The 57,671-nt window shown below is 50.9% G+C and carries 44 protein-coding genes and 1 pseudogene (1 of these 45 cut by a window edge); 26 read left to right on the forward strand and 19 right to left on the reverse strand.

Annotation, left to right across the window (positions count from 1 at the left end; translation table 11 throughout):
• Positions 1–170, forward strand: partial view of a transposase gene (locus JMJ16_RS14315; RefSeq protein WP_201382220.1) — the end only. The gene continues 811 nt to the left of window position 1, outside the view; the window shows 170 of its 981 coding nt (coding positions 812–981); the start codon falls outside the window, past its left edge; it ends in the stop codon at positions 168–170.
• A 353-nt stretch (positions 171–523) separates the two neighbouring features.
• Here the strand turns inward: JMJ16_RS14315 and JMJ16_RS57035 are convergent.
• A pseudogene (locus JMJ16_RS57035) lies at positions 524–817 on the reverse strand (DDE-type integrase/transposase/recombinase); the annotation flags it as partial.
• Positions 762–1,160, reverse strand: a complete 399-nt coding sequence (locus JMJ16_RS57040) for a hypothetical protein (protein ID WP_374228965.1) — start codon at positions 1,158–1,160, stop codon at positions 762–764. The pseudogene JMJ16_RS57035 and the gene JMJ16_RS57040, both read right to left, overlap by 56 nt.
• Before the next feature lie 432 nt (positions 1,161–1,592).
• Between JMJ16_RS57040 and JMJ16_RS14325 the strand changes: the two genes are divergently transcribed.
• Positions 1,593–2,624, forward strand: a complete 1,032-nt coding sequence (locus JMJ16_RS14325) for an NAD(P)-dependent alcohol dehydrogenase (protein ID WP_201382222.1) — start codon at positions 1,593–1,595, stop codon at positions 2,622–2,624.
• Positions 2,625–2,816: 192 nt separating this feature from the next.
• Positions 2,817–3,407, forward strand: coding sequence for a TetR/AcrR family transcriptional regulator (locus JMJ16_RS14330; RefSeq protein WP_201382224.1), 591 nt, complete (start codon positions 2,817–2,819; stop codon positions 3,405–3,407).
• Between the two features lie 9 nt (positions 3,408–3,416).
• Here the strand turns inward: JMJ16_RS14330 and JMJ16_RS54275 are convergent, their stop codons facing one another.
• Complete coding sequence (locus tag JMJ16_RS54275) at positions 3,417–4,079, reverse strand: IS630 family transposase (protein WP_236601487.1); 663 nt, start codon at positions 4,077–4,079, stop codon at positions 3,417–3,419.
• Entirely contained in the window at positions 4,066–4,428 is a 363-nt protein-coding gene (locus JMJ16_RS54280; protein ID WP_236601488.1) for an IS630 transposase-related protein, read from the reverse strand. Before JMJ16_RS54280 ends, JMJ16_RS54275 begins: the two co-directional genes overlap by 14 nt.
• A gap of 110 nt (positions 4,429–4,538) precedes the next feature.
• Here JMJ16_RS54280 and JMJ16_RS14340 point away from each other — a divergent pair, with 110 nt between their 5' ends.
• Positions 4,539–5,141 (forward strand): hypothetical protein, encoded by a 603-nt coding sequence (locus JMJ16_RS14340; RefSeq protein WP_201382226.1) that lies wholly within the window; start codon positions 4,539–4,541, stop codon positions 5,139–5,141.
• A gap of 64 nt (positions 5,142–5,205) precedes the next feature.
• Here the strand turns inward: JMJ16_RS14340 and JMJ16_RS14345 are convergent, their stop codons facing one another.
• Positions 5,206–5,460: a hypothetical protein gene (locus JMJ16_RS14345; RefSeq protein ID WP_201382228.1), complete on the reverse strand. Its 255-nt coding sequence runs from the start codon at positions 5,458–5,460 to the stop codon at positions 5,206–5,208.
• A 653-nt stretch (positions 5,461–6,113) separates the two neighbouring features.
• Here JMJ16_RS14345 and JMJ16_RS14350 point away from each other — a divergent pair.
• The gene (locus JMJ16_RS14350) at positions 6,114–7,151 is read left to right on the forward strand and encodes a hypothetical protein (protein ID WP_126601643.1); all 1,038 of its coding nucleotides are present in this window, start codon (positions 6,114–6,116) and stop codon (positions 7,149–7,151) included.
• A 286-nt stretch (positions 7,152–7,437) separates the two neighbouring features.
• On the opposite strand, the gene JMJ16_RS14355 is transcribed toward JMJ16_RS14350, so the two are convergent.
• Positions 7,438–7,902, reverse strand: coding sequence for a hypothetical protein (locus JMJ16_RS14355; RefSeq protein WP_201382230.1), 465 nt, complete (start codon positions 7,900–7,902; stop codon positions 7,438–7,440).
• A gap of 198 nt (positions 7,903–8,100) precedes the next feature.
• Between JMJ16_RS14355 and JMJ16_RS14360 the strand changes: the two genes are divergently transcribed.
• Positions 8,101–8,997, forward strand: a complete 897-nt coding sequence (locus tag JMJ16_RS14360) for a phosphotransferase enzyme family protein (RefSeq protein WP_201382237.1) — start codon at positions 8,101–8,103, stop codon at positions 8,995–8,997.
• 420 nt (positions 8,998–9,417) lie between these two features.
• On the opposite strand, the gene JMJ16_RS14365 is transcribed toward JMJ16_RS14360, so the two are convergent.
• Complete coding sequence (locus JMJ16_RS14365) at positions 9,418–9,780, reverse strand: hypothetical protein (protein WP_201382239.1); 363 nt, start codon at positions 9,778–9,780, stop codon at positions 9,418–9,420.
• Positions 9,781–9,805: 25 nt separating this feature from the next.
• On the opposite strand from JMJ16_RS14365, the gene JMJ16_RS14370 reads away from it, so the two are divergent.
• The 3 genes from JMJ16_RS14370 (at position 9,806) to JMJ16_RS14380 (ending at position 11,944) form a co-directional block, all read left to right on the forward strand.
• Positions 9,806–10,342, forward strand: a complete 537-nt coding sequence (locus JMJ16_RS14370; RefSeq protein ID WP_201382241.1) for a hypothetical protein — start codon at positions 9,806–9,808, stop codon at positions 10,340–10,342.
• Positions 10,335–10,781, forward strand: coding sequence for a hypothetical protein (locus JMJ16_RS14375; RefSeq protein ID WP_201382243.1), 447 nt, complete (start codon positions 10,335–10,337; stop codon positions 10,779–10,781). The genes JMJ16_RS14370 and JMJ16_RS14375 overlap by 8 nt, the downstream gene beginning before the upstream one ends.
• 644 nt (positions 10,782–11,425) lie before the next feature.
• The gene (locus JMJ16_RS14380) at positions 11,426–11,944 is read left to right on the forward strand and encodes a reverse transcriptase domain-containing protein (RefSeq protein ID WP_201382245.1); all 519 of its coding nucleotides are present in this window, start codon (positions 11,426–11,428) and stop codon (positions 11,942–11,944) included.
• An 8-nt stretch (positions 11,945–11,952) separates the two neighbouring features.
• Here JMJ16_RS14380 and JMJ16_RS14385 read toward each other — a convergent pair whose 3' ends face one another.
• Positions 11,953–14,004: a recombinase family protein gene (locus tag JMJ16_RS14385; RefSeq protein ID WP_201382247.1), complete on the reverse strand. Its 2,052-nt coding sequence runs from the start codon at positions 14,002–14,004 to the stop codon at positions 11,953–11,955.
• Positions 14,005–14,473: 469 nt separating this feature from the next.
• Here JMJ16_RS14385 and JMJ16_RS14390 point away from each other — a divergent pair, with 469 nt between their 5' ends.
• From JMJ16_RS14390 to cmdF, 13 genes are all read left to right on the forward strand, one after another.
• On the forward strand, positions 14,474–15,793 hold the full coding sequence (locus JMJ16_RS14390; protein WP_236601489.1) for a group II intron reverse transcriptase/maturase: 1,320 nt from the start codon (positions 14,474–14,476) through the stop codon (positions 15,791–15,793).
• Positions 15,794–15,980: 187 nt separating this feature from the next.
• Entirely contained in the window at positions 15,981–17,216 is a 1,236-nt protein-coding gene (locus JMJ16_RS14395; RefSeq protein ID WP_201382251.1) for an IS110 family transposase, read from the forward strand.
• Positions 17,217–17,905: 689 nt separating this feature from the next.
• Positions 17,906–18,439, forward strand: a complete 534-nt coding sequence (locus JMJ16_RS14400) for a GNAT family N-acetyltransferase (protein ID WP_201382253.1) — start codon at positions 17,906–17,908, stop codon at positions 18,437–18,439.
• A gap of 518 nt (positions 18,440–18,957) precedes the next feature.
• Complete coding sequence (locus JMJ16_RS14405) at positions 18,958–19,137, forward strand: hypothetical protein (RefSeq protein ID WP_201382255.1); 180 nt, start codon at positions 18,958–18,960, stop codon at positions 19,135–19,137.
• A gap of 17 nt (positions 19,138–19,154) precedes the next feature.
• Positions 19,155–20,660, forward strand: coding sequence for a M3 family oligoendopeptidase (locus tag JMJ16_RS14410; RefSeq protein ID WP_236601490.1), 1,506 nt, complete (start codon positions 19,155–19,157; stop codon positions 20,658–20,660).
• A gap of 5 nt (positions 20,661–20,665) precedes the next feature.
• Positions 20,666–20,866 (forward strand): hypothetical protein, encoded by a 201-nt coding sequence (locus JMJ16_RS54285; protein WP_236601491.1) that lies wholly within the window; start codon positions 20,666–20,668, stop codon positions 20,864–20,866.
• 722 nt (positions 20,867–21,588) lie between these two features.
• Complete coding sequence (locus tag JMJ16_RS14415) at positions 21,589–22,842, forward strand: MFS transporter (protein WP_201382257.1); 1,254 nt, start codon at positions 21,589–21,591, stop codon at positions 22,840–22,842.
• A 375-nt stretch (positions 22,843–23,217) separates the two neighbouring features.
• Entirely contained in the window at positions 23,218–27,999 is a 4,782-nt protein-coding gene (locus tag JMJ16_RS14420) for a non-ribosomal peptide synthetase (protein WP_201382259.1), read from the forward strand.
• Positions 27,975–39,104 carry a non-ribosomal peptide synthetase gene (locus JMJ16_RS14425; RefSeq protein ID WP_236601575.1) on the forward strand — a complete coding sequence of 3,710 codons (11,130 nt, stop codon included), beginning with the start codon at positions 27,975–27,977 and terminating at the stop codon, positions 39,102–39,104. The genes JMJ16_RS14420 and JMJ16_RS14425 overlap by 25 nt, the downstream gene beginning before the upstream one ends.
• A 15-nt stretch (positions 39,105–39,119) precedes the next feature.
• On the forward strand, positions 39,120–39,338 hold the full coding sequence (locus JMJ16_RS14430) for an MbtH family NRPS accessory protein (protein WP_201382268.1): 219 nt from the start codon (positions 39,120–39,122) through the stop codon (positions 39,336–39,338).
• A 79-nt stretch (positions 39,339–39,417) separates the two neighbouring features.
• A complete protein-coding gene (locus tag JMJ16_RS14435) occupies positions 39,418–39,726 on the forward strand; it encodes a hypothetical protein (RefSeq protein WP_201382270.1) in 309 nt (102 codons plus the stop codon).
• Positions 39,727–39,787: 61 nt separating this feature from the next.
• Positions 39,788–40,153, forward strand: coding sequence for a hypothetical protein (locus JMJ16_RS14440; RefSeq protein WP_201382272.1), 366 nt, complete (start codon positions 39,788–39,790; stop codon positions 40,151–40,153).
• A gap of 39 nt (positions 40,154–40,192) precedes the next feature.
• A complete protein-coding gene (gene cmdF / locus JMJ16_RS14445) occupies positions 40,193–41,779 on the forward strand; it encodes a tyrosine 2,3-aminomutase (protein ID WP_201382274.1) in 1,587 nt (528 codons plus the stop codon).
• Between the two features lie 91 nt (positions 41,780–41,870).
• On the opposite strand, the gene JMJ16_RS14450 is transcribed toward cmdF, so the two are convergent.
• From JMJ16_RS14450 to JMJ16_RS54295, 6 genes are all read right to left on the reverse strand, one after another.
• Positions 41,871–43,337, reverse strand: coding sequence for a glycosyltransferase family 4 protein (locus JMJ16_RS14450; protein ID WP_201382276.1), 1,467 nt, complete (start codon positions 43,335–43,337; stop codon positions 41,871–41,873).
• Between the two features lie 383 nt (positions 43,338–43,720).
• Positions 43,721–44,656, reverse strand: coding sequence for an ornithine carbamoyltransferase (locus JMJ16_RS14455; RefSeq protein WP_201382278.1), 936 nt, complete (start codon positions 44,654–44,656; stop codon positions 43,721–43,723).
• A gap of 55 nt (positions 44,657–44,711) precedes the next feature.
• Positions 44,712–45,752: an ornithine cyclodeaminase family protein gene (locus JMJ16_RS14460; protein ID WP_201382280.1), complete on the reverse strand. Its 1,041-nt coding sequence runs from the start codon at positions 45,750–45,752 to the stop codon at positions 44,712–44,714.
• Positions 45,753–45,779: 27 nt separating this feature from the next.
• Positions 45,780–46,835, reverse strand: coding sequence for a pyridoxal-phosphate dependent enzyme (locus tag JMJ16_RS14465; protein ID WP_201382282.1), 1,056 nt, complete (start codon positions 46,833–46,835; stop codon positions 45,780–45,782).
• Between the two features lie 152 nt (positions 46,836–46,987).
• Positions 46,988–47,467, reverse strand: coding sequence for a transposase (locus JMJ16_RS54290; RefSeq protein WP_236601122.1), 480 nt, complete (start codon positions 47,465–47,467; stop codon positions 46,988–46,990).
• 26 nt (positions 47,468–47,493) lie between these two features.
• Positions 47,494–47,994 (reverse strand): IS630 family transposase, encoded by a 501-nt coding sequence (locus JMJ16_RS54295; protein ID WP_236601123.1) that lies wholly within the window; start codon positions 47,992–47,994, stop codon positions 47,494–47,496.
• A 323-nt stretch (positions 47,995–48,317) separates the two neighbouring features.
• Between JMJ16_RS54295 and JMJ16_RS14475 the strand changes: the two genes are divergently transcribed.
• From JMJ16_RS14475 to JMJ16_RS14485, 3 genes are all read left to right on the forward strand, one after another.
• A complete protein-coding gene (locus JMJ16_RS14475) occupies positions 48,318–51,614 on the forward strand; it encodes a non-ribosomal peptide synthetase (protein ID WP_201382284.1) in 3,297 nt (1,098 codons plus the stop codon).
• 37 nt (positions 51,615–51,651) lie between these two features.
• On the forward strand, positions 51,652–52,788 hold the full coding sequence (locus JMJ16_RS14480) for an acyl-CoA dehydrogenase family protein (RefSeq protein ID WP_201382286.1): 1,137 nt from the start codon (positions 51,652–51,654) through the stop codon (positions 52,786–52,788).
• A gap of 181 nt (positions 52,789–52,969) precedes the next feature.
• Positions 52,970–53,746, forward strand: coding sequence for a thioesterase II family protein (locus JMJ16_RS14485; protein ID WP_201382288.1), 777 nt, complete (start codon positions 52,970–52,972; stop codon positions 53,744–53,746).
• 255 nt (positions 53,747–54,001) lie between these two features.
• Here JMJ16_RS14485 and JMJ16_RS14490 read toward each other — a convergent pair whose 3' ends face one another.
• Genes JMJ16_RS14490 through JMJ16_RS14500 form a run of 3 tightly spaced genes read right to left on the reverse strand, consistent with a single transcriptional unit; the run spans position 54,002 to position 55,681 of the window.
• Entirely contained in the window at positions 54,002–54,814 is an 813-nt protein-coding gene (locus JMJ16_RS14490; protein WP_201382290.1) for a DUF6596 domain-containing protein, read from the reverse strand.
• Positions 54,729–55,313, reverse strand: a complete 585-nt coding sequence (locus tag JMJ16_RS14495) for an RNA polymerase sigma factor (RefSeq protein ID WP_201382291.1) — start codon at positions 55,311–55,313, stop codon at positions 54,729–54,731. The genes JMJ16_RS14490 and JMJ16_RS14495 overlap by 86 nt, the downstream gene beginning before the upstream one ends.
• Before the next feature lie 17 nt (positions 55,314–55,330).
• Entirely contained in the window at positions 55,331–55,681 is a 351-nt protein-coding gene (locus JMJ16_RS14500) for a YciI family protein (protein WP_201382293.1), read from the reverse strand.
• A gap of 488 nt (positions 55,682–56,169) precedes the next feature.
• Here JMJ16_RS14500 and JMJ16_RS14505 point away from each other — a divergent pair, with 488 nt between their 5' ends.
• A complete protein-coding gene (locus tag JMJ16_RS14505; RefSeq protein ID WP_201382295.1) occupies positions 56,170–56,556 on the forward strand; it encodes a hypothetical protein in 387 nt (128 codons plus the stop codon).
• On the opposite strand, the gene JMJ16_RS14510 is transcribed toward JMJ16_RS14505, so the two are convergent.
• Both JMJ16_RS14510 and JMJ16_RS14515 read right to left on the reverse strand, forming a co-directional pair.
• Positions 56,553–57,047 (reverse strand): hypothetical protein, encoded by a 495-nt coding sequence (locus tag JMJ16_RS14510; RefSeq protein WP_201382297.1) that lies wholly within the window; start codon positions 57,045–57,047, stop codon positions 56,553–56,555. The genes JMJ16_RS14505 and JMJ16_RS14510 overlap by 4 nt on opposite strands.
• A gap of 87 nt (positions 57,048–57,134) precedes the next feature.
• Positions 57,135–57,602: a hypothetical protein gene (locus tag JMJ16_RS14515; protein ID WP_201382299.1), complete on the reverse strand. Its 468-nt coding sequence runs from the start codon at positions 57,600–57,602 to the stop codon at positions 57,135–57,137.
• Between the last annotated feature and the right edge of the window lie 69 nt (positions 57,603–57,671).

Genomic DNA, 57,671 nt, shown 5'->3' on the forward strand with positions numbered 1-57,671 from the left:
ATACCCAACTTTCCTGGCTATTGTTGATAAATGAAAAGGGGACCAAATGGCTCCGAATGATAAAAAAAGGGGGCCAAGAGGAGAGGGAGCCAAGGCGAGTGCTAAGGAAAGGAGCCACAGATACGCTCGTAAGGACATGCTGCTGTAGGTGGTGGAGGGAAGAAGAGTGAAGGAGGATCATGCAATGTGGGCGTCACACCTAGCCACTTGATGCTCTTCATATATGTGCAGTATCCATTGCAAAAAAACTTGCCCAGCGAGAACTGGGTTCTGTCAGAACTGAGAGTGCAGAATCTTGTCAAGGCAAGATTGAATGCTGAAATGTTGCGATCTCTCGCTAGGAGGCTGCTCGTATCAAAGCCTTTAAAGCCGCAAGCCGATCAAGGAGAATTCGTCGCTGTTCTGAGGGAGAAATGGGTTCTCCCATAGCGGAGCGAAGACGAAGATAGTTCCGTAATTTATCAAAGGCACGGCAGAAGCGAGCTGCTGTGTCAAAATCTCCGAAGCCATGCATGGGATACTAGCGCTGTTTGATGCCACGATGATCTTGCTCTAAGCGATTATTGAGGTATGTGTTGGTGCGATGCTGCACATGGTTCCCCAGCATTTCACGCACTGCTCGCGGGTAAGAAGCATGGCCGTCCGTCGTGACCCGTTCTGGGGTCTGGCCAACCACAGCGAGAGCTTGTTTGAAAAACTGTTGAGCTGCCTCCATATCCCGTTTCTCACTCAAGCGAGAATCAACCAGGTTGCCATCCGCATCAATGGCGCGATAGAGATACCACCATTTCCCCTTGACCCTCACGTAGGTGCGCATCCACGTACCACTCCTGCCCTGCTTGTCCACGTCGTTTTGTTCGCAATTGCTCGGTAATGAGGGGAGCAAACCGCTTTTCCCACTCGCGAACCGCCTCATACGTAAATTCCCAGCCACGCTCCAGAAACATTTCTGCGAGATCCCGCAGGCTCAACTTGTACCGGAGACGCCACAAAACCACCAGAAGGACCACATCGGTCGGATATTCCAAGAAGTTGAACGGTGTCCCTGTCCGTTCGTTGAAGCGGTGCTTGCATGTTGAGCAGCGGAACATGCGATAGCCGATCGCGGTCTTCCGGGTTTGTTCTTTGGTGGAAGTTGAGGCGCAATGTGGGCAGTTCATGAATACTCCGTATCAGATCAGTTCTTGTTTTCAACATACCTCATAAATGATCGTCAGGGCAAGCCTTTCTCTGGATTCTGACAGAACCCGGAATAGATACACACATTTAGGAGCGCTTTCCTGAATCAACAAAGTACCGCTACAGCGGCCTTCAGATAAATTGAGCCACTTTTATCCCTGTTCATTTGAGAAATCAGCGTCGTAGTTGGCCCTTCTCTTCTCTTTGCTGCTGGAGATAAAAGGTTCTCGCATCTTCTTTAGATGGCCGTTCTTGACATGAAACAGAACTGTATTGTAAAGTAATATTATGTTACAGAACAGTTCTGTAAACAAATCGAATACTCGTCAGGAGAGCAGCGATGAGAGGTGTCCTTGTTGAAAGAGGAATGAGCTTGTCACTGCTGTTCCTCTGCAATCAGAAAAGAGTGTTGTATGAAAAGTTATCATGTCAAGAATGGTGGGGGCTTAGCAAGCCTCATCATCAAAGAACACGACATCCCAGCTCCTGGTCCTCATGAAGTGCTTCTGCGGGTGCAGGCCGCCTCGTTCAATTACCGGGAAAGTCTGATCCTACGCGGCACCTATCCTTTACCAGTCAAGGAGCCAGATGTCATTCCGCTGGCCGATGGAGCGGGTGAGATCGTAGCCACAGGTCCAGGGGTTACTCGTGCCAAGCCTGGAGATCGTATCGTCGTGAATTCCCTCGTCAAGTGGCTTGATGGCCCTTTTGTCGGATGGGAGGAGTATGGCACGCAGCTCAGCGGCACGCTGGATGGCCTTCTGACAGAATATATCGTGTTGAGCGAGGAGACGGTCCTCCCCATTCCTGAGCATCTTTCCTATGAAGAGGCCGCAACGTTGCCAGTTGCGGCTGTCACTGCCTGGAATGCGCTCACCGGTATTCGCCCGCCCCAGCCTGGAGAAACGATTCTCACACTGGGATCAGGTGGAGTCTCCCTCTTCGCCCTTCAGTTCGCCAAGTCCTTTGGGACACACGTCATTGCAACTACCTCAAGCGCGGACAAGGTCGAGCGGCTCAAGAAGCTGGGGGCCGATGAAGTGATCAATACTCGAAGCATACCCAATTGGCATGAAGCGGTGCGTGAGCTGACAGGGGGACGCGGTGCTGATCTCGTTGTCGAGAATACCAATCCTGGCACGCTTGAGCAGTCGATCAAGGCGACCGCTATTTCGGGGCAGGTCAGTGTCGTTGGATGGATTCCCAGCAACGTCTCGACCATGGACATCAGTGCCTTCTACTTTAATCTAGTGACGCTCCGACCCCTGATGACTGGCAGTCGCGCTCAGTTTCTGGCGATGAACCACTTCATCGCTCACCATGGGCTCAGGCCCGTCATTGACAGTATCTTTCCTTTTGATGACGCAAGAGCCGCTTACCAGTACTACGAAGAGGCCCGGCCCTTTGGAAAGATCGTGATCAGTCAGCGTCCCATCCCAATGTGATCTCAGACTCGTCTCCCACGCAACTTTCCCAACAGGGAAGCCGCTTCTTGCACGAGCGGCTCCCCTGCTCTACGGATGAGAGCGCGAGGAGAAGGGCTAAACGTTCCTTCTCCTCGCGCTTGCTGAAAGAGAAGCACTCATGATACACTACAACACAGAACAGTTCTGTTTTGCAACATGGAAAGGGAAAACATGACCTCGTCACGTTCATCCGCACGTCAGCGTCTTCTGGAGACAGCTTCTGACTTGTTTTATCGGAAAGGTATTCGTTCCATTGGAGTTGACACGATTGCTGAGCAATCGGGAGTGGGAAAGCCAACGCTCTACCGACACTTTTCAACGAAAGACGAGTTAATTTCTGCCTATCTTGAAGAGGAGAATCGCCTTCATTGGCAATGGTTTGAGGAAGCGATCGCACCACACAAAGAATCAGCGAAAGCGCAGTTGTTGGCGGTGATCGATGCCACTGCCCAACTCCTGGCGAAACCAGGATATCGTGGCTGTGCTTTCTTGAATGCCCTGGCAGAGTTCTCTGAAGAAGATCATCCTGCTCACCGCCAAGCCATAGCATACAAACATGCTTTACGGTTACGCTTGTATCAACTCGGTCAACAGGCTGGTGCGCGCGATCCCGATGTATTGGCTGATCAACTCCTGCTAGTGATCAACGGGGCGCTGACTTCCGCTCCTCTCTTTGGTTCTTCCGGTCCAGCTGCTCAACTCACAACAATCGCAACCTATCTGGTTGATCTTCAATGTGAGGATACTCAAGAAAAACCTTGATGAGTCATATCAGGAAGCAAACGTTAGTACATACTTTGTTGTCATATGATGCGCCATATTGACACTCAGTCGCCTCACCAATCCGCACGCAACAGATTGGTAGCCACAGTGAGTAAACCACCCAAGGGCATCTTGAGCTGTAATGGTAAGAAGCGCTTGGCTGATCGCCTCTTGCAATGCTTCCGGAGTTCGAGCTCCGACGCGGCGTAAAAAGGCTTTCAGCTTCGAGAAGGCTTCTTCAATCGGTGACAAGTCGGGAGAGTAGGATGGGAGAAACAGGTGTTGGCATCCCCGTGCCTCGATGGCTTGTCGAACCTTTTCTCCTATATGCGTACTCAAATTGTCCAGGATGACAATTTGTCCGGCTTGTAAACTTGGGGCCAGAATCTGTTCAATGTAAAGTTCAAAAACGGGAGCATCAGCCGAGCCTTCCAGGATGAAGACTTCGCCCATTCCTTGAAGCGAGATCGAAGCCAGAAGCGTGATATTGGCTCGTCTATTGCGTGGAAGAGCGCCATATGTTCGTTTCCCTTTCGGAGATCGAGCATACAAGCGAGTTAAGGCAATGTTCGAGCCGCATTCATCAATGAAGACCAATTTCCCTGCATCAAGGGCTTGGGCTTGTTCTCGCCAAGCTGCGCGCTCCTCGTCCTTCTGTTCACTTGCTTGCAACGTCTTTTTTCTTGCGCGTCCAGTTCAGGCGTTGGATCGCACGACTCATCGTTGCAGAGCTGACCTGCCCCCCTTGAGTGGTTTCCCAAATTTGGCAATGTTCTGCAAGCGTCGCATCGGAGTAAGCATCGAGTTGAGATAAGAGCCCAGCTTGCAGAGCCGCACCTTTCCTCGCCGGGCGTCCTGGAATCGGCTTCGCTCGCACATCACCCGTTTCACGCTGGCGCTTGAGATATCGTTTGAGTGTCGCTAATGAGATCGCAAACATGGCCACGATTTCCGCTCGTGATCGTCCTTGATCCACTGCGCGAAGCACGCGCAATCTCAGATCGTATGAGTAAGCTTTCATGCTTTCATCATGTCATAAAAGCTCAATCTTTGTGAAGACCGCTGTAGAGAGTGACTGGAAGCTCCGCTGCGCGAGGTGGTGATCAGTTCGTGAAGGAGAGAAGAGGGCCTGTGGGGGTGATGCGAAAGCCGACGTATGAGCGGTTACAAGAGGGGATGGCGGCGCGCTTTTGGCGTTTTCTCGAGCGGGCGCGATCCCGGTGCGAAGATCCGCGGTGGAGGGCCTACCGAGAGACACTCTATTTGGAGACGATGGAAGCCTACCTTCGTTTGTGGGATGTTGAGGTGCAGGGGATGCGCTATTGGGCGACCACCATTGCGAGTGTCGCTGTCTACCCACGGTTTGAGGGGAAAGGGCACTTTTCGATGTTTGTGGATGTGGTGAGGACGCTCAATCCTGGGGAAGCACTGTGTCTGGAATGTGTCTTGAATCCGCAGCTTCGTGCCTGGTGTCGAGGGCATGGCTGGATTGAGGAGCCGAAAGAACACGCCCGCTCCTTTACCAATCCTTCGTTTTATTGGGTCAAGCCGGGGGCGCAGGGGATTGGGAGTGTCGAGGGGTGGCATGCGGGTCAGGAGGAGAACGGCAAGAGGGGATTGAACTGGGACACATGGACGTTGCGAGCATTGCGGCCCTATGAGGAGTGGAGAGCCAGGCGCCTTAATCCCCCAGTTCTCCAGGTGGAAGCAGGGCGAGTGCGTGGAGAGGGCTGAGTTGGCCGAGGAGGATGGATGTCGATCCGTTTCCTCCAGAGGGGACAAGGGGGGTGTGCTGGATTCACAAATCGGGGAGATCGAGGCCTGCATCGGCGATGTAATAACGGCCGTCGAGGGGTGAGCGTTCGACGACGCAGTAAGGTTCAAGTGGCGGCAGGTCGTGGGTGAGGGGAGGTTGTTGTGCGAGCCAGGTGGCCAGGGCCTCTGGGAGGTCAGACATGTGGGGAGCCAGCCAGGCAACAAATTCCAGGGCTTGCTCAGGCGTCAGACGGATGCGGCGACCATCGGGGAGCAGTATTTCGAAGGAAGTGTCCATAGGTATCTCCTGAGTAGGACAGCGTACGAGGGGCCACTGGTCTTTCTCTCTCTTAAGAGTATACAGCATTCCTCCTTAGAGGACGGCAGGAGGAGCGTGATAGGTCCTAGTGCATTCTCAGGGGACTTAATCGGGAATATATGTGAAGACCAACTTTCCACAGCACGGAGTTGGTCTTTGCACTGGTGAGGCTTTCCATTACACTGGCTCATACTGCACAGGTTGTCGAGCAGTGCAAAAAAGCGCCGCAAACTCTACTGTAAAAGGCGCCGAGAGGCATTCCCACAAACGCTGCTTTCCTGCATAAGGAGGGTGCTCCATCATGACTGATCCTCTTTTCCTGCTTTTCTCGCCATTCTGGCAGATCAGCTTTCTTTTGCAACAGAGCCAGAGAAGCCTCGTGCTTCCGACTCCGCTCTCCGCACAAGCAAAGAGAGGTCAGGCACAGGAACTCGCTTGCTCCTCCGCTAATATACAATGGAGAACATCAGATCTCTCCACGCTATTTATTTCCCCGTCGCATGCCCTGGTACAGTGGAAAGTTGGTCTTTACAAGGAATGTCTCTCTGTATATACTATTATTCCGCAGTATTACCGCAGCGGTTTTTTAGGATGAAAATTGGCAGCGTTTTTACGCGAGAAAGAACTCTCACATGCTAGAAACCCTCGATTCTATTCCCTGGAACAAACTGGAACACGCATATGGTGAAGCCAGTGAGGTGCCTGATTTGATTCGTGCTCTTGCCTCACCGAAGGAAGAGATCTACAAAGGTGCCATTCGTCGTCTCTGGCATGCAGTTGCCCACCAGGGCACGGTCTATAGCTCAACCGCCTATGTCGTTCCTTTCTTCTGCGAGTTGTTGGAAGCTTCTGAGGTACAAAATAAGACTGAATTACTTGCATTTCTAGAGGCGATCGCACATGGTGCTCCTTATTCTAATGTCCATATGCTCAATAAAGAACGCAGGGAAACTCCTGAGGCACAGTTGAAGATTACCGATGCATTCAGTTGGGTGCAGAACGCAAGCGATGCTGTAAGCGATGGCTATGCAACCTATCTGCGTTTATTGCAAGCACCAGACGAGAAGCTTCGCGCCTGGGCAGCTTATACTCTCAGCCGTTGTCAATCGCACAGAGCAAAAATAGCACCTGATATGCAGCAATCTCTTTCAACTGAGGTTGTCCCCTTTGTCCGTGCCAGTCTTCTCTTGAGCCTGGGGCAACTTCTCGAAAAGAGCGAAGAAACGGCTTTCTTTTTCACAGGCCTTTTACAAGAGGCAGAAAATCCTCTTGGCCAAATTGCCACAGCCATGGGTTGGGTCTTCGCTATGCGAGAGCAGACCAGCCAGGATGCCCTGAGGATACTTCTCCGGGGCTACGAACTGTCTTCAGATGTGAAAGAACGATTCAACGAACTTCCCTTTGCCGAGTCCGATCTCGATACTTCCATTAGCATTGCTCTGCTCAGCTTTGTTTTTGGAGACCTGGAAATCGCGCGCAATACAACCGTTTCCGACCTCTCGGATCTTCAACGGAATATACTCACGACCATCTATGAAAACGAGGATATCTGGGAGCCTGGCAAGATGGATTTCGCCATCGGAGCCTTCTTTGGATCTGAATTCGCCGAGATGAACTGGGAGAGTATGATCGAGGATTTTCTGGCTGGACAGCCTCTTTTCCAGGAGTAACTTCGGTGATCTGGATGTGCGAAACCTGCATCCCTTCCGGCAGGGAAAACTTCAGCATAATGCCGATGTCGCTTATAGCACTGTGAAACGGATGTTTCGAGACTCGTATTCCATTACCATGACCGAAACACATGCATGGCTTTCCTCGATGGTCGAAATACCTTATCCTCTTTTGTAAACTAGAGCATATTTGGGGCCGGCGCAGCGGACCGCCGCGAGTAGTGCAGTGGAAAGATGGTCTTCACAATATATGGGATGATAAGGTGCCATGAAGTTTTCATCTCCCTTATCGGGACACGAGTTGCTGGTTTTCAAAGTACCAAAGCGTGGGATGTTCAGAAAGACCATGACCTTGACGAATGGAGTATCCCACGAAGCCTTGGGAATCGCTGATGGGAGCTAACCACTGCAACAATCGCCAGACGCCCCCTTCTGCGTCATCGTGTATAGCAATCTGAAAGCTTAAGATGTAGGGAGGTCCAGATGGGGTGAACCACTGAGCGTTATCGCGCTGACGAAAAAAACGCGAGAAATAGCCGTAGCCCTGATCGGGATCGATCTGTAAGATGGTGCGCCATGCTTCGTATTGTTCTCCTTCAAATAATGCTTCTGCCTCAAAAAACGGATGGTCTGATGGAGCATCGAACGGATACTCGTGCGTTCGGACCAGATAGCGAAGGGTATCAAGGAACTGTGGATCAAGAGCAGAGGAAAACGTGCATTTGATGGTGTATTCATAGTGGTCACTCATTGGACTTTTCTCCTTGTAATGAGAAACAGATGGAGTTAGGCCGCAGGGAGCGACAAATGCGCCCATGAGCCAAGAAATGCGGCAAAAAACTCGCATATTCCCTCCGCTTGAGGTATATTTGCTTCAAAATGTATAAAGCAGATTCTGCATTGAGAGATCGTTTTGCCTTGATCGCAAGATTTTAGTAGAAAGAAACCAATGAACCTGGAACAACACATTGAAAATCATTTCGGCTTGAGTTCCGTCATATGCGAGCCACTCAACACGCCGACCAATGATGTTTTTGCCGTCACCACACCGACAGGTCGGTTTGCCCTCAAACTGTACCATCTTCAACGGACAGCTCCCGAAGTCCAATGGGAGGTAGACCTCACCGTCCATCTCATACGAAATGGTGCCCCAGTAGCAAAACCCATACGTGGCAAGCGGGGATATGTGGAGTCTTTCTGTCTAGACGAGCGAGATCGTGTGGCTGTCCTTTTTGAATGGGCACCAGGTGAAAAGCCGAAACCTGCACGAGACACCTACACTCTCTTAGGGAAAGCGGCTGCCCACATCCATCAAGCGGCTGATACCTTTACTTCTTCGTTGCCTCGTGAGAGCTATGATGCTCACACCCTCATCGACGAACTGCTCCAGCGGATGAACAGGCACCTCTTGGAGGCGAAGAGGTGGGAGCAGGCAGTTGCTTTGGGCGCACGCTTGAAGCAGGTCATCGCGAATCCAGCCTTAGATCGCGGAATTTGCCATATGGACCTCTCACTCGACAATGTGCATCGCCATGGTGAGAACATAACTGTCTTCGATTTCGACAGTGCGGGAGCATGTTGGCGTGCAATGGAACCGCATTCCATTTTGAGATCTTCACAAGCATTCTTTGAAGCATGGTTGGACGGCTACCGCTCAGTCCGGCCTTTCAACCCGCACAACGAACAAGCCGTAGCAGCATTCTGCATTCTTGGTGATTTGCGAGGGGTCACCTGGGGTCTTGGTGTCGCCCGTTCATCACGCGGAAAACCACTTCTTGGGATAGCAGATCTCCCAGGCATTGTAGATACGTGGCTTGATTGGGAGCGTAAGAAGATCTGTTTTTGATCCTCGAACGGGGTCTAGCACAGATTGGGGAGTTGTCGTTCAATCATTGCAGAGCCATGAATTGATCCCAGAGAATCGCTTCACAAGCGGTTGAAGAAGCGCGAAACAAGAGGCTTGATGAGTTCGAATTACCATGAATGTGCCAGACCCACACATCGGATCATTTCCTCAATCTGTTTCCAACGATGAGTACTCATCTCACCCTTGAAATGTGTGAAAAAAAGCATCGTCAATTTATGTGGCACAACTGCCTTTGTTTCTCCCTTACCATGAAGCCCGTGTATATGCATTTTATGCCATTTTACCTGGGCTCTTGGACACATTCGGTGTGCCTCCCACATGGGCCCAGCAGAGAGATGGAGTCGTTTGAGACTATTCTGTCTTAGAAAGGACAGATTGCACAGATATCACAGCAAGTGATTACTCCAAGAGATGCTCAAGCGTCGTTCTGTTTTCTCTTAGCGCCAATTCATTGGCCAGGGGATCAGGATTACCGAGAGTCGCTTGATGCGCCAGACGCCAAGCGAAGAACTTTGCCAATTGCGCATGGTGCAAGGCCTGGTAGAATTTCACCCCTTCCAACTCTTGTGGCTGGATCGGGGCTTCAGCCAGATAGCTCTGCAAGAAACAGTCAGTTTGAGCCTGGCTAAAAGAGAAAAGCTCTGCTGTAAGAGCCACATCGAACAGAAGCGGTCCCCAGCCAATCGATCTCCCAAAACGCTCCCGGATACCGGCGAATGTCCCGGTCCTTGGGCAGCGCCACTTTTTTAAGATTCGCTTCAAAGAACTCGGTTTCGAGGAGAAGCAATTGCGGATCTTACGCCTCTATCAGCAGTACTTGCAGGCGGAGGCCATTCCGCCCGGGCCGAAGATGTTTCAGGAAATCGTGCACAGCGTCCTCGACGGCTTGTCAGTCGAGGTGCTCTTCCCAAACGCGTACAAACCGTACTATATCTCGATTGAGAAAATGGCGAAGAAGAGCGGCGGCGAGCGGTTGACCGCGATCGTGCTCCTGTTCTGCACCCTCATTCGCTTCCGCGAGGTCGAGCGCACAAAACACCACCACGCGTCGAGCTGCCTGATTCTGGATAATCCCCTTGGATCAGCTTCCCGCCTCTCATTTCTGGAACTTCAACGAGAGGTTGCGCAGAATATGCGCGTCCAGCTGCTCTACTTTACCAGCATCGACAGCCCCGAAGCGAGCCGGATGTTCTCCAATCTCATCTACTTGCGAAACGATAAAGTTGACGCCGAGACAGGTGAGCAATTGGTCAGTATGCAGCGCTCCGTCATACAGACGATGCGCGAGAGCTTTCTGTTGGATGCGCAGGTGTCACATGAGTGAATCTCACGCCCTGCAACTGGTGCCCCCTGAAATTCAGGATGTGTGGGATGCTCTCGGCGAAGAGAGAATGGCGCCTTTTTTCCACCGCCTGGCGGGAGTGGGCAGAAGGCAGATCCCTCTCTCGTCCCTGTGGGCGATTTTCGCAGAGGTGTTCCCCCTCGACGATCTCACCGGGGTACAGCGACGTTCCTGGCTGCTTGCCCTGCTCCTCAAGGGGGTGAGGGAGGAGGTCATGTCTTTTCCCTCTCCTCGGGGGCAGAATTGGGACCGGGCGATTCAGCCGCCTCTGCCGCTATGGGTCCGCGTGCGCGAGAATCCCGAACGGGCGCGTTTGCCTCCCGCGCGCTGGCGGTCCCATCCCTGGGTCCCCCAATTAGATGGTAAATACCCTACGAAATACCCTACGAAGCATGATGACTCTCTGAGTCAGAGAAAATGATGAAAATGGGATACAATACCCAGGAGGCCAACGTGTAGAGATCGGCTCACAGTGGTGTGTTTCAACCCGTCTACGAAGCTGATCCGGGTGCGTCCAGCAGAGCTGATTGTCGCCACGTCGTAAGCCGTGAGCACGCGTAGGAAATGTGCGCCCAGAGAGGCGCGAGAACTCTTGCCATCGGAGGATGGTGCTACTGAGAGAAGGTAGCTAAACCAGCATCTTACCTCGAACCGAAAGGGGAGAGTGGACAGGAGCATGATGCCAAAAGGCCGGTGAAGCCCGAATACCACGGGCCAGATGTCGGTCAGGTAGGTCGTCTATGGTAAAAGCTGATTGCCTAAACGCAAGTCTTGGTGGGAAAACGCGGCCCATCGGGCGCAAATGGTATCGCTGCCCGATTTCTGATGTCACAACCAAAAGTTTCCTGGTGTATGAACTCTCCATCAGAACCAGCCCATAGGGAATGGGAAGAGACGTAATGCGTACCTAAGGACGAACCAGAGTTCTCGTGTAACCTGGGGATCGCCTACACGCCGTGAGGCGCAAGGCGACGGAGGAACCATAGTACCCAAACGCTCAGGGCAATGCCTGAGACAGGGGGAAGGGTTCTAGAGAGGAAGTTCCATTCATTGAGGTTGACTTGGATGAGTTACAAGACCTTTGAGCGACTGGAACGCCTACGGACGTTGAACAGTAACAGACAATGGAAAAACCGCGATCTGTACAGGCTGATGTACAAAGAAGACTTGTATATTCTCGCCTACGAACAGATCAAGTCGAAACCTGGAAACATGACCCCTGGAACAGATGAGGAAACACTCGATGGGTTTTCTCTAGAAACCATTCGAGAAATCATTCAGGAAATGAAGACCGAAAAATTTCAATTCAAGCCTGTGCGAATCACCTTCATCCCAAAGGCGAATGGCAAGATGAGAAAGTTGGGTATTCCGTGTGTAAGGGACAAAATTGTCCAACAGGTCATGTATTTGATCCTTACGACGATTTACGACAGCCCGAACACACCCTATTTCAGGGAGACAAGTCATGGCTTCAGACAGAACCACAGTTGTCACACAGCTTTGCGTGAAATTAGGCGGAAATGGTCTGCCGCTAATTGGCTTATCGAAGGAGATATTCGCGCTTGCTTTGATCATACATCTTGATACTCCTCTCAAAAATGGAGCGTCTTGAGCGTTCCCTTGGTAAGCTGGGCGAACTCTTCGAGCGTGCTGGGCTTGTCAGGAAACAGATACAGGTGGGTTGTCGCATCTCTGCTGATCTGGATCGTGCCATTGTGAATGCGATCATAGATCCAGTGTGGAGCGATGTCAAGCCTCTCTGCCAGTTGTGAAATGGTGAGAGCCCCCTCGATATGGCGCGGATGGGACTGGCTACGTACTTGAAATTGTCTGTGCTTCAAGCGCATGCCTTGAACGGTACTCGGCAACACAAAGGGCTGCATCGGCGAACGAAAGCCCTGGGTGGTCAGCTTCTGCGCAATCTCCTCGTCTGTCTGCCCTTGCGCGCTCCACTCAAGAGAGAGGCGTTCCATTTCTTGCGCTCCAACCAGATCGGTGAGGGATCCCACTGCAACCGGAATGTTCAGCGTGGTCGTTTCTCCACCTCGCCACACGATGCGTGCATGAACCGTTTCCGGAAGAGGCCGATGGATCACCACCTTGTCAATGAGGCAGCGCAACAGCGCCTTTTTCTGCCGCTGTGCCACGTCCCCTTGCCGCCAGAGTCTGGGCAGGTGCTGCCCAATGGCTTGAAACAGCTCCTTCTGCTCCTGACTTAAAGAGGACAAAGCGTTCACCGGCGTGGGCGATGGGGTTCCTGCTTCCTCAGCTCGCTTGAGTTCCGTGAGCGCCATCTCCCATCGTCTTTCGAGCTCTGCGGCGACCAACCGATTCTCTGGATCGACGTGCAAGAACTGTCGCTCGGCAAGGGTGGCTTGGTACCGCAGACGTTCCAGATGCTGCTGGTGGGCATGCAAGATCTGCGCAGTCGCCTCCTGTTGGGCGGCGACCGCACGTGCATACACGTCCAGTTCGACAGGGGAGAGCGCTTGGAAGAAGGCTTCTACCACCTGCATGTCCACGGGATCTGCCGCAATATCCTGGCAGACAGGAACGCCGTACTTTTGGCGCAGAAAGTTGCAGAGATACCGTGTCCCGCCTTTGTATTGCACCACCATCTTGTGCCCGCATTCGCCACAATACACAATTCCATGCAAGAGCGCAGCCCCATCCCGGGGGACGCCACGGGTCTTGTTGCGATCATACTCAGCGTAATTGTCTAGGAGCATGGCCTGAATGCGTTCGAAGAGGTCCCAACTGATGTAGGCAGGATAAACACCCTTGACGCAGATGCGCCATTCCGACAGGGGCAGGCGAATGGTTTTGGCTCGACGGGCTGTCCGATCTGTCCGCAGGGTACGCGTACGCCCGTAGACAAAGGCGCCAGCGTAGGCGGGATTTTTGAGGATCTCGAGAATGGCTGCTCCCGTGGGGCGTTTCCAGGCCACGTCCCCAAAGCGATCTCGTCGCGGAAGTTGGAGAGCATGCTCGTTGAGAAAGTGGAGCACTCGGCTGGCCGATCGCAAGCGCACAAAAGAGGCAAAGATGAGATCGATGCGATCCTGAATCTCGCAGTTGGGGTCTTTTTGTACATGGCCCGCAGCATCACGCACAAGTCCAATGGGCAGGGGAAGGGCCAAATCTCCCCGCTGGGCCTTGTTGAGGAGTCCAGCTGTCATGCGAGCACGGATCGTGTGCAATTCGAGTTCCGAGAGTTGCCCCTTGAGTCCGAGCAACAAGCGTCCATTGGTCGTAGCAGGATCGTAGATGCCGTCATGATCGGCGATGAGACAGCCTCGATAGCCGCAGACATCCAGCAGCGGATACCAATCGGAGCAGTTGCGTGAAAGACGCGTGACTTCGGTCGAGAGAATGATCCCTACCTGTCCTAACGTCACTTTGGTGACGAGTTCTTGAAAGCCGGTGCGTTGGTGCGCCGAGGCTCCCGTGATGCCCAAATCCGCATCAATGATTTCAATCTCCTCGGGAGGCCATCCCAGGCTACGAGCCCGCTGCTGGAGGCCATATTGCAGACGTAAGCTCTCCTGATTGGTGAGCACTTGATGCAACGTCGACTGCCGGATGTAGATCAAGGCTTTCTTTTGTAGATGGAGCGGGGTGACCAATTCGGATGTGCACTTCATGGGCATCTCCATGCTCGCTGGGCTCATTGTGCTTACGGACGTACTCATACAGCACCTCCTGAAGAATCAAGGAGAGATCGTCTTGGATACGCTGTTGCACCTGGGCAGGCAGACGTATCCAGAGATGAGAGGGAAGAATGGATGCAATCACGTAGCGCCTCGCAATCCTCAGCCACATGTAACAGATCGGTGACACTCTCAGCAGTGAGTTTGCTGAAACCTGGTGACCGAGACGGAGCCAGTGTAGTGCATGCCAGAGGAAGGCACAAGAGCATCCCATCGCGATACGCCACGAAGACGTGCCCATCCTCATGAGGGGACGAGGTGATGGAAACCAGGCTGAAACGGCGTCCGAACAGGGGATGTCTGGGATCGATGACCTCAATCTCTCTCAGGGTTGGGTTATCTGGGTTCTTGAACCGGGTATTGAGTTGTGCGATCGTTCGACGAAATCCATCATGGAACCCTTGTGACTATCCTCAAACAGAAGATTCAGGATCAACGATTTCTCAACTTGATCTGGAAACTGCTGAATGCAGGATATATGGACCTTCATGGAGCAAGAAAGGATAGTCTGATTGGTTCTCCGCAAGGAGGAATTCTCAGCCCAATACTCGCGAATGCGTATTTACATGAACTTGATGAGTTCGTGGAAGAGCTACGTCAGAAACGGGAAAAGGGGGAGAGCAAAGGCCGAAATCTGGCGTACCAGAGGCTCTCGAAAGCGAAAGCAAAACTGGTAGCCCAGGGGAAGACAAAAACCAGGGAGTTCAAGGCACTCGTCCAAAAAATGAGAGCTTTACCCTCCACAAACGTGAATGATCCAGAATTTATTCGGATCAAATACCTGAGATACGCCGACGATTGGATCATCGGAATGAGTGGGAGCCGCGCCCTAGCTGAAGAAATCAAACAGGAAGTGAAAATCTTCCTGCACGACCATCTCAAACTCACCCTGAATGAGGAAAAAACACGCATCACCAATGCGAGAACCGAAGAAGCCTTCTTCCTCGGAACCATCCTCAAAATGGGAAATAGCGGTGTAGCGAAGGTGACTCTGTCAGCCACCAACACGGGGAAACGAGTCAAACGTCGCTCCACTGGCTGGGAAACCGTCATGAAAGCCCCGATGCCGAAACTCTTGAAGAGATTAAGCGAGAGAGGCTTCTGTACGAAAGAGGGCAAACCCATCCCACGATCAGGTTGGGCCTACTTAGACGTAGATCAGATAATCTCTCTCTACAACGGCGTGAACCGTGGTATCCAGAATTTTTATCGATTTACGGACAACTGGCGACAACTTGGCCGAATTCAGTACATTCTTCGTTTCTCGCTCGCCATGACGCTAGCGCGCAAATTCAAAATCACCACCCCTCAGGTCTTCAAACGCTTTGGGAAGCAACCGACCTATGTCATGAAAGGCAAAGAGGGAAAAGAGGATCGAACCATCTCATTTTACTACAATCAGGACTGGGCCAAAAAGCGGGAGGCGTTCCAAACTGGAATATCTCCCGATATCGACCGCATCCAGATTGCAACACGAATGAGAACGCGCTCCAAGCTTGGGCGGCCATGCTGCATCTGTGGAGAGACACTGAGACAAATTGTCATGCACCATGTTCGACATATACGGAAGTTATCCAACAAAAGGGAAGCAACCGGTTTTAACCGCATCCTACGCATGTTGAACCGAAAGCAGATCCCTGTCTGTGAGACATGCCATCGGAAAATTCACCGAGGAGAATACGATAGCCTCAAGTTATCCGAACTCTCGTATGTCCCATACTGAAACAATGAGCGTAGCGACTCTTGGAGAGCCGGACGCTGGGAAACCCGCAAGTCCTGGTTCGGTGGGGAGAGGTTGGCACTCTTCGGAAACGAAGAACCGGCCTCTTACCCGACTTGTGTCTTACTTCGCACCTCTCGTTGGTCTCGGCGAAGACGAACAATGCGTATCGAGAGAGGGAAGAACTGGTATGCAAGTAGTCCATGAGCGTTGTTGCGGCTTAGACGTGCATAAAAAGACGGTAGTCGCCTGTATTTTGATGACCCAGGCCAATGGAGAAGTTCAGCGTCATATCCGAACCTTCTCTACCATGACAGCTGGTTTGTTGGCACTTTCTGATTGGTTAGAGAGCCTGGCTGTCACGGTGATCGCTATGGAATCGACCGGAATTTATTGGAGACCGGTGTTTAACTTGTTGGAAGAGGGCCGCAGCGTGATCCTGGTCAATGCTCAACATATGAAAGCTATTCCAGGTCGCAAGACCGATATAAAGGATAGCGAGTGGCTCGCCGATTTATTGCGGCATGGACTCCTCAAAGCCAGCTTCATCCCACCTGCTCCTGTTCGTGAACTGCGTGATCTGACGCGATATCGCAAGACATTAGTGCAAGAACGGGCCGATGAAGTCAATCGGTTGCATAAAGTCTTAGAAACGGCCAATGTGAAGCTGACGGCAGTTGCAACCGATGTACTGGGCAAGAGCGGACGTGCGATGCTCGACGCGCTAGTGAAGGGGACCACCGATCCTGAGATTCTGGCCGAGCTCGCCCGTGGCCGGTTACGCCAAAAGCTTCCACAATTGCAAGAAGCCCTGGATGGTCGAGTTGAGGCTCATCATCGTCTGCTGCTCAAACATATCCTGGCTCATGTTGCTTTTCTAGAGCAGACTCTCGAGCAGCTGCAACAGGATATTGAGGAGCGGCTAGAGCCCTATAAGGATGCGATGACCTTGCTGATGAGTATTCCTGCGATTGCCGAGCTTGCTGCTGCAACCATTCTGGGTGAAATTGGTGATGATATGACACGTTTTCCTTCAGCCAAACACCTGGCGTCCTGGGCAGGAGTTTGTCCAGGCAACAAGCAAAGTGGAGGCAAACGGCTCAGCGGCAAGACGACCCAAGGCAATGCCACGTTACGGGCCATTCTGGCAGAAGTGGTCTGGGTGATCTCGCACATGAAAGATAACTATCTTTCCGCCCAGTACCACCGCTTGGCGCGTCGTCTGGGAAAGAAGAAGGCGGTTGTGGCGGTTTCCCACAGCCTTCTGGTGATCATCTATCACGTGCTCTCTACCAAGCAACCTTACCGCGATCTGGGGGCAGACTATTTCGAGCAACGAGATAGCACGCGGCTAACACAACGTTCTGTCCGGCAACTTGAGGCTCTCGGCTACACGGTGACACTCGTTCCCAAGGAGGTTGCTTAGCGCGTCGGGTTAGGATTCTGATTTTCATAGGAAGTGAGCAGCTCGGGCCCTCAAACATGGAACATTGCCCTCAATCTTGAGCACTGGGACAAAATTTCCTGGAAAAGCCGCTTCCCATCAGGTATACTTTTTCCAAAACCTGTAAATTGCATTCCTCTCTTTGGATTGATGAACCCTGGAATGGGCGTATGCGGATGGGGACACCGAGGTACGGGCCGAGAAGCTCGAAAGAGCCGCAGAGCTTCTGGTGCTGCGTCGGAATACGCTTCGGATTATTGATGGAGCAGGACCAAGTATCGAAGACCCTCCATCGGAATCTACAGAACAAGAGAACGGGAACGGAACGAAGTCAGAAACAGACCCAGAACGAGAAGCTGTACAGGCTGATGACGGGCTTCACGCAACAGAAACGGTGGAAACGGCGCAAGAACAGGAACACACAAGCAAAACAGCCAACTGCACGTTTTCTGGAGAGTTGGTTCCCATTGATCTCAACCGATTTGTCCTTGCCAGTGACGCATAAGCTATCCAGTAGTTGGCTTGTCAAGCCAGTCGAGAACCGTGCCGAAAATCGGTATAGTTCAGCTTTTGACGCATATCCGTGACTGTGGCACCATTTTTGACAGAGTTCGTGTCCATTGGGCGACAAGGTGAGCGTAGAAAATTTATTTTTTGAGGAGGTTGAGCAAATGAAATATTATAAAAAAATTACTGGTAATCGTTTATATCTCTCACCTATAAATACCGATGATGCAGAGAAGTACATAAAATGGCTGAACGAGAAGGCAGTAGCCAAAACATACGCTCAGTATTCATCGGTAGTATCATCGAAAAATGATTTGAAATGGCTTTTTGAGCCTGCAAATGGGGTACATCGTTATGCTATAGTGCTCCTTGACGGTGATGTATTGATTGGTAGCATCAGCCTACACGACATCAACCACCTAAACCGTAATGCTTTCATTGGCATTTTTATAGGCGAGGAGGAGCAAGGCAAAGGTTATGGTACTGAAGCCATTCGGTTAATACTTGGCTATGGATTCAACACAATGAATCTTCACAACATCATGCTTTCCGTCCATTCTGACAATTATGCGGGCATCGCTTCTTTCAAAAAGGCGGGTTTACGGGAAACAGGACGACGGCGCGAGTGGGTATTCAAAGACGGAAAGTACATAGATGTGATTTACATGGATATATTGGCACGCGAGTTCGAAGAATAATGTGTGCTTGGATAATAACCACGCAGTACAAGCATTATCTACATTCACATTTTATTCCAAAGGTGGGCATTGGCTCTATCAAGCTCATCGGTTCCCCCTAAGGACGGAGAACCATGATTCCCTCTCGAATTAGTGGCTGTAGCTCTGCTGCCTCAAGTGGCTTCTCAGGCCAGTGAACTACTTTGCTATTTTGACTCATAAGCTGTCCGGCCGGTCATTGACCCATAAACGTTCCGATCAGGACAAAGAGATTGTCAAACCACACGATTTGCCGCGAGTTCCATTGCTTGGTGGAATGTCCTGACTGTGGAAGAATGCGTTCGCTCTCCCCGGTCAAGGGCGTCCTCCGGTTCAAAGCGCACACCCGAGCGCCGGGCAGCAGACTCCTCTGACAGAGAAACGTTGGTCGGCCACAGGAAAAACAGACTGGGATGTTGTCGGCGGGTAGATCTCTATCTCAAATCACGAGGCGTGGGAGCCATCGCGAACGATGTGCATGCTATCAAAGGAGAGTGACCGTGACGCCTGACGCCATATTTGCCGAGCCCAAACTGGCCGAAATCTATGACCTCCTCATGCTGGCAAAAGCCGAGTGGCTGTTGGATGTACCAGAGTTCTTGCTCTACGCGCCGCGCCGTCGCTTGTTCTGGCAAAATGAGAAAGGGGAAAGCGTTCGTAGCCTTTCCCATCCTTCTTGAAAAGAAAGGTTTCCTGTATGTTCACATCACTTCCCCAGACGAGCGAAGCGTTTGAACGTTTAAGCTGGGTAGAGATTGAACCCTGGTACCGGGAGTTACTGGAGAGTCCTCTTGCGTCGGAAACGCTCCAGCCCTGGATGGCCCAATGGTCGGATTTGAGCGCCCTCGTCAATGAGACGATGATGCGCCTGGATATCGCCTGCACAACAAACACGGCAGACGAGGAGCGTCCCCGGCGCAAGCAGCGGTTCATGGAAGAAGTCTCTACTCCACAGCAGGCGCTGGATCAGCAGATCAAAGAGCGTCTGCTGGCCAGCCGACTGGAGCCGGAGGGGTTTGCGCTTCCGCTGCGTAATCTACGCGCGGAGGCGGCGCTTTACCGCGAAGAGAATCTGCCACTGTTGCATGAAGACAAGGCTCTGGATGACGAATACTACCAGATTGGCGGGGCACAAATGATCACGTGGGACGGGGAAGAGAGACCAAAAACCACCGTGGAAAATGTCCTGTTTCATCCTGATCGCACACAACGAGAACGAGCCTGGCGTGCTATTGCGGAGCGTGAAGCTGAAGATCGCGAAAAGCTCGATGCACTCTGGATGAAAAAGATACATGTGCGCCAGCAGATTGCGCGCAACGCCGGTTATGAGAACTACCGCGATTATCGCTGGCAGCAATTGCTGCGCTTTGATTATACCCCGGATGATTGCAAGGCATTCCACAGGGCTGTTGAGCAGGTTATCGTGCCAGCAGCCAGCCATCTCTACGAGAAACGCCGGAAGCTGCTCGGTGTGGAGAAACTGCGCCCCTGGGATATGCAGGTCGATCCACGGGCGAGCGAGGCGCCGCGCCATATCTCTGATGTCGATGGATTGCTGCGGCAGTGCATCCCCGTTTTTCAGCGGATCGATCCCCAACTGAGAAGCTACTTTGAGACCATGCTCCAGGAGCAGCTTTTCGATCTGGAGGAGCGCCCAAACAAAGCGGACGATGGCTACAATCTGCCGCTAGAGGTCAGGCGCCGTCCTTTCATTTTTGGGCACGTGAATGCGATTACCGACGTTGTGCCGTTGATCTTTCACGAAATGGGGCATGCCTTCCACGTCTTTGAGACCATCTCTCTGCCTTACATTCACCAGCGAAAAGAGGAGGCCATACCACTAGAGTTTGGCGAGGTTGCATCAACCAGCATGGAATTTATTGGGGCCATGCATCTTCACCAGGCCGGCCTTTGTACAGAACAGGAGGCGGCCCGCCTGCGCATCCAGCACCTGGAGAATATGCTTACAAGCTACTTGCCACTCATTGTTATGGGCGATGCCTTCCAGCACTGGGTTTACGATCACCCCAGACAGGGAATGGATCCAGAGCAGTGCCGGCAGAAGTGGGCAGAACTCTCGCAACGCTATCAACCAGCAATCGACTGGAGCGGCCTGGAGAGAGAATGTGGAAGTCGCTGGCAGGGGTGCTGCACTACTATTGCCTTCCGTTCTACTTCATCGAATACGCCTTTGCCGCGTTAGGCGCTTTGCAGATCTGGGACAACTATCTCCACGATCAAGAGACAGCGATCCGCCAGTATCGTTTCGCGCTCTCTCTGGGTGCGACAAGAACGGTACCTGAACTCTATGAGGCGGCTGGAGCACGATTTGCCTTTGACACGGGTATGCTTGAGTATGTGGTGCAGTTGATCTCCCGGACGGTAGAAGAGTTAGAGGCGCAAGTGTAACGAAACGCCTGCGTCCCACTCCAGTATGGAAACGTTGAGATGAAATTGGTGCGCATTTTGCCCTTTTCTGTTTGATAGGCGGTTTTCACGAGCTTCGAGAAGACCGATGAAATGAGGAGAGAGGGAACAATTCATCCACAAAACAATTCCCAAAGTTCCGCCAATTTCATCTCAAACTTCACAGCGTGACTTCTCATTCTCCCTCCAATTTACAAGATGTCGCTGAGAAAAGTCTGACGAGGAGCGGCTTTTCCAGGAAAATGTGTCCCAGTGCTCAAGATTGAGGGCAATGTTTCACATTTGCGGGCTAGATCCTCTCACTTTGTAGGACATTTACCAGGTGCTTCCATAACTATTCTAGGAACTGTAATGGTTTTGGTTTGGAAGATCCGGTTAAAATAGAAGGAAAAGTCGTAGAACAAGAAGCGAGGCATTCATTAGGGGCGCAAAGGGACCATTTGTCTGATGCAATAGGAGAAGCTTTCTCCACCCATTGCGGAAAGCCTTACTATAGGCTATCTCAGCTCCGTTCAATTTGAACGAGCTAATAGTTGATTTTTTACTTTCATGTGTCTGTAAAATCGGTTCTCCGTATCTTTAATACTCAACAATTCAAACGAGGTTACGAAAAGCAAGATCGAATATCCTGTTTAATAGGGTTAATGTCCTAGAAGCATTGGAGGGCACTTATATATATTATATAAGTGAGAAATTTATAGAAAATGATCAAAATATTACAGCAGCGTAATTTTATTTTTATTTGGTCTGCAGGTCTTATTTCGATTTTAGGCGATTACGCTCTGATCATTGCACTGCCATTACAGGTGTATTTATTGACTGGATCAGCATTAGCGACAGCAGCAATTTTTATTGCTAACTATCTCCCTGGTATGTTACTTGGCTCAATTGCAGGCGTGTTTGTCGATTGTTGGAATCGCAAGAGTATCATGGTTTGGACCACTCTGGCTCGGGCAGCAGTGCTTCTACCTTTAATCCTTGTGCGTTCTTCTGACTGTCTATGGCTATTATATCTCTCGGCGACCGCTGAATCTGCAATCGGGGTATTTTTTATGCCGGCACAGAATGCTCTTGTACCACAAGTAGTCAAAGAAAGTGACCTTATAGCAGCAAATTCCCTCAATGCTCTTAACATTAATATTGCAAGATTAGTAGGAACTGCCCTTGGAGGATTACTATTTACACTTATCGGTTTAATAGGTGTTGTTCTTATAGATTCAATCACCTATCTTGTAGCAGGCCTCCTGATTTCATTGATTACAATGGTAGCAAAGCCATCAGGAAAGACAAGTGCGGTTAGAGAACTGCGGCAAATCTGCCTCTGGAAGGGATGGATTCAAGGGTTCCAGATCATCGTGGGGAATCGGACCCTGATCCTGATTTTTATAGTAGGAGCTGCTATATACCTGGCAGAAGGTATATTTAACGCTCTTGGGTTAGCTCCGTTTGTGCTCAAGGTATTGGGAGGCAGTGCCGCATATATTGGTTTCTTACCATCAGTACAAGCAGCCGGAGGACTCATTGGCGGTACATTGCTTGCTCGCTTTGGGAAACACATCTCTTCAGGCCGCCTGCTCTCGGTAAGTGCGATTGTTTTAGGGCTGCTAGAGCTTGCGATCTTCAATGCTGGTATGCTCGTAATCCCAGGTTTATCAGTGCTGGTTCTTCCACTTATTTTTTCCTTTCTTGCAGGATGTCCCGAAGTGGCAACGCAAGTGACTTTACTGACCTTAATGCAAAGTAGTACAAGCGATGTGTATCGTGGAAGAGTTTTTGGATCGATTGGAACTATACAATCAGCAATGATGATCATGGGAATATTATTTGGAGGAATATTTGGAGATCACATTGGCATTGTCCAAATTTTGAGTGTGGGCGCGGCTATATATATATTGGTGGGCCTGATAACTCTTTGGCAGCTACGCGTACCACAGAGAGACAAGAGTCACGAACAATAATGTATTGATATGGCAAAGGATGCATATGAAGCACCGGGCTATAAAACGGGAAAGGGATCTTGGTGACAGGATCAGCTTTTCCTGGGGCTGTAGGTCTGCGGCAAGCTTAATTGAAGCGTCCACATTTCTGAGCTCATTGATAGCTGCTGGCACTTGCAAATAGACTGGATTTGAACGAATCGAATTGAGTGGCTGAGAAATTGAGCTGAACCCTCGCAAAGGATCGAATAGCGACCCATTAAAGCTGTTAATTCCTATTTATGACTCGCTTATAGTAATTATGAACGCTTGCTTCTGGACGAGAAATGCTAGAAAAAAGCAGGTGCTTGCCATCCCCATTAAAAAGGCATATTTATTCAGCGAGAGGATATGCGAGTGAGAGAGGAACATACTTCGTCAAAGGGGCCTTTCCCGTCCCAGATGAGCGGTGACGGATCATTGCTCCCGGCAGTTGGGCAAGAGCAGCAGGTGATAGGAGAAGGCAATACGCTACCAGTGCTTTATGAAGATATTTGTCTGCACCAGCTTTTTGAGCAGCAGTCTGCCCTGTTTCCAGAGGCAATTGCACTGGCACAGGGCGATTTTCAACTGAGCTACGGAGAATTGAACCGGAAGGCTAATTATCTCGCTCGCCATTTGCTGGACAGGGGAATTGGCCCAGAGGTACGCGTGGGGATTTGTCTGGATCGGAGTCCAGAAATGATACTTGCTCTTCTTGCTGTTCTTAAAGCAGGTGGGGCATACGTGCCTTTGGATGCAGTCTTACCTCTCGCTCGCTTACAGTATCAGATACAGGATTCGCAAATCGCTTTACTGTTGACCCAGAAACAAATAGCTGCGGCATTGGGAGATGTATTTGACCAGCTTCTTTGCCTGGATCACTTTTGGGATCAACGGGGAGAGGATACAGAACAGAATTCCACCAGTCTGGTTTCCCCCGATAACCTGATCTATATTATCTATACATCAGGCTCTACCGGCCAACCCAAGGGGGTTATGTGTACACATTCCAGCCTTTCGAATCATTTTCGATGGTTACTGCAAACGTTTCCTCTTGCTCCCGACGACCGCGTTTTGCAACGAACCTCGATCAGTTTTGACGCGGCTGGACTCGAAATTTTCTGGCCACTATTGAGTGGAGCCTGTTTGGTACTCGCTCATCCAGACGCTCAGCGCGATAGCACTGCTCTTGTACAGACAATGATTGAGCAGCAGATTACCCAGGCTCAGTATGTTCCCTCTTTGTTGCGCGCTTTACTCGATGAACCTACTCTTGACGAATATACAAATTTGCGCCGTCTATTCTGTGGGGGGGAGGCGTTGCCTTTTTCTTTGCAGGAGCTTTTTTTCTCGCGCCTGGACGCGCTGTTGTGCAATCTGTATGGTCCGACCGAGGCCGCCATTGATGCGACTTTCTGGAAGTGTGGGGCGGTATCAGCGGATGTGCCTTCTGCGCAGATTGTCCCGATTGGTTCTCCTCTTGCCAATGTCCAGGCCTTTATCCTCGATTCCTCGATGTCTCCCGTCCTCGCCGGGGAAAGGGGAGAACTCTATATTGGAGGGCTTGCGCTGGCTCGCGGCTATCTAGGCCAGCCAGCCTTGACCGCTGAGCGCTTTGTGCCTGATCCTTTTTACTCTGCTAAAGAAAAGGGACGCAGACTCTATAAAACAGGTGATCAGGTGCGTTTGCGTCTGGATGGTGCGCTTGAATACATTGGACGGCTGGATAGCCAGGTCAAGATTCGCGGCTTCCGAGTCGAATTGGGCGAGATTGAGCAGGTATTGGCAGAACATCCGTCTATCCGTGAATCAGCGGTGGTCGCCCATGAAAATCATTCGGGAGCAAAGCAGCTTATAGCGTATGTTGTTCCTGCTCAAGTTCAGCAAATGGAGCAGGATTGGCTGGATAATATCAAGTTTCTTCTGCGGCAGTGTCTCCCTGAATACATGATACCAACACATTTGATGAAGTTAGAGGCCCTCCCTCTCCTGGTCAATGGGAAAGTGGACCGACAGGCACTACCACTACCCGAACAGCAACTCCGCTCCGAAGAAACGCTGGTCAGGCCACGAACCGTGCTTGAGCGTTCCCTGGCTCAGATTTGGGGCCAGATTCTACGGGTGCCCCAGATAAGCGTAGACGATGATTTTTTTTCTCTAGGGGGCGACTCCATCTCGGCCCTCTCGCTGGTGGGGCTGGCTCGTAAGGCTGGTTTAACGTTTAGTGTGAACCAATTGTTTCAACATCCTACCATCGCCCAACTTGCCAGGTTTATTGCATCTTCCCCTCAACCCGCAACAACTCCACAAAAAACCAGATTAAAGCCAGGTAGAGAGAAGAATATCTCAAAGGACTTTCCACTGCTCCATCTCTCTCAAGCTGCTCTGGATCGTCTTCTAGCTCAGGCCGCCTGTGCTCAATCAAATCCAGCGTTGCTTACGGAAGAGTTGGAGGATATCTATCCTCTATCGGGGATGCAGGCGGGGTTGCTCTTTCATAGCCAGGAAATGCCTGGAAGTGGAGTGTATATCTCCCATATTGGTCTCCATCTGGAAGGGCGGTTGTCTCTTCCAGCGTTTATTCAAGGCTGGTATCAGCTTGTGCGTACCACTCCTGTTTTGCGCACAAGCTTTATCGATGCAGATATCCAGGCTCAGGCAGTCTGGCGAAAGGCTTCTCTTCCCTTGACTGTGATTGATGCAACGCAGTTGACATCAGATGCTCAAGCCTCCTTACTGAACGCATATCGACAAATGGATGGTCAGAGCGGCTTCGCTCTTCATCAGCCTCCGCTGTTTCGCGTCACATTATTTCTTCTCTCTCCCCACTCCCAAACGGGTCAAAGCAATGAAGAAAATCTGACGACGCCCCTCGTGTCCGGAAATGGAGGTGACTCCATGCAGGTGGCTCTCGATAAAACAGGAAATTTTGTTCCGCAACAAGGATGTTTTTATCTACTGTGGAGTTTCCACCATGCTATTTTGGATGGTTGGAGCGCTTCCAACCTTTTACACGACCTTTTTCTCTCCTACGAAGCGTTGCTTCAGGGTCACAAGCCAGCGCTTCTCTCAAAGCGCCCTTATCGCGATTATATTGAGTGGCTACAGCGCCAGGATCAGTCCTCTGCTGAGCAGTTCTGGCGCAGGCATTTACGAGGTATGAATGCTCCTGCGAGGTTACCTCTGAAGCGACGAGCTATTGAGGGTGACGTCAGTCATCAACAACTGGAAAGTATCCTCTCACGCGAGTTTACTCGACGGTTGCATACGGTTGCCCGTGATTTACGAATTACGACCAACGTATTATTGCAAGCGAGTTGGGCTTATGTTCTCGGCCGCTATTGTGGATGCGCTGAAGTGCTTCTAGGTCTGGTTGTAGCTGGCAGAGATGCTGCTTTAGAAGAGAGTGAATCGCTGGTAGGACTCTGTATTAATGCGCTTCCTATGCGTATTGCTCTGCCTAGAAAAGCAAAACTCGCAGATTGGTTGCGTGCAATGCACGAGCAGCAGGTGCAAGTGCAGGATTACGGTTACTATCCCACCTGGGAAATTCAAAGGATAAGCGGATTGGAGCCAGGAGATTCCCTGTTCCAGAATATTTTTGTTTATGAAAACTACCCGTCTGCCCACGTTCTTGAGCAAGCTCAGAAATGCGGTTTGCAAGCCAGGATGGCTCCTACAGAATACCGGGCAAACTATCCGCTGGTGGCTATGGTATTGCCTGGTGAAGAGTTACACTTACTGCTCGTGTGGCAGGAGGCCTTGCTAGAATCCGATCTCGTGAATCGAATGCTGAGATACTGGCAGGTGGTTTTAGAGAGCATTGTCGCGCGACCCGAGCAATGCATTGCGGATCTTCCCTTATTGTTGAGAGAAGATGAAGAGTTTCTGGCGCGCTGGAACGCTACTGCTCGCTCCTACGACCAGAATGAGTGTTTATCCCGAGTGTTTGAGCAGCGGGTTGAGCGAGCGCCGGATGCAATCGCTCTGATTCAGGGTGCATGCCAGCTCAGCTATGCGGAGTTGAACCGCAGGGCCAACCGTTTAGCTCATTATTTACAGACTCAGGGTGTTGGTCCGGAGATCCGGGTAGGGGTTTGTATGGGGCGTTCTCTGGAGGCTGTCATCACTTTTCTCGCCGTTTTCAAAGCAGGGGGAGTATATGTCCCCATAGAGAGGGCGTTGCCTGCGAATCGTTTGCTCTATCAGATCCAGGATGCGAGAATCGCCCTGTTCCTGACACAAGGGCAGCAGAGTGAAACTGCTCGGGCTGTACAAGTGGCATGTTTGTGCCTGGATCATTTCTGGGAGCAGATGGGGCGCGAAGACGCGGTGGATAATCCAGAAAGCTGGATTCAGCCTGATAATCTGGCCTATATCACCTATACATCGGGTTCGACTGGCCAGCCCAAAGGAGTGATGAATGAGCATCGGGGCCTTGGCAATTATTTCCGCTGGATAGTGGATGCCTATCCTCTGGGGGGCGAGGATAGCTTGTTGCAAGTGGCATCTATGAGCTTTGATGCAATAATCTGGGAAATATGGTATGCACTTCTCTGCGGGAGTAAACTGGTTTTACCCCCTTCCAGCGCATTTCAGGATAGCGCGTCCATCGTAGCGTGTGTGCGTGAACAACAGATTACCTGCGCTCTCTTTGTGCCTTCCTTGCTGCGCGTTTTGCTGGATGAACCTGCTATCCAGCAGTGTACAAGTTTGCGCTGCGTATTTTGTACAGGAGAATTGCTTTCGCCTGTGCTTCAGGAGCGCTTTTTTTCCAGGTTACATGCCAAGTTACATAATCTCTACGGTCCAACGGAGGCAGCATTTAATGTAACAGCCTGGGATTGTTTGCCAGAGGCCAAAAGCGCGACGCGCTTTTCACAAACTGTTCCGCTTGGGTTCCCCCTTGCTAATGTCCAGCTCTTTTTGCTTGATTGGCAATTTCTTCCTGTACCTGTGGGCGCAATAGGTGAATTGTATATCGGAGGCATAGCTCCTGGCCAGGGATATGTTAACCGTCCTGATGCCACAGCCGAAAGCTTTGTCCCCAATCCTTTTAGCCTCTCTGCGGGGGCAGGCTTTTTAAAACAGGTGACCTGGCTCGCTTTCGTTCAGATGGAAGCCTTGAGTTTATTGAGCGGGTGGATTATCAGGTGAAGGTACGCGGAGTGCGTATTGAGTTGGGCGAAATCGAGCAAGTGTTACTAGAGCACCCGGCGGTGCGTGAAGCAGTAGTGGTGGTCTTTAAGCATTCCGAAATGATCGCAGCGATGCCGGGAGAAACCAATGAGGCCCGAAGCCGCATGGAATCACTAGCTGCCTATGTGGTGCATACCTCTTCCGAGGAAGCTGCACCGAGCTGGCCAGAGGAACTACACGTTTATCTGCAACAACGTTTACCTGAGTATATGATTCCCACCTTTATTACGGCTCTGGAAGCGCTGCCGCTGACTCATAGTGGCAAAGTAGACCGTAACGCTCTCCCTCGTCCAACGGCTCTCCTTGAAAACGCATTCCGTCGTTCTGGGGGACGGACTCCACAGCTCCCTGTAGAACAGCTGCTTGCTGGAATCTGGCAGGAGCTTTTACTTGTCCCTGTTCTTTCCGTAGACGCGGATTTTTTTGCTCTAGGAGGTCATTCTCTGGTTGCGATGCAGGTCGTGGCGCGCATTCGCCAGCAATTGAAAGTCGAATTGCCTATTCGGGCGCTGTTTGAAACTCCACTGCTGGCCGATCTGGCCCGACGCGTTGAGCAGGCTTTGCAAGGGGGAGCGGTTATACATGAACCACCCCTGCTCCCGCTATCCCGAACTCAGCCAGTGCCTTTATCTTTCGCCCAGCAGCGTCTCTGGTTTCTTGATCAGCTTGATAGCCAGCAGCCGACATATAACGCTCCTCTCGTATTGCGTTTGCAAGGGCATCTGGATCTCAACGCATTAAAGGCCAGCCTGGATCGTATGGAAGCGCGTCATGAGATTTTGCGTTTGCGAGTAGAGGAGTACGAGGGTCAGGAGGTTCAGGGGGCATTGCCAGCAGGGAGTGTATCTTTGCGGCTCATTGATCTTACAGGTTTACCCCTCCAGGCGTGCGAGGCAGAAGCCCAGCACATTACCCGGCAGGAAATACATGCGCCATTCGATTTACGCGAGGGACCTCTCTGGCGCACTGCTCTTTTGCATCTGGATACCCAGGAGTGGCTACTCCTGCTTACCATGCATCATATTGTGATTGACGGCTGGTCTACTGCAATCGTTTTGCAAGAGTTGGGCGACGGTTATACCGCATATAGCCGGGGCGAGAAACCGCCGGCACCCGCCCTGCCTGTTCAGTACGCTGACTATACCATCTGGCAGAGGTCCTGTTTACAGGGCGAGAAGCTCCAGGCTCAACTGGCGTACTGGCGCGAACAACTGGCTGGCCTGGAACCATTGGCTTTGCCCACAGACTATGTGCGCCCTGCTCGACCTGGCTATCATGGATCGCAGGAGAGCCTGCGTCTCTCACCCCAGTTCTCCGCGCACCTTCAGACATTGAGCCGCCAGGAAGGTGTGACGTTGTTTATGACGTTACTGACAGGCTGGCTGATTGTCTTGCTGCGCTATAGCGGGCAATCCGACCTGGCGGTGGGTACGCCAGTGGCTTCGCGTACACATGCTGAATTGGAGGGATTGATTGGTTTTTTCGTCAATACGCTGGTCTTGCGCTGCGCTATTCAGGACGACATGTGTGTCAAGGATATGCTCAGGCAAGTGCGAGAGATAACGTTGCAGGCATATAGCCACCAGGAATTACCCTTTGAGCAACTGGTTGAAGCGCTGCAACCAGAGCGCGATCTGAGCTACCATCCGCTTTTTCAGGTGATGTTTGATCTGGTGCGCGGACTCCCTGCTACGCTCGTCTGGGGAAACCTGGAAGTGAAACGCGAAGAGGCCTTGCTTGAGGTGGCAAAGTTTGATCTTTCTTTGACCGTGACCGATGAAGAGCATGGGCTACTGATAAATCTGGACTATAACACTGGCCTTTTCGGGCCAGATACAATCAGAAGAATGCTCAAGCACTTGCGGCAGGTCTTGAGTGCAATGGTTGCCCGGCCAGAGCAGCGCATTGCGGCGCTTCCTTTCTTAAGCGAGGAAGAGCGCAAGCGCATATTAGAAGAATGGAATGCTACGAAACGGTCCTATGCCGAGGATGTTCCTATCCATCAGCTGTTTGCTGAGCAGGTGGCGTTGTCACCTGATGCCATTGCGCTTGCCTGGGGGGAAATACAACTGACTTACGCGCTGTTGAACGAGAGAGCCAATCAACTGGCGCATTGTCTACGACGGCGTGGAATTGGCCCGGAGATACGAGTCGGTCTTTGTGTCGAGCGTTGTCCAGAGCTAATCATTGCTGTGCTGGCAATTCTCAAAGCAGGGGGATGCTATGTGCCGCTGGACACGGAATTACCTGCGCAACGGTTGCTCTATCAATTGCAGGATGCTCAAGTGGCGCTGGTGCTGACTCAGCGGAGTATGCACGAACTTTTCGCTCCTTCTTCAGTTCCGCTCATTTTTGTGGACAGCGCGTGGCCGAAACTTGTACAGGAGGAGCTCTCGACAGACCCTCCTAACCGGGTACTACCGGAAAATCTGTTCTGTCTCTTCTATACTTCTGGTTCTACGGGCCAGCCCAAAGGGGTGATGCTTACACAGCATGGTCTGACGAATCATTTCCATTGGCATGATCATGCTTTCCCCCTGGCTCCTGATGACAACGTATTACAACTTGCCAGTGTGAGTTTTGATACTTCACTCAACGATATTTTCCAATCGTTGTTGCGCGGCGCTCGTCTGACCCTGCTCAAACCAGGTGGCCAGCGCGATGGTACATACCTTCTGCAGATGATGGCTGAACAGGATATTACTTGTATTTCCCCAACGCCGCAGTTGTTACAGGTGCTATTAGAAGAGAAAATATTGCAGGAGTGCAAGAATATTAGAAAAGTGATCTGTGGAGGAGAGGCACTACTTGCAACGTTGCAGAAGCTTTTTTTCTCCAGTATGCAGGTAAATCTCTACAATACGTACGGGCCAACGGAGACATCAATCGAGATAACCTTCTGGCGATGTGTGCCAGATGAGAGTTGCCAGGTAGCTCCGCTTGGTTGCCCCATCGACAACACCCGGATTTATCTGCTGGACAGGTGGATGCAACCCGTTCCGATTGGTGTGGTAGGTGAACTTTATGCTGGGGGAGATGCCCTGGGTAGAGGGTACTTTCAGCGACCTGACCAGACAGCGGAGCGTTTTGTCCCTGATCCATTCAGCCAGATTGGTGGTGAACGACTCTATAGGACGGGTGATCTGGCTCGTTATCGAGCAGATGGAACGATTGAATTCCTTGGGCGTACTGATGACCAGGTAAAGGTGCGGGGGGTCCGTATCGAACCGGAAGAAATAATGCAGGCCTTGCGAGAGCATCCTCTGATACGTGAAGCCATAGTGGTGGCTCGCGAGGATCACAACGGAAGCCGGCATTTAGTCGCTTATATTGTCCCGTTTCATTCTCAGTCATTGACGCCGGGTTGGAGAGAAGCGGTGCTGACATATCTGCGCCAGCGCTTGCCAGAATATATGTTGCCTGCTCTTATCGTTGCTCTGGAGGCTTTGCCGCTAACCCGGAGTGGCAAAGTGGATCGGCAGGCGTTGCCCGATCCCGTTGAGCATGTGACATCCCTGCCGGGAATGCAGGCTTCCATGCGTCCGCTGGAGCAGTTGCTTGCGAATATCTGGCAGGATGTTTTGCATATTCCAACTGTTTCTACCGATCATAATTTTTTCGCGCTGGGAGGCCATTCGCTCGTGGCCATGCGCGTGATAGCCCGCATTCGTCAGCGCCTGGGGATCGAGTTACCAGTGCGCGCCCTCTTTGAGGCGCCCACGCTGAGGGATCTGGCTCGACGGGTGGAAGAAGTACTCGGCGGACATCCCATCACCGCGCGCCCTCCCCTACGGCCCGTTGGGCGAGATCGCTTGCTTCCCCTTTCGTATGCTCAGGAACGGCTCTGGTTTCTGGATCATCTCCAGGCAGGACAACCCACATACAATGTCCCCCTGGTGCTCAGATTACGTGGAGCCCTGAATCCTTCCTGGCTGGCAGCCAGTCTGCGAGCAGTGGAGGAGCGACAGGAGAATTTGCGGCTGCGCATTGAGGAGCAGGAGGGGCAGGGCTATCAGCGCTGGTTGCCGGCGGGAAGCCTGGTACTGCGGCAGGTGGATTTGCGAGGGTTGGAGCCAGAGCAACGCGAGGCAGAGCGGCAGCGTTTACTGCGGCAGGAAGCGCATCAGTCTTTTGATCTGTGCCGGGGACCACTCTGGCGGGCCTGCTTGCTGCAACTCACCGACGAGGAGTGGTCATGTATGCTGACGCTTCACCACATCATCATCGACGAGTGGTCTGATGCCATCTTGTTGCAAGAACTGGGAGAAACGTATCGTGCACTTGCTCAGGGACAACCAGGAGCACCCTGGAAACCATTACCAGTGCAGTACGCGGACTACGCGCTCTGGCAACGAGAGTGGTTGCAAGATGAGCAAGTGGAGCAGGAACTGGTGTACTGGCGCACCCACCTGGCAAATGTGCCACCATTGGCGTTACCTCTCGACTATCCTCGTCCTCACCGTGTAGGGACTCAAGGGGCGTGCGAATATCTGCGGGTTCCCGCTATGCTTACTGAGCAGGTCAAGCAATTGAGCCAACAAGAAGGGACAACGTTGTTCATGACGTTGCTGGCTGGCTGGCTGATCGTCTTGCAGCGCTATAGCGGTCAAACGGATGTGGCGGTGGGGACGCCGATTGCTCACCGGGACCAAGCGGAGTTAGAGGGAGTGATTGGCTTTTTCCTCAATACGCTGGTGCTGCGCTGCCAGGTCGAAGAGCGGATGAGTGTGCGAGAACTGCTGGGGCGCGTGCGGGAGGTGGCCTTGCAAGCCTATAGTCACCAGGAGGTGCCCTTTGAGCGAGTCGTCGAGGCCATTGCGCAGGAACGAGACCTGAGCCGCCATCCCCTCTTCCAGGTCATGTTTATCCTGCAGACGCGCGAGCAGACGCCAGAGATCTGGCATGATGTGATCGTTGAACAGGAAGAAATACTGCTAGAAACAGCGAAATTTGCATTAACACTGGCAGTACAGGAGAACGCAGAGGGCATCCGGGCAAGCCTGGAATTCAACACAGATTTGTTTGCGCCGAGGACGATCCGGCAAATGCTGAGGCATTGGCAGCACGCATTGCAGGCTATGACGGAGCTGCCAGAGCAGTGCATAGGAGTGTTGCCATTGTTAAGCAAGGAAGAACAGGAGCAGCAATTAGTTTGTTGGAACAGAGCGGGGCACCTGTCTTCCTTAAAACGGTGTGTGCATCAATTCTTTGAGCAACAGGTGGAACAAACCCCAGAAGCGATCGCGCTGGTCCAGGGAGAGCATGAGTTAAGCTATGAAGAACTGAATCAGCGTGCTAATCGCCTGGCGCATTATCTGAGTATACAGGGGGTTGGCCCGGAGGTTCGCGTGGGGATTTGCCTGGAACGTTCACTGGAGATGGTTATCAGTGTACTGGGGATTCTCAAAGCTGGAGGGGCGTTTGTCCTTTTCGATCCTACATATCCGCGAGAGCGCCTGGCGTATATGTTCGCCGACGCGCAGCCGTACATCGTGCTTACGCAAAAACCCTTTCTATCACGCCTCCCAGAACAACGTAGTTCTCAGGTGATTTGTCTGGATCAGCTAGAGGGCAATTTGAACCAGCAACCATCATATAATCCTCCTTGTAAGAGCGATCTGCTGAATCTCTTCTGCGTGATTTATACGTCAGGTTCGACAGGCCAGCCCAAAGGTATTGCCCAATGCCATAAAACACTGAGCAACCTGCTCGTCTGGCAGGTTGCATGTTTTGCTCAATCAGTTCGAGCACGCACACTCCAATATGCTTCCCCCAGCTTTGACGTGTGTTATCAGGAGATGTTTTCTACCTGGGCTACCGGGAGCACCCTCCTCCTGGTTGGGGATGATCTCCGGCGTAACCCGGAAGCCCTGCTGCATTTTCTGGACGAGCTATGTGTGGAGCGTCTTTTCTTGCCCGTTGTCGCGCTGCAACAGTTGGCGGAATGCGCACTCGGTCTGAAGCGCGACTTGCCATCTGTGCGAGAAATCATTACCGCTGGTGAGCAACTCCATCTCAACCAGGATGTCAGACAGTTTCTTGCGTTGCAGAAGGCGAGCGGCGACTGTATTTTGCACAACCAGTACGGGCCAGCCGAGTGCCATGTGGTGACGGAATATCTGATGGTAGATGTCCAGCATGAACATGCTGATTTACCACCTATTGGGCATCCGATTGCCAATACGCAAGTGTATCTGCTAGACAGAGAGATGCAGCTTGCGCCAGTAGGGGTAACGGGCGAACTTTACATAGGAGGAGTGAGTCTGGCTCGTGGATATCTAAATAAACCAGAAATGACTGCCGAGCGCTTTGTACCAGATCCGTTTGCATCTTCATATGAAAAGCGTTTGTATCGTACAGGAGATCTAGCCCGCTATTTGCCAGATGGCTCAATTGAGTTTCTTGGCCGGGTTGATGAGCAGGTAAAGGTGCGAGGATATCGTATTGAGGTGGGAGAGATCGAGGCGGCGTTGGAACAGCATTCAGCAGTGCAAGCATGTGCGGTAACGGCGCGCGAGGATGAAGCGGCAGGCCGGTATCTGGTCGCGTATGTGGTGCCCCGCGCTTCGCAAGAATTATCCTTTAGGCAGGTACGGGATTATTTGAGCACAAAGCTCCCCGAGTACATGATACCCTCCTGGTTTGTCCAGATAGAGGCTTTGCCACTTACACCGAATCGTAAAGTGGACCGGCGCGCATTACCAGTGCCAGAACTGACTCCCGGCGATGAGGCCGGTTCCGACTACCACGGACCAGTAGAAGAGATCCTGGCCGGAATCTGGTCAGAAGTATTGGGGGGGGAACGTGCAGCGCCCGGCGCCAATTTTTTCGCGCTGGGAGGCCATTCGCTTGCGGCCATGCGCGTGATAGCCCGCATTCGTCAGCGCCTGGGGATCGAGTTACCAGTGCGCGCCCTCTTTGAGGCGCCCACGCTGAGGGATCTGGCTCGACGGGTGGAAGAAGTACTCGGCGGACATCCCATCACCGCGCGCCCTCCCCTACGGCCCGTTGGGCGAGATCGCTTGCTTCCCCTTTCGTATGCTCAGGAACGGCTCTGGTTTCTGGATCATCTCCAGGCAGGACAACCCACATACAATGTCCCCCTGGTGCTCAGATTACGTGGAGCCCTGAATCCTTCCTGGCTGGCAGCCAGTCTGCGAGCAGTGGAGGAGCGACAGGAGAATCTGCGGCTGCGCATTGAGGAGCAGGAGGGGCAGGGCTATCAGCGCTGGTTGCCGGCGGGAAGCCTGGTGCTGCGGCAGGTGGATTTGCGAGGGTTGGAGCCAGAGCAACGCGAGGCAGAGCGGCAGCGTTTACTGCGGCAGGAAGCGCATCAGTCTTTTGATCTGTGCCGGGGACCACTCTGGCGGGCCTGCTTGCTGCAACTCACCGACGAGGAGTGGCTGTGTGGATTGACCTTCCACCATCTCCTCATCGACGAGTGGTCGGTCCCCATCTTGTTGCAAGAACTGGGAGAAGCGTATCGCGCACTTGCTCAGGGACAACCAGGAGCACCCTGGAAACCATTACCAGTGCAGTACGCGGACTACGCGCTCTGGCAACGAGAGTGGTTGCAAGATGAGCAAGTGGAGCAGGAACTGGTGTACTGGCGCGCTCATCTGGCAAATCTCTCGCCCCTGGCTTTGCCCATCGATTATCCGCGTCCTCTCCATGTAGGTACACAGGGTGCGAGCGAATATGTGAGGATCTCATCCGAACTGACCAGGCAGATCAGGCAGTTGAGCCAGGGGGAAGGGATCACGTTGTTCATGACGTTGCTGGCTGGCTGGCTGATCGTCTTGCAGCGCTATAGCGGTCAAACGGATGTGGCGGTGGGGACGCCGATTGCTCACCGGGACCAAGCGGAGTTAGAGGGAGTGATTGGCTTTTTCCTCAATACGCTGGTGCTGCGCTGCCAGGTCGAAGAGCGGATGAGTGTGCGAGAACTGCTGGGGCGCGTGCGGGAGGTGGCCTTGCAAGCCTATAGTCACCAGGAGGTGCCCTTTGAGCGAGTCGTCGAGGCCATTGTGCAGGAACGAGACCTGAGCCGCCATCCCCTCTTCCAGGTCATGTTTGTCCTGCTGGCACGCGAGCGGGATATAGAAACGTGGGATACGCTTCGTGTACAACATGAAGAAAGTGAAGCGGATGTTGCGCGGTTTGAATTGACGCTGGCTGTGAGAGAAGACGCCGAGGGATTGCTGGCGGAATTGGAATATAACACGGATCTTTTTAAACCGGCGACGATCCAGCAGATAGCGAAGCACTGGTGTGCCACCCTGAAAGAAATGGTCGCGTGCCCGGAGCGCACTCTCAGATCTTTATCGCTCCTGGATGAAGAAGAGCAGGATCGACAGCTCGTTCTCTGGAACGCCACAGAACGAGTCTATCCTCAGGAATGGTGTGTGCACCAATTCTTTGAGCGACGAGTAGAGCAAATCCCCGATGCTATCGCGGTAGTAGTAGGAGAGCATCAATTAAGCTATCACGAACTAAACCAGCGCGCTAACCGTCTCGCGCACGCGCTGCAAGCGCGAGGAGTTGGCCCTGAATGTCTGGTGGGTATTTGTATCGAACGTGGTTTGGAGATGGTGCTGGCCATCCTCGCAGTTTTGAAAACTGGAGGCGCATATGTGCCGATGGATGGAGAATTACCCCAACAGCGCCTACTCTACCTGGCAAAGGACGCGCAGCTCTCGTTGCTGCTCACGCAAGAACACAGGGCTGAGATGCTGCGTGCTGCGGAAACTCCGCTCCTGTGCCTGGAACGCGTCTGGCAGCAGGAAGAGCTTGCAGATTGCAATCTCTCAAGCCAGGTTGGTCCTGATAATTTGATATATGTGATCTACACATCAGGCTCAACAGGGCTGCCGAAGGGGGTGATGAACACTCATCGCGGCCTCTGGAATCAGTTCTGCTGGATGCTTGACGCCTATACCCTATGTGCAGAAGATAGCATCCTGCAAGTAGCGTCAGTGAGTTTTGATGCCTCGGTCTGGGAAATATTCTGCCCATTGCTCTGTGGAGGGCGACTCGTTCTCCTACTTCCAGGTGCCCAGCGGGATAGCGTAGCATTGTTGCGGACGATGGTAGAACAGCAGATCACCAGTATTCTCTGGGTTCCCTCGTTATTGCAAACACTCCTGGAAGAACCCGCGATGAAGGAATGCACCAGTTTGCGTCGAATATTCTGCGGAGGAGAGGCTTTGCCCTCTTCCCTCCAGAATGCTTGCCTGGATTGCTTGAATGCGGCTCTCTATAATCTCTATGGACCAACGGAAGCATCTATTGTCGCGACCGCCTGGGAATGCCAGCGACAGACTGGCCTGGCGCAATGTGTCGGGCTGGTTGTTCCGCTTGGGTTTCCCATTGCCAATGTCCAGGTCTACCTCCTCGACCGCTCACTGGCTCCTGTTCCTGTCGGGGTAACAGGGGAAATGTACCTCGGTGGTGTAGGGCTGGCTCGTGGCTATTTGTCCAGGCCAGATTTGACAGCGGAGCGTTTTATTCCCAATCCGTTTTGCCGAACTGGTGGCGAGCAGATGTATAAAACAGGAGATTTGGCCCGCTATCGGCCCGATGGCACCATTGAATTTGTCGAGCGTAGCGATTACCAGGTCAAAGTGCGCGGGTTCCGCATTGAACTGGGAGAAATTGAGCAGGCGCTGTTAGCGCATCCAACAGTACGTGAGGCTGCGGTGATTGCGCGCCAGGATCAGAGCGGTATCCAGCGACTGATAGCCTATGTCGTGCCAGCCCGGTCTCCAGACCAGGCGTTCGAGGGGATAGAACACCTGCGCACCCATCTGCGGCAATATTTACCTGGATATATGGTGCCGTCGTCTATGATTACTCTAGAGGCTTTGCCATTAACACACAGCGGGAAAGTGGATCGGCAAAAGCTCCAGGAGAGCAGCGCTAGCGAGGAGGATGGCCTCACCGAAGAATTACAATTGCCACGAAACGAGGTGGAAGAACGGCTTGTGTACATCTGGCAAGAACTGCTGGAGAGAAAGAGAATCAGCATCACTGACACCTTTTTCCAACAGGGCGGGCACTCGCTTTCTGCCCTGCGCCTCTTGGCGCGGATTCACAAAGAGTTTGCCCGACGTATTCCAGTTGCGCAGTTCTTTCAGAATCCAACGATACATGGGCTGGCTCAACTTTTGTCCGCCTATACGGAGGGAAGGTCATGTATACAGCCGCTTCCGTCCGCGCTTGTCCCATTGCAACCACATGGGACGCATGCCCCCTTCTACTGTGTCCATCCAGGAGCAGGTACCGTCTTCTGCTATCTGAGCCTTGCTCAACGGCTAGGAACGGATTATCCCGTCTATGGTCTCCAGTTCCCGGAGGCAGGCGAAAGGCCAGCTCAGGTGACAGTTACGCAACTGGCAACGAACTATGTTACCGCTATACGGACGCTGCAACCGGAGGGCCCTTATTATCTGGGAGGGTGGTCTTCGGGAGGTCTCGTTGCTTTTGAAATGGCCTGCCAGTTGCGCTCTCAGGGACAAGAGGTCGCCCTGCTTTGTATGCTTGATACGCGCGTTCCTACCTATTTTAAAAATGAGAGAGGTACGCGCCCGTATACGCTTGAAGAGTATATGGAAGAGAGAGGAGTGGAGAAAGCGAAAATACGTTGCATGACGGAAGAGGAAAAATTGCAGTGCATGTATGAGATGCACCAGCGTGATGGCCTCTTGCCCAATGGTCTTGATCTAACATATGTGCGCTCTTTTCTCGCCAATCTGATGGAGATTCTCATTGCGGTAGCAAATTATGAAGTCCCGCAATTTGATGGACATCTTACGCTCTTGCGGATCACTCCCGAAGCAGAACGCACGGAAGATCCAACGCTGAAAGAGGAAAGGGGAACCAGAGAAGATCTGACCTATGGATGGCAAGCAAAGACGACCGGCACAATCGATGTCCAGGTATTGCCTGGTTCTCACGAGCGATTCATTTACGAGCCTTACGTGGAACACGTGGCAGCGGCGCTGCGCACCATTTTTGCGCGTATTGACCAATCAGAGGAGCTCAATAAGAGCAATGAAGCATAAAAGAAGGATACGCTCATGCCTGAAGAGACGAATGAGGACGCCACACGATATAACGTGGTAATCAATGACGAGGAACAGTATTCAATCTGGCCGACCGAGCGAGTGATTCCGCTCGGCTGGAGGAAAGTTGGAAAAAGCGGGCCAAAGGCCGAGTGTCTGGGCTATATCAACGAAGTATGGACAGACATGCGCCCTTTAAGCCTGCGGAAGCGTATGGAAAATGCTCAGCAATAGTGAGGAATATCTGCCTTGTATACACGCTTAACCCTGCTTCTGAAACGAGACGCTGTTCGAAGGCAGAATAGGAGGAAAGATGGAAGCTATCCGTTATTGTAAAGCCTATTATCTGCGAGACATAAGAAAGTTCAATCATTGGGCTGATCTCTGTGAGCAGATGGGTGAAAATCTACAGGATGATGACATTGTGTACGTTCGGGATGATTTTCGTCTGGTCAGGAATCCAACACTTCCTGATGCAGATCATCTTCTCCGTTCAGTGACCCCAGAATGGCAGCAGTTTTGCCAGCAGGTTTTACAGTTCTCTGTACCTAAAGAATCACTGACAATCGCTGAAGGGAATGCTGTGACAGAGCGTGATGCGCTTCATCAGGGAAACGGGTGAGCGTGGTTTTCGTGAGTATGTCAGGTGTCTGACCAAATTAAGCAGAGAAGGGAGTGAACTCATGAATGCCCTGGTACAAAAGCTCTCAGAAAGAGAACATCCCCTCACCCTGGGAGGGCCCAGCCCATCACTTGAGGCGTTTCAACAACGCCTGGAGAATCCGGGTTATGTCTTTATTAAATTTACTGACACGCAAGGCGGAACTGATCTAGGGGTAAGGATAGATAAAGACGCCACAGATATAACCAGAGCGAATTTTGCTGAAGGCACAGGTATTGTCCATGTGGAGGGTACCTTAATTTTAAACTATGTCAGGGTACGTTGCTACGCAGAGATTGATCTCCAGACGCTCAACGGAACGGGACGCCTGGCAATACTGGAGGAAATTCATTCTTCCTTTGAGGAAGCAATCCAAGATCGCGTTTGAGTTGTCTCGCTTGCTGTTATTTCTGAAAGGAACGTTGAGATGGCTATTGTATTGGATGGGGTTTCATTAACAGTCAAGGACGTTGTAGATATCTCGGAGGGGGAGATAAAGTGCGAGATCGCTCGTGCAGCACTGAACAAGGTCGCTGGGAATCGCGCAGATTTTGAAAAGCTGGTTGCTCAGAATATACCGATCTATGGTGTAACAACGGGCTACGGCGAAATGGTCTACATGTTTGTCGAAACCGACAATGAGGTAGCCCTGCAAACAAATCTGGTTCGTAGTATTTGTACCGGCGTTGGTCCGTCTTTTCGCGAAGAGGAGTCCAGAGCAATGCTGGCCGCACGCATCAATGCCCTGGTGCGTGGGTACTCCGCTGTCCGGCCAGAGTTGCTGGAAAGAATGCTCTTTTATCTCAATGAAGGAATTATCCCTGCTATCCCAGAAATAGGCTCTCTGGGTGCCAGTGGTGACCTCGCACCGCTTTCCCACATAGCGATCACACTTATAGGCGAAGGATATGTTTTCTGGCGCGGACAAAAAATGCCGACGTGCGAGGTACTTAGAGCGTATAAAATTGAGCCATTACAGCTTAAATTCAAAGAGGGCCTGGCACTTATTAACGGTACTTCTGCGATGACCGGTTTGGGAGCGCTGGTGGTTGAAAAAGGATACGAGCAGATCAGGCAGGCCGAGATCGTGGCTGCTCTTGTACTGGAAGTACTTCAGGCATCAAGCAGTCCCTTTCTCGCAGAAGGGCATGAAATAGCGCGACCTCATCAGGGGCAAATAGATTGCGCACGCAACATCCGCTTACTTACGCAGGAGAGCCAGTTGCTTAAACAGCATCGAGAGCTTCGCGACGCCATGCTTCAGCATAAATCACAGGATGAGACGGTACATCGGACGGATGTATACCTGCAGCAAGCCTATTCATTGCGCTGTATTCCTCAAATTATAGGAGGCGTGCGTGATACTCTGACCCATGCTTCCACAATCCTGACAACCGAATTAAATTCTTCCAATGATAACCCGCTCTTTTTTGCGGATCGGGAGGTGTTTCACGGCGGGAACTTTCATGGTCAGCCGGTGGCTTTTGTGCTGGATTTCGCAGCTATCGCCCTAACCGAGCTTGGAGTTCTTTCAGAACGACGGACCAACCGCTTATTGAATCGCTTCTTAAATAATGGTTTACCAGAATTTCTGGTTCAGGGAAAACCGGGCCTGGAAAATGGTTTAATGGGTACGCAATTTACAGCCACGGCTCTCGTGGCAGAGAACCGTACGATTGGACCAGCCAGCACGCAAAGCGTTCCTTCCAATGGAGACAATCAGGATGTGGTAAGTATGGGACTGATTTCGGGACGGAATGCGCGCCGCGTCCTGGCGAATAATCAGTATATCCTGGCAGTGGAATACCTGGCTGCTGCTCAGGCAGTCGATATCCTTCACTGCCAATCTGCACTTAGCAAGGCTGGCCAGGCTACCTACCGTAAGGTGCGCGAACTGGTCAAAATCGTCGATGGCGATCGCTTTATGAGCGAGGACCTGGAAGTACTGGCAGCAGCTCTGGCCAGAGGCGAGTTTGCGCGGGTGGTCTCGGAGGAAGGTATTACGCTTGTCTGACTGACAACAGGGCGAGCAAAAACGGGCGCTACCTGGTCCCTTGGCGTCTGTTCTGCTCGCCCTGTTTCTTCTGGGCGAGGTGAGACAAGGTCTACCGTGAAATACCCATGATTCCTTTTTTCACAAGTGCCCCGATCACTTTGTCGGAACAAGCCAGCTCGCTTCGTGAGATTCCTGGGTAGCGTCTGGCCTGTTGGATGACAGGTATTTCTTCATCTTCTAAAGGAATCTTTACCTGCCAGAGGAGATCACCTGAGACAAAGTATTTATCCTCGATTTTGCCAGGAAGAGCGACAAACAGGGCTTTCTCAGCTTGATAGCTCAAACATCCCAGCGATGTGTATGCGGAGACCAGGCGGGAATAATAGGGAGCAGGTAAATGTCTATAGTTTGGATAAAGAAGAAGATTTTTTTTAGATGTTTCATCTTTAATAGGAAAATGAGCATGGTATGCTGAACCAAACTCGGTATAACATCCATTGCTTTTCTCACTCGCTCCGTTTTGCAGATGGTTGAGACACTCCCACAGTCGGCGGCAATAAACAGGCCAGGCGAAATGCTCCTGAACATGTTGGACGGCGAACCAGCCTAGTTCCTGGCGTAAATCTCGTTGTTTTCTTAAAAGTTGCAAGATATTGACAAGCCAGGGCATGTCAAATCGCACACCATAATCTGACATCCAGGTGTCAATTAAGAACCCGCTTTTGCTATCAACGATTGTGTCTTTCAGTCCTCCCCAGGCTGTCCCTATAACTGGTAGACCAGCACTCATTGCCTCGACTTGAGCAAAGCCAAATTGCTCATCGTGGTGAAGCGTCAGATTGACAAAAACGTCGGCTACATTGTAGAGATTATTTAGATCGGTGCTATCTAGCCAGGGGGAAAATGCTACACGCTCGGACAGGTGCCAGTCCTGGATCAGCTGTTGAAGTCTGGTCGCCAGGTCGGGTTCGTGTAAGTTGAGTTCCTGCAACGCAACATTGTAGATCTGCCCGGCAATAATCAGCTTGACTGGCGCGCCTGAAGAGGGCAGGTAAGACATTGCCTCCAGCAGGGCGTGAACATTTTTCTCAATGGTAATCCGTCCCGCATACACTATCACAAAATCTTCTGATGTTAGTCCCAGTTCCCGCCTGAGGCTTTTTCTGGTCTTTGCTTCTAGAGGGGCGAACAACTGGCAATCAATGCCATAAGGGAGGGCAACAATTGCCGGTTGTTCGCCATTTTGGGCGACAAGCATCCGGTAGATTTGCCGATCTCCCGAATTAACGCACCAGATGGCATCGGTTTTATAAAGATGAGGCAATGCTTCACGGAGGGCTGCGGCTCCTCTGGGAAGATCTCCCAGCAAGTTGAATATAACCTTGCCTCCCCAGTTGTTAGCTCTGAGGAATTGGATTGTCGGTGTATCCCATCCAAGATAGAAGTCAACATTGAGCGCGTACTCCAGGAGCCAGCTTTCCGCCTCAGTTATTGAGGACAATGCCTGAACTGGCATACGCAGCACCGTATGTTTTTCCGCCAGAGCTTTTTCTATATGAATGATTGCAGTGCGCATACCCAGATGCGCAGGGGCCGAACTCTCTGTGCTCGCGTGCCTGTCCATTAAAATCGTAGCCATGAAACCACCTCCATACAACGTAATCTTGACTGCTTTCGCTCAAATTCTCCATCGGTTCTTTCTCATTACCCTATTGAAACAACGTAAAAAGAAAAATGGCCTATAATGTGCCTCTCCCCACGGGATGCGCAACGAGATGTGTATTCGGCTGAAGCGGCTTCGCTGGCTCGTTCAATGCTCTCACTTGTTTTGGGCAAAGAGGCGGAAATACCTCTGCTTTATGGAAACAGAAGAGCGATAAAGGATGTTCTCAAGTCAAATTGCTGCTGAGTTAAAACTCGTTGCGCAACCCGTGGGCTCTCCATATGTTTTGGAGAGACTTACTTGCCCAGAATACACCACTCAAGGGTAGCCATGGCCCCAAAAAGTTTATTATGAGCCTGGTGAAATGCGATACTCTGGGGACCATCCAGTACCTCGGGAGCCACTTCTTCGTTACGCACCGCCGGGAGATCATGCATAAAGATCGTTCTTGTGGATTTTGCTACTCGCTTCATCAGAGTAGGGGTGACACTGAATGGCCAGAAATGCTCGCGCCAATTGGGATTGGCTTTAGAACTGCCCGTTGTTTGCCAGCGCGTTGTGTAAACAATATCAGCAGATCCTGGTAAAGCATCGAGAGTATGATACTCTTCGATAGAAGCTCCATGTTTACTTGCAAAGACTCGCGCCTGTTTGTACATCTCCTCTGGCAATTCATACCCTTTGGGCGTAAGCAGGGTTAACTTCATCGCTGGTATCCTGCTGATGGCCAGAGCGAGAGCCGCTGCCGTACTGTTGCCTTCGCCAAGATAGAGCATATGGAGATCATCCAGATGTCCAAAATGTTCTTGAATGGTAGCCAGGTCGCTCAGAGCCTGAGTTGGATGTTCTTTGTCGCTCATCGCATTAATGACGGACATATTCTCTTGCGCAGCCAGGATCTTCATTTCATCCAGACTCTCGGCAGTGCGCAGAACCAGTGCATCGATATAGCCAGAGAGAATGTGTGCTGTATCCTGAAGCGTTTCTCCGGTATTTGTCTGGAGATCATTAGGGCCATAGGTAATCACAGAAGCTCCCAGCTTGTTGGCTCCAAGGGTGAATGCAGACCGCGTGCGCGTGGAAGTTTTTCGGAAGTGGATACCAACGGCTTTGCCTTTCAGAGAGCGTTCGCCGTCGAGTTTGCCATTTTTTCTTTGCAGAGTTCTCTCAATGATATAAGCTATATCTGCCGCTTGCATGTCGATCAGTGAGAGAAGATTTCTTTTGGACATGTATTTTCTCCTTTCTCAAAGAAAAACAGATTTCCGATCAATTCATTGCTCTGCTCTAACGGTCAAGCCAGACGCCAAGTGAATGGGAAAGCGCATAATCGTAGACGTGTTTGGCTAACGCAATGTCTTCGATGGCAAGGCCAAAGGGATTTACCAGAATAATATCGCTCTCTTCTTGTCGCCCTGGTTTCTCTCCTGTCAGAATTGCTCCCAGTTCTGCATCAATGCGACGAGCTGCCGTTGGCGTAGAATCATTGGGTCCTATCACCTGCCTCGCGCGATACATGCGCCCTATAAGGCGTCTGGAATCGCTTTTAACCAGATTCCAATCATCAACGATCACTTTCTGAGCCTGCAATACCACTTCAGGTAGCACATCATCTAGCGAAACATGCACCAGAACTGCTCCAGGCTGAAGCCAGGCGAAAGGGATATATCCCTGCGTCGTGGTTGTCGCTGTTACGATAAGCTCGGCAGATCTGGTCGCCTCTTCTGCCGTTTGCGTGAGAGAAGGAGTAATCTGATGGGCAGAGAGCAATTCTTTTAGCCTTGTGACAAGTTCCCTGCTACGCCGTGGATACTGATCAAAGAGGTACAGTGAGTCCAGTTGTGGGAAGTGTATTGCGAGTAATCTGATGTGGGCTTCAGCAATAGCCCCGGCACCGATAAGAGCGATTGAGTGAGGCTCTCTGGCACAGAATGCTTTCGCAGAGATGGCAGTGATGCAGGCTGTACGCAGACTTGAGATGTAGGAACTTTCCATGAGGCAGCACGCACGAATCGACGTGTTATTAAAGAGAACGGTCAGACCGCTGGCTCGCGGTAGACCGTGTTGGGAGTTGCTTGTGTTGCTATTAATGATTTTTGTGCCGGCGATCTGGTAGTGCCCGCCGATATATGCCGGCATATTAAGACTACGGACATTTTCACTAGAGCTATTCTTCCAGGCCAGATATGCTTCATCAGGCAGAACTGTCTGACCTAGACTATGCAATTTCAGCACAGTTGCTATGATGTCAATCGCATCGAGTCTCTGACAAATTTGTTCAACAACTTTTTGACAGAGATAAAGAACGTGTTCCTCAGAAACAGACATACGAATAGACCCCCTACTATCATGAATTCAAAAATGATCTGGCACCTGTTTGAAGCTCTCGACATAGCCAAGGTGACGAGGAGAGATATCCAGATCTTGCTGTCTTATCCATTCGGGATTAAAAATGGTTGAGAGATAGTTTTCTCCCGCGTCAGCGCATATACAGACGACATGTGCTAAATCACTGTATTTCGCCAAGTACTGAGCACACGCAGCAATAACAGCGCCGCTAGAGCCGCCGACAAATATGTTGGCTGATTGATAGAGCGCCTGGCAAAATGTGAATGCTTCTTCGTCCTTTACCAGGATATAATCATCAAACAGATCTTTGGAGAGAAAAACGGATGATTTTGAAGAACCAATGCCCGTGAGCTTGCGTGAAGCAGGCGGCGTTCCAAAGGTAACAGAACCATACGCGTCCACGCCTATCACCTGTGTTGCTGGACTCACGTCGCGCAAGAAACGCCCCATACCTGCCAGAGTTCCACCGGTAGAAACAGGTATAAAGATGACATCAATCTTCTGGTGCATCTGCCGGTATACTTCTGGCGCAGTCCTTGCGTAATGAACAAGGGGATTGGCGGGATTAGCATACTGATCTGTCCATACATATGTTCTATGGGTATCACATAATTCTTTGACTCGTTGAAGGCGTGAGAGCAGATAGCCCCCACAGGCATCTGGTTGGTCTACCATTTCAACCTCTGCGTTGAATTTCTGCATTTTTTGCAGGTTTTCAAACGTTATTTTGGGATCAACTATCGCCAAAAAGCGATATCCTTTGAGTTGACAGAAGTATGCTAAAGCCACTCCCAGATTGCCTGAAGACGATTCAACAACAATATCCCCTTTATGCAAGCGATTTTGCTGTTCTAAACTGCGAAGAAGCGAAAAAGCGGTTCTTGCCTTCATCGATCCCGTAATATTTGCTCCTTCTAGTTTTAAATAGATGCGGCGCATCTTTCCGCAAATGAGAAGATCGATTGGCTGTACAGGCGTATTGCCTAAAAGCGGGATTGACGGGAAGAACTGTAGAGAATCATTCGCTTTCTGCGCTTTCTGCGATGGAACTGTACCAATCATATCTTTGTCTACCCCCACTTCTGATAAAGGTCAAAACCACTGAAGAGCCGGAAGACTTTAACAGGCCACATCCAGTAGTAGCTTGCTTCACTAAAACCAGTATGCCTTTGTACTTCAAATCCAACAGACACTACTGACATCGTGATAAGAAACTAAACTGAGTAGCCGCATTGCAGTGAACAACTACGAATAATGTCGCGTTTGTGACGTAATCGCTCTTTTGCTCGAAGCAGCTCTTGATACAAGTGATCGAGGTCCCGACAACAGAGATTGCCCATCTCGACGCGCTTGAGATACTGCCAGATGCCCTCATCTGGGTTGAGGTCGGGAGCGTAGCCTGGAAGTTGCTCCAAATGCAGTCGTTTGCCCATCTTCGTTTTGAGAAAGGTCTTGATCTCATGGTTGCGATGGATGGGAGAGCCATCCCAGATGATCAGGACCTTGCCGCTGATCTTACGCAACAGCACTTTCAGAAATCCGACCACTGCCTCCGCATCATAGGAGGTCTGGCGCACTTGCATGAAAAGCCGCCCATCCAGGGTAATCCCACTGATCGCGGAGAGGTGATCCCGTGTCAGTTTCACGCGCAGAAGAGGCGTTTGCCTGCGCGGAGCCCAAGTACGAACCGCCATTGGCAGCAGATAGAACCCAGCCTCATCTACCCAGAGGATGGTGTATTTCTCGTTTTCGGCTTTTTTTTAATCGCTGGCCAACGATCTTCATACCACTGCTTGATAGCTTCTTCATTCCGTTGCGTCGCCCGTTCGATTGGCTGTTGAGGACTCCAACCAGCTTCTCGTAACAGTCGTCCGGCGTGATCGGGATGGTAACGGACACCAAAGCTGCGATAGATCACTTCCGCGATCCGCTTCCCTGTCCAGACATCTCCCCGAAATCCATAGGCTTCTGCCCCCTCCACCAACAAGCCAGGAATCTGCGCTTGTTGCTCAATTGACAGTTTTGGCTTCACGCCTTTAGGAGGATGTGCTTTGAGTGCTTCTATGCCGCCTTCTCTTGCTTGTTTCATCCATTGGCTCACGGCTCCCTTACTTACCCCTAGTGCTTTGGCTATATCCTTTTGTTGCCATCCTTGTTGCTTCAGTTTCCATGCTTGTTTGCGTCGTTCTTCTCGCCAATCGGCTTTCTTTGGTGCTCCCATGCTGCCGATTCTATCACAGTTTACTTGCTTCCGTCGACGTCAGTAAGGCGTTTTGAACAACATATGCCAGAAGAACGTCGCCCTGTTTTTCTGAGCGGTATACGTTAAGGAGAGAAGCTCTTCAGAGGGAATGCCGAAAATACCCCAAAAAGGAAACCGGGGTATTCCCTTTTTTTACAACTTATATACTTGTCATGGATGCGCTATCCGGTCAAACGAGAGAGAGAAGCTGTTAGACATAATAAGAGATGGACTAAGAGGTATAGCGTTACGCAATGTCATGATTGACAAAAAAGCAGTGATTAATGTAAAGGAGGATAAAAATGGATAAAATTAGCAAAATTAGAAATAAAGCGAATTTATATAACAGAAGACCAATAAAGAAATACAGCCAAGTACGGGCTGCTTTTTCTGATCAAACTACTTTGGCCAGCATTTTTTATGAACAGGCTGCAAGGTATGGAGATCAGATAGCTATTTCATTTAAAGGCGAAGAGCTAACGTATAGTGAGCTTAATAGACGATCCAATCAGGTGGCCCATTTACTTTGTCAGATCGGTATCCAGTCGGGTCACGTTGTGATGATTTTGATGGAGCGCAGCATTGAAGCCTATATTGCCATCCTCGGCATTCTGAAAGCGGGAGCGGCATATTTACCAGTGGACCCTGCTACTCCCCCAGAAAGAGTACACTCTATTCTCACTCAAAGCGGTGCGCAGGCAGTTTTAACAAAAAGTCGCTTTTTATCGCTGATCGAGGCCCAGGGGGCAAATTATAGAGTGGCGCTTGACGAGCTAAAACCATTTCAAAAAGCGAAGAGAAGAAGTGGAAAGGTATTTGAGAGAGAGGATATCGCCCTCTGCCCTGATGTGGATCTTCCCTTAAGAAATGGTGCTACTGATTTAGCCTATATCATTTATACTTCCGGCTCAACGGGGACGCCAAAAGGTGTGATGATAGAACAGCGAAGTGTGATTAACCTGGTCTCCTGGGCGCAGAAAACGTTCGGCCTGACCCATCGATCTCGTGTCGCACAAAATTATGCTATCGCCTTTGATGCTTCAGTGCAGGAAATATTCTCCGCCTGGGCAAGTGGCGCAACCTTATATCCTATTCCAGAGGACATACAGGTCAGCCCACCTCTTTTTGTCCTCTGGCTCAGGCAGACTGCTATTTCCCACTGGGATACCATTCCTTCTCTGTGGTATCAAATAGTTCATTTTATTGCCTCTCAACCTGATGAAAAGAGCATTTCTTTCCCTCAACTCGAAGTACTTATACTTGGTGGTGAAGTGCTGCATGCCGATAAAATCCATGAATGGTCAAGGTTTGTGAACCATGCGCACAAAATATACAATGTATACGGTCCTACAGAAGCAACAGTAACCACCACTTATTACCTGATTTCGCCTAACGAAGAACGCCTCTCTGTTGCTATTGGTCAACCGGTGGACAATGTCGAGGTTTATATCCTGGATGAAAATCTCCATCAATGTCCGCCAAATACAGAGGGTGAAATATGGATTGGAGGAATAGGTCTTGCAAGAGGCTACCTGAACGCAGAGGAGTTAACTTGCTCCTCTTTTCTCTCCGTCGATCTGGCTGGAAAAGGAATGCAACGGCTTTATAGAACGGGGGATTTTGGGAAACTCCTTCCTGATGGAAACCTGGAGTTCGTTGGCCGTCGAGACGAGCAGGTGAAGGTCAGAGGGTATCGTATTGAACTTGCGGAAATCGAGGCCGCTCTGCGGAGTTGCTCTGGCGTGGAGGATGCGGTTGTGCTGGTTAAAGACGAAGCGGATAGCAGAAAAATAATCGCCTATGCTACTCATAAAAATGAGGGAATTTCCGCTAATGAACTCCGCGATGACTTAAAAACAAAAATTCCTCATTATATGCTTCCTCATCATTTTGTGATATTAACAGATATGCCGCTTACTACCAATAATAAAGTCGATAAGTCTGCCCTTCTGCGTTTTGCGAATAGTGGAAACTTAATGCAGAATGATATGTATCAAGAGCCTGTGACGAGAACAGAGAAACTTTTAGCCAGAATATGGAAAGAAGTCCTTCATCTTGAAAGAATCGGCGTACATGATAATTTTTTTGCTCTTGGAGGAGACTCGATTTTGAGCATTAGGATCCGCAACAGATGTGAATTAGAAGGGATTCGTCTGAAAACCGTTGATCTTTTTCACCACTCAACCATCAAAACCCTGGCTCGCTATATTGATGACCACGCGCACGAATTGCAACTGAGCGATGTTTACTCTCCCTCACAACGTACATCAGCGATTGTGCTTTCACCCGAACAACAAAAACGTTTACCTCCCGATGTAAGCGCTGTTTTGCCGTTACTTTCCTCTCAGTATGGGATGCTTTATGAAAGTGCCTGGCATACCCAGGTAATCTCTGTACCTCAGTGTATCTATCGCTGTGAAGGAACGATCGACCTTTACGCCTTTGAAAGGGCTATAAATGTCCTTGTACAAAGACATGAAGCATTCCGCACTCTATTCAGGAGAGATATAACCTCTCAACCAGTGCAGATTATCCTTTCACGCGCGAACTACCAATTGCCCTGTAAAGATCTCTCGGCGCACTCATGGCAAGAACAGGAAGCTTACATTACACGGGAGGCCCGGACAGAGCGCGAGCAGGGTTTTGACGCAGGACAATGGCCTCTTTTCCGTTTCACCGTGTATAAAAGGTCAAAAAAACAGTTTGATATCCTGTGGACAGCGCATAATGTCATCATTGATGGGTGGTCTACTTTGTTATGCTTCAAGGAGTTGAGCCATATTTATTCGACCATCGTAAGACAGAAATTTCGCCCTCTTCCGCAGCCGAAAAGGAATTTTACAGATTATATCATGCACTTCCTTAACAAAGACTATAAAGGTGGAAAAGCGTTTTGGCAGAGATATCTTGCTGATACGCAGCCAATAAAGTTACCTGAGGACTTGTTCCATGAAAATGAGGGAGGACAGGCGGAAGAGATAAACATATCGCTCGATAAAGAAAGCTCAGCTTGCTTGGCAGAGCGAGCACGGCAAAACAAAGCAACATTGAACATGACCTGTTTAGCGGCTTATTTTTTGCTCATAAAGAAGATTTGCCAGCAAGATGATTTGATCATTGGTATCGCCACCTCTACACGATCTGAAGACGTGGAGGGAGGAATGGATGTTGTCGGAAACCTGGTCAACACTCTTCCTCTCAGAGTAAATGCTCATGGGATTACTACCGTTGAAGAGATTGTAGCGCTGGTCAAAAAGAGCCTTCTTGAAGTCCAACCATATGAATTTCTTGGCCTGGCGGATATTGCCAGGGACATCAAGAGGCCATTTATCCAGGCTCTTTTTGTATGCGACAATAATCCACCCCTAGCAGACTCTGGGAAGGAAGAATCTTTCCACACATTTACAGTTACTGCTGTTGTTAGAAACGAGCACAAAGGTTTTCCGCTTACTGTTGTGTGTTACACGAATGATGAAGAATGTCTTGCATTCAAGTTTGCGTACATGGCAGATCTTTTTAGAAGAGAAACCATTGAGACCTGGGCAAGATGTTATCTAAGCATTTGTGGGGTATTTAAGCAAAAAGAGAAAAATATGTAAAAGTAAGTTATTAAAGATAAAGAGGAGATAATGGGTAATGCTTCATTTTAATGAAGAGCATAAAATGTTTCGGGCGTTTGTAAGAAGCTTTATCGAGAGGGAAATCAACCCTTTTGTTGATCAATGGGAAGCCGAGGGGAAATTTCCAGCGCGCGAGCTTTATAAGAAGATGGGGGATGAAGGCTTGCTTGGGTTAACGTATCCAAAGCAGTATGGAGGCTTGGATCTCGATTTCTGGTATACGGTTATCTGGATGGAAGAACTGGGTGGTATAGAAGCAGGGGGTGTACCCATGTCTATTACAGTACAAACAGAGATATCTACCCCGGCAATCGCGAAGTACGGCTCTGAAGAGCTGAAACAACGGTATTTGCGACCAGCGGTCGTGGGTGATTTTATCGGTGCTCTGGCAATTACTGATCCGGACGCTGGTTCTGATGTCACAGCTATCAGTACAACTGCCGATGAATATGATGACTATTACGTCATTAATGGACGGAAAAGCTATATTACAAATGGGTCTATCGCAGATTTCATTGTGACTTTGTGCAAAACGTCTCCAACTCAAGGTACGAGAGGTATGTCATTAATTCTTGTGCCGGCCAATAGTGCGGGTCTTACCGCTGCTCAAAAATACAAAAAGCTCGGCAATTTTTGTTGTAACCATGCGGAATTAACTTTTGAGAATGTCAAGGTTCCTAAGGAACATATTATTGGGATGAAGGATATGGGGTTTGATATACAAATGGAGCAGTTTCAGCATGAGAGGCTCATTGAAGGGATACTTGCGTGCTCTCAGGGAAAAAATATTGTGAGCAAAGCAAAAGAGTACGCGAGGAGGCGGATGATATTTGGCCAGCGCCTGATCGATCATCAAAGCGTTGCCTTTTCTCTCGTGAATATGGAGACAGAGTTGGAATTTTTACAGCAAATGACGTATTACTGCACCAATTTATTCATCAAGGGCCGTGAGTGTACACGGGAGATAGCAATGATAAAACTGAAAGCAGGGAAACTGCTTCGTCACATCACGGATGAGTGCTTGCAACTGCTGGGGGGGTATGGATATATGGAAGGAACGCAAATTGCCAGGGCTTATAGGGATAACCGCGCAGCAGCTATTACAGGTGGAAGCGTCGAAACTATGCAACATATCCTCACCAAATTTTTGTAGAGGCAGAACTGTTATGACGTGTTAGCCAACCTTTTTCCCGATTCAGGGCCTTTCCTGACTCAATAGAACGGGGCAGACTGACTCCAACCGAGGCCTCTTTCCTGGTGATGGAAGCATTTTGTGTGAAAGGAGCAAAAACTCTTATCCTCTCTTGGCGATAGGGGTTTCTGATGATACGAAGATGCAAAACAATCAGTATTCGAGCAGGTGGGTTGTTTGTCCCGCATCCGCTTCACAAGCGCCGCTTCGCTTGTTCTGTTTCCCATATGCTGGAGGCGGCGCGTCAATCTTCCGTGATTGGCCAGCTCATCTTTCCTCGCTGGCGGAAATCTGTCCTATTCAATTGCCTGGCCGAGAAAATCGCTTAAAAGAAGCGCCTGTGACTCAGATGCATGTTCTAATTGAGTCTGTAGCATCTGCACTGCTTCCTTATATGGATGATAAACCCTTTGCACTATTTGGCCACAGCATGGGGGCCCTTTTTTGCTATGAATTAGCACGATTTCTGTGGAAGAAATATGCTCTGAGCCCTGCCTGTTTATTTGCCTCTGGTTGTCGTGCTCCTCATCGTCAGAGCATCTATCTCAACGCCAGCCAAAAACGAGTTTGTGATCTGTCCGATGCGGCCTTAATGGAATGGATGCGTAAGCTGAATGGTACATCACAGGCTATTTTGCAAGATAATGAGCTTATGAAGCTGCTTTTGCCAGTCGTCAGGGCTGATTTTACTCTTGCTGAAACCTATTCCTATATCGAGGATGGAGCGCTCGATTGCCCTCTTTCGGTGTTTGGGGGGATACAGGACGAGGAAATAAAGAGGGATGATCTTTTTGCCTGGCTAGAGCTGACGAGCGGCCAGTCTGCCGTTCGTATGCTTCCGGGTGATCATTTCTTTCTGCAAAGTTCGCAACATTTGCTTTTAAATGCGGTACGACATGATCTGATGAGTTTAGCATGATGCCAGAAAACCTGTGCATAATCTGGACGCTGGATAGCATGTTGAGCCCTTTGAGGGATGCTTGCGATTGGGTGCATCCTCGCAAAACACGGCGCGGATGTTTTACTGGTGAATGCTTTCCATCTGCAGAATACCATGTCTTTTGTGACGGATACTGGACATGGGAAACGCTCTGTCTATCTCGACCTGACCAAATCAGGTGCAAGTACAGACGCTATGTGGGCTGGCAACTGATGCAGATACCTTCGTACAAGGCTATCGGACGGGCACACTTGCAAAGCGCGGCTTTGGCGCCTCAGTATTCATACGCTGTTTGCTTGCGATGCGAACGGTACGCCTGATCGTCTCGTGCGAAACTCTATAATCCTCTGCAACTTTCCGCAGTGGTTCTCTGTTCTCAACAACACGGCGTACCACGTTCGACCACTCGGTAACGGGGATTTTCCGTTGTGGCTTCTCTGGAGCTGGACGGTGCTGGGGTGAGGAAATAACGACTGGATTAGCAAGAGCTTGCTCAAATGGGTTGTCGGATTGCACGTAGTCGGAACTCGATTTGGGAGTATAAACGAGAAGATCGTCGCGACTATTAAACAACTTCTCGATGGGGATCAAGGCCAGGTGCGACCGGTGGTTCGTCGCCTGTCGGTTCCGTTGCGACCAGTGAATTGTCACAAGCAGTTCACTGGTTTCTTTGTCTTCAAAGACCCCTTTGAGCATACCCACATTGGGCACGAATGCCAGGCGGGGTTTGAGTGCAGGAATCATTTTCAGTTCGGTATCGTAGTAGAACCCCTCTGGCCCAAGGCGTGCGTCACGCCTGGCATCATGTAAAAGCATGAGCGCCAGCAGGCCCAATGCCTCGGGGAGCATATCAAGCAGGGGTTCTTGTGTGAGGAGCTGGACCAGGACTCGCACAAGACGTATCGCTTCGTCACAGAGTTCAATGCGTAGCAACATATTGCCACTAGTGAGGGTGTAGCCTTCATTGAAGATAAGGTAGAGGACAGAGAGCACCGCGTCTATACGCTCTCCGATTGTCTGGGGGTACCTGGTAGGGGATTCCGGCATCTCTGATCTTGCGTTTGGCGCGTACCAGGCGTTGGGCCATAGTTGGAAGTGGAACCAGAAAGGCGCTTGCGATCTCGGCGGTGGAGAGTCCACCAAGTGTTTGCAGCGTGAGCGCGACCTGTGCCTCCAACGCCAGGGCAGGATGGCAACAGGTAAACATCAGCTTGAGCCGTTCATCGGGGATCGATCTGTCCTCTCCTGCTTCAGTTCCTTGTTGCTCTACCTTTTGAAGTAGTTCTTGCAGGATCTCGTGTTTGCGTGCCAATGTACTGGCGCGGCGCAAACGATCGATAGCTTTGCGCCGCGCAGTTGTTGTGATCCAGGCACCCGGATTGGATGGTATACCTTCTACAGGCCAGCGTTCGAGCGCGATGAGCAGGGCGTCTTGGAGCGCGTCCTCGGCTAGCTCGAAGTCCCGTATGGTGCTGATTAAGCTGGCAAGGATACGATCCGCCTCTTGGCGAAAGGTATGCGCGACCATCCGATATGCTGCCTGCATTTATACTCTCACTTCCATTACTCAAATTCCATGATGGGGCGAATCTCAATCGAGCCATCTGTAGCGGTGGGAATCTTGGCCGCAAATTCGATGGCTTCGTCAAGGTCTTTGCAATTCAGCAGGTAAAATCCACCGAGCTGCTCTTTGGTCTCGGCGAAGGGGCCATCTGTGTGCAAGGTTTTGCCGCCACGTACGCGTACAGTTGTCGCAGTATTGGTGGGGAGAAGAGCCTCGCTGCTAACGAGCACGTTTCGCTGCTCAGCTTCTTTGCCAAAGGCTATATATGCTTCATATTCCGCGTTCAATTCTTCCTGGCTGAATTTTGCATGTTCGGCTTCATTTTGGTAGATCAAGAGTAAATAACGCATGCTTTCCTCCTAATGTGTTGTTGCTCCTATAGCTTGAGGACGATTAGCGTCGCCCTTCAACAGAACAACGAACGGGAGGCGACGAAATCGACAGTTTTAGTAACGGGTTGTGGTAAATTTTTTGCAAACGGACTTTTTCGATATTTCCTGGCTCTCGTAAAAAGAATCCCGGGGATGAATGGATACATTCCCATAAGGGCATTTATCCTCCCAAACCGATCAGGTGTCTTTCGCTTCTTCTCCGGCGAGGCTAGGAAGAAGGATGTATATATTCGTTGAGAGGAGTGTAGCAAAGTTCATGTGCTGAGGTTGCCCAAATGAGATGGAAGCTGTAACACATTGTTTTGCTGGGAGATATTTTCGTGTGTAGGAAAAGGTGTTTGAGAGAGAAAGATGCAGTGAACGATGATGAGAAGCGGGGTGAATACGTCCACGTGTAGGGGAATATTTGCTATGATAGGGCTATGATGGAGAAAAGAAGCGAGCAAGTGCGTTTAGGGTTGCCACTTGCCGCCGGCGTGATCCGGGTCGCCGTCGAGGTCTTCAAGCGGCAATTTCATATGGAGCGCTGTTATCTGTATGTGCAAGGGCATGTGGTGATTGAAGAGGGGAGTCAGCTCTGCGAGATTCTCGGCTGGGCCAGTGTGGTTGGTCCGGACGAGGAATTGGATGTGCTTATTTTAGGAGATGCAGCCGCGGAAGATGAACGAGCCTGGCGCTGGGTTTGTCCAACACCGGGCTCTGTTTTGCTTTTGTCCACGCATCCGCTGGCCAAGGAGAGGCATTTTCTTAAGGAATGTTCATCCAGGGCCAGGTCTGACGCTTCTGGTGTTCTGGCGCGCCGGATCCGTAGCTATAACGATCCCTCTTCTTAGAAACGGGTGGCAGGGAGAACGCTTTCTTTAGATGCCATAGGGGGTCTAGACTCAGAAGCCTTTTCTATCAGCTGCTGGCGTGTCCATGTGGCCAGTTGCTCGCGGAAATGGGGGAAGTCAGAAAGGTTCGAGGCGATGGCCAGGGCAAGCTCGAAGGCATCCTGCCGTCTTTCGTGCTCAACGAATTTCATCAGGCGATCTACGCAGGCAACAACGAATTCTGTCTGCCACTTGGGGTGTTTCTTCACCCATTCAGCAAACTGGAGAAGATTATGCTGGTATTGGAGTGTATTGACAACGCGAAGAAGTTGCAGGATGGCGGCGTATTCTCCGCTATGCGTTGAGGAGAAGTCAGTTGTTCCCAGCCAGGTGATTAACTCATCTAATGTCTCCAATTGCTCGACACTGGCGGGATATCCCGTCAGGTTGTGGTAGCTGCAGAGACTGAGGATCTCAGATTTGAGGAGTTCTGCTACGTTTCTCTCCATCATGTGTCTTCAACTTTCTTTTAGGTAAAATGCGTTGGGAGGCTGTTGCCGAGGGGGAGCCTCCCGGCTTTTGTTTCAGGTGTGGGCAGGTTACTGTCTCTCGTGAGTGCTGAGCGCCTCCTGGAGGAGAATACCTTCAATGGAATCAGAAGAGTAGAGGTCCCATTGGCCTGTGCGAAACACATAGGTCCAGGGCGTGTCTTGCTGCTGGTTCAGCAGCAGCAGCAAATCAAGGCTCCCGAGCTCCTGCGCCTGCTCATCTGTTGGCTGGCTCCGGCGGCGATCGTAGTCCCGACGTTTAAACTGACACCAGTTTTGGGTTTTCAGCCGCAGTTCGGGGTTGTTTTGTGCCTCAACGAAATCGTGGGGTTTCCCCAACTCAGGTCTCAGTCGATAGAGATTCCCTCCATCCAGCAGTTGTTGAACGCGCTCCAGTGTCTGGAAGTGCTGGAGCAGGATCTGGCCAGCAAAGGCTGGGTAGCCATCCTGGCTGAGGTAGATACAATGGACAGTCCCGTCTTCGTGAGCAATGCAGGCAGGTGTACCGATGTCTCTCAAGCTCCTTTTTGCTAAGCCGAATGCTGTCTTGCTTCGGCATGCTCATGATGTTGAGAAGCCGTGAGAGGG

This window comes from Ktedonobacter sp. SOSP1-52, from assembly GCF_016587395.1.

What these genes read in the sequence shown, in the direction of transcription:
- JMJ16_RS57040 (WP_374228965.1), bottom strand. Translation starts at nt 1,160, where the DNA reads ATGAACTGCCCACATTGCGCCTCAACTTCCACCAAAGAACAAACCCGG.
- JMJ16_RS14325 (WP_201382222.1), top strand. Translation starts at nt 1,593, where the DNA reads ATGAAAAGTTATCATGTCAAGAATGGTGGGGGCTTAGCAAGCCTCATC.
- JMJ16_RS14330 (WP_201382224.1), top strand. Translation starts at nt 2,817, where the DNA reads ATGACCTCGTCACGTTCATCCGCACGTCAGCGTCTTCTGGAGACAGCT.
- JMJ16_RS54280 (WP_236601488.1), bottom strand. Translation starts at nt 4,428, where the DNA reads ATGAAAGCTTACTCATACGATCTGAGATTGCGCGTGCTTCGCGCAGTG.
- JMJ16_RS14345 (WP_201382228.1), bottom strand. Translation starts at nt 5,460, where the DNA reads ATGGACACTTCCTTCGAAATACTGCTCCCCGATGGTCGCCGCATCCGT.
- JMJ16_RS14350 (WP_126601643.1), top strand. Translation starts at nt 6,114, where the DNA reads ATGCTAGAAACCCTCGATTCTATTCCCTGGAACAAACTGGAACACGCA.
- JMJ16_RS14355 (WP_201382230.1), bottom strand. Translation starts at nt 7,902, where the DNA reads ATGAGTGACCACTATGAATACACCATCAAATGCACGTTTTCCTCTGCT.
- JMJ16_RS14360 (WP_201382237.1), top strand. Translation starts at nt 8,101, where the DNA reads ATGAACCTGGAACAACACATTGAAAATCATTTCGGCTTGAGTTCCGTC.
- JMJ16_RS14375 (WP_201382243.1), top strand. Translation starts at nt 10,335, where the DNA reads ATGAGTGAATCTCACGCCCTGCAACTGGTGCCCCCTGAAATTCAGGAT.
- JMJ16_RS14380 (WP_201382245.1), top strand. Translation starts at nt 11,426, where the DNA reads ATGAGTTACAAGACCTTTGAGCGACTGGAACGCCTACGGACGTTGAAC.
- JMJ16_RS14385 (WP_201382247.1), bottom strand. Translation starts at nt 14,004, where the DNA reads ATGAAGTGCACATCCGAATTGGTCACCCCGCTCCATCTACAAAAGAAA.
- JMJ16_RS14395 (WP_201382251.1), top strand. Translation starts at nt 15,981, where the DNA reads ATGCAAGTAGTCCATGAGCGTTGTTGCGGCTTAGACGTGCATAAAAAG.
- JMJ16_RS14400 (WP_201382253.1), top strand. Translation starts at nt 17,906, where the DNA reads ATGAAATATTATAAAAAAATTACTGGTAATCGTTTATATCTCTCACCT.
- JMJ16_RS14410 (WP_236601490.1), top strand. Translation starts at nt 19,155, where the DNA reads ATGTTCACATCACTTCCCCAGACGAGCGAAGCGTTTGAACGTTTAAGC.
- JMJ16_RS14415 (WP_201382257.1), top strand. Translation starts at nt 21,589, where the DNA reads ATGATCAAAATATTACAGCAGCGTAATTTTATTTTTATTTGGTCTGCA.
- JMJ16_RS14430 (WP_201382268.1), top strand. Translation starts at nt 39,120, where the DNA reads ATGCCTGAAGAGACGAATGAGGACGCCACACGATATAACGTGGTAATC.
- JMJ16_RS14435 (WP_201382270.1), top strand. Translation starts at nt 39,418, where the DNA reads ATGGAAGCTATCCGTTATTGTAAAGCCTATTATCTGCGAGACATAAGA.
- JMJ16_RS14440 (WP_201382272.1), top strand. Translation starts at nt 39,788, where the DNA reads ATGAATGCCCTGGTACAAAAGCTCTCAGAAAGAGAACATCCCCTCACC.
- cmdF (WP_201382274.1), top strand. Translation starts at nt 40,193, where the DNA reads ATGGCTATTGTATTGGATGGGGTTTCATTAACAGTCAAGGACGTTGTA.
- JMJ16_RS14450 (WP_201382276.1), bottom strand. Translation starts at nt 43,337, where the DNA reads ATGCGCACTGCAATCATTCATATAGAAAAAGCTCTGGCGGAAAAACAT.
- JMJ16_RS14455 (WP_201382278.1), bottom strand. Translation starts at nt 44,656, where the DNA reads ATGTCCAAAAGAAATCTTCTCTCACTGATCGACATGCAAGCGGCAGAT.
- JMJ16_RS14460 (WP_201382280.1), bottom strand. Translation starts at nt 45,752, where the DNA reads ATGTCTGTTTCTGAGGAACACGTTCTTTATCTCTGTCAAAAAGTTGTT.
- JMJ16_RS14465 (WP_201382282.1), bottom strand. Translation starts at nt 46,835, where the DNA reads ATGATTGGTACAGTTCCATCGCAGAAAGCGCAGAAAGCGAATGATTCT.
- JMJ16_RS54290 (WP_236601122.1), bottom strand. Translation starts at nt 47,467, where the DNA reads ATGGCGGTTCGTACTTGGGCTCCGCGCAGGCAAACGCCTCTTCTGCGC.
- JMJ16_RS54295 (WP_236601123.1), bottom strand. Translation starts at nt 47,994, where the DNA reads ATGGGAGCACCAAAGAAAGCCGATTGGCGAGAAGAACGACGCAAACAA.
- JMJ16_RS14475 (WP_201382284.1), top strand. Translation starts at nt 48,318, where the DNA reads ATGGATAAAATTAGCAAAATTAGAAATAAAGCGAATTTATATAACAGA.
- JMJ16_RS14480 (WP_201382286.1), top strand. Translation starts at nt 51,652, where the DNA reads ATGCTTCATTTTAATGAAGAGCATAAAATGTTTCGGGCGTTTGTAAGA.
- JMJ16_RS14485 (WP_201382288.1), top strand. Translation starts at nt 52,970, where the DNA reads ATGCAAAACAATCAGTATTCGAGCAGGTGGGTTGTTTGTCCCGCATCC.
- JMJ16_RS14490 (WP_201382290.1), bottom strand. Translation starts at nt 54,814, where the DNA reads ATGCCGGAATCCCCTACCAGGTACCCCCAGACAATCGGAGAGCGTATA.
- JMJ16_RS14495 (WP_201382291.1), bottom strand. Translation starts at nt 55,313, where the DNA reads ATGCAGGCAGCATATCGGATGGTCGCGCATACCTTTCGCCAAGAGGCG.
- JMJ16_RS14500 (WP_201382293.1), bottom strand. Translation starts at nt 55,681, where the DNA reads ATGCGTTATTTACTCTTGATCTACCAAAATGAAGCCGAACATGCAAAA.
- JMJ16_RS14510 (WP_201382297.1), bottom strand. Translation starts at nt 57,047, where the DNA reads ATGATGGAGAGAAACGTAGCAGAACTCCTCAAATCTGAGATCCTCAGT.